This is a genomic window from Halanaerobium salsuginis (genome assembly GCF_900114545.1).
Classification (GTDB): domain Bacteria; phylum Bacillota; class Halanaerobiia; order Halanaerobiales; family Halanaerobiaceae; genus Halanaerobium; species Halanaerobium salsuginis.
On sequence record NZ_FOTI01000022.1, the window covers coordinates 1 to 48769 of the forward strand.

40 protein-coding genes, 2 tRNA genes and 1 CRISPR repeat array are annotated in these 48769 nt (G+C 32.1%); of the genes, 4 read left to right on the plus strand and 38 right to left on the minus strand.

Annotated elements, in window-relative coordinates; genetic code table 11:
* The 13 genes from BMZ74_RS08185 to BMZ74_RS08245 form a co-directional block, all read right to left on the minus strand.
* Nucleotides 1–204, minus strand: a 204-nt coding sequence (locus tag BMZ74_RS08185) for a transposase family protein (protein ID WP_089861759.1), incomplete at its 3' end; no start/stop codon positions are given.
* 203 nt (nt 205–407) lie between these two features.
* Entirely contained in the window at nt 408–1400 is a 993-nt protein-coding gene (locus BMZ74_RS08190) for a substrate-binding domain-containing protein (RefSeq protein ID WP_218142063.1), read from the minus strand.
* A 78-nt stretch (nt 1401–1478) separates the two neighbouring features.
* On the minus strand, nt 1479–2447 hold the full coding sequence (locus BMZ74_RS08195) for an ABC transporter permease (RefSeq protein ID WP_089861761.1): 969 nt from the start codon (nt 2445–2447) through the stop codon (nt 1479–1481).
* Between the two features lie 21 nt (nt 2448–2468).
* Nucleotides 2469–3971 carry a sugar ABC transporter ATP-binding protein gene (locus BMZ74_RS08200; protein WP_089861762.1) on the minus strand — a complete coding sequence of 501 codons (1503 nt, stop codon included), beginning with the start codon at nt 3969–3971 and terminating at the stop codon, nt 2469–2471.
* A 10-nt stretch (nt 3972–3981) separates the two neighbouring features.
* A complete protein-coding gene (locus BMZ74_RS08205; RefSeq protein ID WP_089861763.1) occupies nt 3982–5058 on the minus strand; it encodes a GntR family transcriptional regulator in 1077 nt (358 codons plus the stop codon).
* A 154-nt stretch (nt 5059–5212) separates the two neighbouring features.
* Entirely contained in the window at nt 5213–6148 is a 936-nt protein-coding gene (locus BMZ74_RS08210; protein WP_089861764.1) for a sugar ABC transporter substrate-binding protein, read from the minus strand.
* An 82-nt stretch (nt 6149–6230) separates the two neighbouring features.
* A complete protein-coding gene (locus BMZ74_RS08215; protein ID WP_281244084.1) occupies nt 6231–7223 on the minus strand; it encodes an ABC transporter permease in 993 nt (330 codons plus the stop codon).
* A 14-nt stretch (nt 7224–7237) separates the two neighbouring features.
* On the minus strand, nt 7238–8728 hold the full coding sequence (locus tag BMZ74_RS08220) for a sugar ABC transporter ATP-binding protein (protein ID WP_089861765.1): 1491 nt from the start codon (nt 8726–8728) through the stop codon (nt 7238–7240).
* A 301-nt stretch (nt 8729–9029) separates the two neighbouring features.
* Nucleotides 9030–10388, minus strand: a complete 1359-nt coding sequence (locus BMZ74_RS08225) for a PFL family protein (protein ID WP_089861766.1) — start codon at nt 10386–10388, stop codon at nt 9030–9032.
* A gap of 152 nt (nt 10389–10540) precedes the next feature.
* The gene (locus BMZ74_RS08230; protein WP_089861767.1) at nt 10541–10810 is read right to left on the minus strand and encodes an ACT domain-containing protein; all 270 of its coding nucleotides are present in this window, start codon (nt 10808–10810) and stop codon (nt 10541–10543) included.
* Nucleotides 10811–10999: 189 nt separating this feature from the next.
* Nucleotides 11000–12493 carry a xylulokinase gene (gene xylB / locus BMZ74_RS08235; protein WP_089861768.1) on the minus strand — a complete coding sequence of 498 codons (1494 nt, stop codon included), beginning with the start codon at nt 12491–12493 and terminating at the stop codon, nt 11000–11002.
* 30 nt (nt 12494–12523) lie between these two features.
* The gene (locus BMZ74_RS08240) at nt 12524–13687 is read right to left on the minus strand and encodes an ROK family transcriptional regulator (protein ID WP_089861769.1); all 1164 of its coding nucleotides are present in this window, start codon (nt 13685–13687) and stop codon (nt 12524–12526) included.
* Between the two features lie 138 nt (nt 13688–13825).
* Nucleotides 13826–14161 carry a cupin domain-containing protein gene (locus BMZ74_RS08245; RefSeq protein ID WP_089861770.1) on the minus strand — a complete coding sequence of 112 codons (336 nt, stop codon included), beginning with the start codon at nt 14159–14161 and terminating at the stop codon, nt 13826–13828.
* A gap of 288 nt (nt 14162–14449) precedes the next feature.
* Between BMZ74_RS08245 and BMZ74_RS08250 the strand changes: the two genes are divergently transcribed.
* Both BMZ74_RS08250 and BMZ74_RS08255 read left to right on the plus strand, forming a co-directional pair.
* Nucleotides 14450–15439, plus strand: a complete 990-nt coding sequence (locus BMZ74_RS08250; protein ID WP_089861771.1) for an SDR family oxidoreductase — start codon at nt 14450–14452, stop codon at nt 15437–15439.
* Between the two features lie 37 nt (nt 15440–15476).
* A complete protein-coding gene (locus tag BMZ74_RS08255; protein ID WP_089861772.1) occupies nt 15477–16001 on the plus strand; it encodes an HD domain-containing protein in 525 nt (174 codons plus the stop codon).
* A 110-nt stretch (nt 16002–16111) separates the two neighbouring features.
* Here BMZ74_RS08255 and BMZ74_RS08260 read toward each other — a convergent pair whose 3' ends face one another.
* The 18 genes from BMZ74_RS08260 to BMZ74_RS08340 form a co-directional block, all read right to left on the minus strand.
* On the minus strand, nt 16112–18067 hold the full coding sequence (locus BMZ74_RS08260) for a glycoside hydrolase family 127 protein (RefSeq protein ID WP_089861773.1): 1956 nt from the start codon (nt 18065–18067) through the stop codon (nt 16112–16114).
* 41 nt (nt 18068–18108) lie between these two features.
* On the minus strand, nt 18109–18933 hold the full coding sequence (locus BMZ74_RS08265; protein ID WP_218142064.1) for a carbohydrate ABC transporter permease: 825 nt from the start codon (nt 18931–18933) through the stop codon (nt 18109–18111).
* A gap of 19 nt (nt 18934–18952) precedes the next feature.
* Nucleotides 18953–19840: a carbohydrate ABC transporter permease gene (locus BMZ74_RS08270; RefSeq protein WP_089861774.1), complete on the minus strand. Its 888-nt coding sequence runs from the start codon at nt 19838–19840 to the stop codon at nt 18953–18955.
* 45 nt (nt 19841–19885) lie between these two features.
* The gene (locus tag BMZ74_RS08275) at nt 19886–21157 is read right to left on the minus strand and encodes an ABC transporter substrate-binding protein (RefSeq protein ID WP_089861775.1); all 1272 of its coding nucleotides are present in this window, start codon (nt 21155–21157) and stop codon (nt 19886–19888) included.
* A gap of 103 nt (nt 21158–21260) precedes the next feature.
* Complete coding sequence (locus BMZ74_RS08280; RefSeq protein ID WP_089861776.1) at nt 21261–22382, minus strand: GntR family transcriptional regulator; 1122 nt, start codon at nt 22380–22382, stop codon at nt 21261–21263.
* 139 nt (nt 22383–22521) lie between these two features.
* Complete coding sequence (locus tag BMZ74_RS08285) at nt 22522–23418, minus strand: diacylglycerol/lipid kinase family protein (protein WP_089861777.1); 897 nt, start codon at nt 23416–23418, stop codon at nt 22522–22524.
* Between the two features lie 291 nt (nt 23419–23709).
* Nucleotides 23710–24999 carry a TRAP transporter large permease gene (locus BMZ74_RS08290; protein ID WP_089861778.1) on the minus strand — a complete coding sequence of 430 codons (1290 nt, stop codon included), beginning with the start codon at nt 24997–24999 and terminating at the stop codon, nt 23710–23712.
* Nucleotides 24999–25538, minus strand: coding sequence for a TRAP transporter small permease (locus tag BMZ74_RS08295; RefSeq protein WP_177181398.1), 540 nt, complete (start codon nt 25536–25538; stop codon nt 24999–25001). The genes BMZ74_RS08290 and BMZ74_RS08295 overlap by 1 nt, the downstream gene beginning before the upstream one ends.
* Before the next feature lie 75 nt (nt 25539–25613).
* Entirely contained in the window at nt 25614–26597 is a 984-nt protein-coding gene (locus tag BMZ74_RS08300; protein WP_089861780.1) for a TRAP transporter substrate-binding protein, read from the minus strand.
* Between the two features lie 125 nt (nt 26598–26722).
* Nucleotides 26723–28228: a response regulator transcription factor gene (locus BMZ74_RS08305; protein WP_089861781.1), complete on the minus strand. Its 1506-nt coding sequence runs from the start codon at nt 28226–28228 to the stop codon at nt 26723–26725.
* A gap of 4 nt (nt 28229–28232) precedes the next feature.
* Complete coding sequence (locus tag BMZ74_RS08310; RefSeq protein WP_089861782.1) at nt 28233–29744, minus strand: sensor histidine kinase; 1512 nt, start codon at nt 29742–29744, stop codon at nt 28233–28235.
* Nucleotides 29745–29925: 181 nt separating this feature from the next.
* A CRISPR array of direct repeats spans nt 29926–31210; the repeat unit is 37 nt; unit sequence GTTTCAATCCTTGTTGTAGTGGATTTAGTCATTAGAC.
* 396 nt (nt 31211–31606) lie between these two features.
* Nucleotides 31607–31683 (minus strand) — tRNA-Arg (locus BMZ74_RS08315).
* A gap of 36 nt (nt 31684–31719) precedes the next feature.
* Nucleotides 31720–33297: a HAMP domain-containing methyl-accepting chemotaxis protein gene (locus tag BMZ74_RS08320; RefSeq protein WP_089861783.1), complete on the minus strand. Its 1578-nt coding sequence runs from the start codon at nt 33295–33297 to the stop codon at nt 31720–31722.
* 109 nt (nt 33298–33406) lie between these two features.
* Nucleotides 33407–35038, minus strand: a complete 1632-nt coding sequence (locus tag BMZ74_RS08325) for a transposase (RefSeq protein WP_089861784.1) — start codon at nt 35036–35038, stop codon at nt 33407–33409.
* A gap of 164 nt (nt 35039–35202) precedes the next feature.
* Nucleotides 35203–35379 carry a hypothetical protein gene (locus BMZ74_RS14500; protein ID WP_177181399.1) on the minus strand — a complete coding sequence of 59 codons (177 nt, stop codon included), beginning with the start codon at nt 35377–35379 and terminating at the stop codon, nt 35203–35205.
* A 206-nt stretch (nt 35380–35585) separates the two neighbouring features.
* Complete coding sequence (gene zupT, locus BMZ74_RS08330; protein ID WP_089861785.1) at nt 35586–36392, minus strand: zinc transporter ZupT; 807 nt, start codon at nt 36390–36392, stop codon at nt 35586–35588.
* 107 nt (nt 36393–36499) lie between these two features.
* Nucleotides 36500–37519: a polyprenyl synthetase family protein gene (locus tag BMZ74_RS08335; RefSeq protein ID WP_245750856.1), complete on the minus strand. Its 1020-nt coding sequence runs from the start codon at nt 37517–37519 to the stop codon at nt 36500–36502.
* A gap of 2 nt (nt 37520–37521) precedes the next feature.
* A complete protein-coding gene (locus BMZ74_RS08340) occupies nt 37522–38565 on the minus strand; it encodes an FAD:protein FMN transferase (protein ID WP_089861786.1) in 1044 nt (347 codons plus the stop codon).
* A 230-nt stretch (nt 38566–38795) separates the two neighbouring features.
* Here BMZ74_RS08340 and BMZ74_RS08345 point away from each other — a divergent pair, with 230 nt between their 5' ends.
* Nucleotides 38796–40556 (plus strand): FAD-dependent oxidoreductase, encoded by a 1761-nt coding sequence (locus BMZ74_RS08345; RefSeq protein ID WP_089861787.1) that lies wholly within the window; start codon nt 38796–38798, stop codon nt 40554–40556.
* 131 nt (nt 40557–40687) lie between these two features.
* Here the strand turns inward: BMZ74_RS08345 and BMZ74_RS08350 are convergent, their stop codons facing one another.
* From BMZ74_RS08350 to BMZ74_RS08380, 7 genes are all read right to left on the minus strand, one after another.
* The gene (locus BMZ74_RS08350; protein WP_089861788.1) at nt 40688–41608 is read right to left on the minus strand and encodes a class I SAM-dependent DNA methyltransferase; all 921 of its coding nucleotides are present in this window, start codon (nt 41606–41608) and stop codon (nt 40688–40690) included.
* A 27-nt stretch (nt 41609–41635) separates the two neighbouring features.
* Nucleotides 41636–42223 (minus strand): ribosome biogenesis GTP-binding protein YihA/YsxC, encoded by a 588-nt coding sequence (gene yihA, locus BMZ74_RS08355; RefSeq protein ID WP_089861789.1) that lies wholly within the window; start codon nt 42221–42223, stop codon nt 41636–41638.
* The gene (gene lon, locus BMZ74_RS08360) at nt 42210–44561 is read right to left on the minus strand and encodes an endopeptidase La (protein ID WP_089861790.1); all 2352 of its coding nucleotides are present in this window, start codon (nt 44559–44561) and stop codon (nt 42210–42212) included. Before lon ends, yihA begins: the two co-directional genes overlap by 14 nt.
* A 192-nt stretch (nt 44562–44753) precedes the next feature.
* Nucleotides 44754–46013 (minus strand): ATP-dependent Clp protease ATP-binding subunit ClpX, encoded by a 1260-nt coding sequence (gene clpX, locus BMZ74_RS08365; RefSeq protein ID WP_089861791.1) that lies wholly within the window; start codon nt 46011–46013, stop codon nt 44754–44756.
* Between the two features lie 22 nt (nt 46014–46035).
* On the minus strand, nt 46036–46632 hold the full coding sequence (gene clpP, locus BMZ74_RS08370) for an ATP-dependent Clp endopeptidase proteolytic subunit ClpP (RefSeq protein ID WP_089861792.1): 597 nt from the start codon (nt 46630–46632) through the stop codon (nt 46036–46038).
* Nucleotides 46633–46737: 105 nt separating this feature from the next.
* Nucleotides 46738–48018 (minus strand): trigger factor, encoded by a 1281-nt coding sequence (tig, locus tag BMZ74_RS08375; protein WP_089861793.1) that lies wholly within the window; start codon nt 48016–48018, stop codon nt 46738–46740.
* A 113-nt stretch (nt 48019–48131) separates the two neighbouring features.
* Nucleotides 48132–48217: transfer RNA gene (locus BMZ74_RS08380), tRNA-Leu, on the minus strand.
* 343 nt (nt 48218–48560) lie between these two features.
* On the opposite strand from BMZ74_RS08380, the gene BMZ74_RS08385 reads away from it, so the two are divergent.
* Nucleotides 48561–48769 (plus strand): helix-turn-helix domain-containing protein (locus tag BMZ74_RS08385; RefSeq protein WP_143070155.1); only part of this gene is annotated, 209 nt, incomplete at its 3' end.

Below are 48769 nucleotides of genomic sequence, written 5' to 3' on the forward strand. Positions count from 1 at the left end.
TGTTTTTTTATCTCGAAGAGAAGTATCCTGAATCATTTGAGTTTTTCTATCATGAATCTTTTCTGCTTTTTTGCCGCAGACAGGACATTTAACATGATCTATTTTATAGTCAGCTACAAAAACTAAATATTCCTCCGTTTTAATTAAATCTGTTGCAACTAGGTCTGGTAAATCCATTAAATCTGTGATAAGATTATTATGCATTTGCTTGACTCCTTTATTGAATTTTTGGTGTTGTAACTATTTAATTCAACGGAGCCAGGCAAATGCCTTTTTTATTTAGATATTTTTAGATTTACAGTTTTTTCTTCACAACATTAATTATACAACCTAAATTTTAAATAAATCTTAAAAATTTATAATATCAGCCAGGAAGAGTTTAAAATCTCCCTGGCTGAATAAATTAATTAATCTCCATAATAAAAATCAACATTATCTTTTGTAACCAGGTTAACACCGGTATCTACATAATTTGGAAGAGGATTTATTCCTGCTTCTTTCCAGTCACCATCACCAATTGGGTTTAATAAACCTTCATTGAGATGGAACAGGAACATCTGACCCCAGTAGCCCATATTCCAGGTTCCCTGTGCCAGTGTAGCATCAATAATTCCGTCTTTAACATAATCTAAAGTTCCTTTGTCAGTATCAAAACTAACTATATCAATTGAATCAACCATATCAGCTTCTTTGACAGCAGTAGCTGCACCTACACCGGTAGAAGCTTCGGTTGTAAATACACCAACTAGATCTGGATTAGCCTGAATCATAGATCCCATAGCTCTGGCAGAAGCAGCTTGATCTGATTGACCATCCTGGATAGAAACAACTTCCATATCTGGATAATTATTAGCAATTGTCTCTTCAAATCCTTGAGCTCTTTCTTCGTGATTTAGCTGACCTGGAATAGTTATTAAACCTAAGTCACCTTTTTCATCATTAAGTTCAGCAAGATAATTAGCTGCTGTTACTCCAGCTTCATAGTTAGAAGTAGCTAAAAAAGAATATCTGTCAGAATCAGGTGCATCAGCATCGAAAGTAACAACGGGAATTCCAGCTTCCATAGCTCTGTTAATTGGACCAGCTAGTGCATCAGGATTAATGCAGGTTAATAAAATACCTGCTGGGTTTTGAGAAATAACCTGTTCTAATACTGTTACCTGTTGATTAATATCATAATCATTGGCTCCAGTATATCTGGTTGAAACTCCTAAGTTTTTAGCTGCATCTTCCATACCACGATAGGCAGGTTTCCAGTATTCAATTCCAGAAACAAAAGTTACCATTACATACTCATCATCAGGATCACCTTTTAGTGGTGTATCATCTTGAGCAGCAACTGTACCAATAAAGCTAAGACTTAAGACAAGAACCATCATTAAAACTAATAATTTTTTCAAGCTAAACCCCTCCATTTTTAATTTTTATTTAATCTGTAATCCTGATATCAGGATTAACAGCTAAATAAACAAATTTAATTATTTTGCACCATGAACCTTCATATCAATAATTACTGCCGTTAGTAAAACTAAACCAATAACTAATTGCTGCCAGTAAACTGATACTCCTAATAGAACAAGCGCATTATTTACCAAAGCTACCAGGATAATTCCTAAAAATGCTCCCAAAACAGTTCCTTCTCCACCAGTTAAACTAGCACCACCAATTACTGCTCCAGCAATGGCTCTTAATTCAGCTCCTGTTCCAGCTGTTGGAGTTGCAACTCCAAAACGAGCTAAATTAAGAATACCAGCAAAACCAGCTAAAGCTGAGCAGAGAATATAAACTAAAATTTTGGTTCGATTAACATTAATTCCGGAGAACTTGGCTGCTTCTTCATTTGAACCAACATAATAAATTTTACGGAAAATTTTTGAATTTCTCATTAAAAAGTCCATAACTATGACTAAAATTATCAAGATCAAACCAGGATTTGGAATGCCAAAAGTTTTGCCGCCACCTATAAAATCAAATAAATCAGAAATTTCCCCTATACTTACAGGTGATCCTTTTGTAACAATATAGGCTAGACCTCTTGCAATTGACATCATACTTAAAGTAGTAATAAAAGGACTTAATTTAATTTTAGTTACAAATTGTGAAATACTAAACCCAATAAAAATAGATAAAACCATTGAAACCAAAACAGAAATCCAGATATTAACTCCAAGTGTAACCATTGTCATACCAGCTAGCACATTACTAAATGCCATTACTGAGCCGACTGATAAATCAATTCCACCAACAACTAAAACTAAAGTCATACCAACTGCCATAATTCCATCCATTGATAAACCAATTAGAGTTGTATTAATATTGTATCTGCTTAAAAATCCTGGTGCAAAAACACTTAAAAGCAGTGCAAAAGCAATTATTACTAAAGCAAGTGAAGCTTCTCGAAAGCCAAATAACTTTTTAAGAAAACTAGAGTTTTGTGCATTTTCCATTCCGATTTATCCCTCCAATAATTAGTTATTAAAATCATCTTTTCTACCAGAAGCATACATCATAACTTCTTCTTCGGTTGCTGTCTTAGCATCTAACTCACCAACAAGTCTTCCCTGATGCATAATTAAAATTCTGTCACTCAAGCCTAAAATTTCTGGTAATTCAGAAGAAATAAACATTACTGCATGACCATTGTTAGAAAGTTCCCGAAGAGTAGCATGTATTTCAAATTTAGCGCCAACATCAATTCCTCGAGTTGGCTCATCTAAAATCAAAACTCTGGGATCAACAGCAAGCCATTTTGCCAATAATACTTTTTGTTGATTACCACCACTTAAACTTTTAACAGGCTGCTCTAAATCAGCATATTTAGTATTCATGATTTTTACAAATTTTTCTCCGACCGCAGCTACCTTTTTCTTATCTACCATACCATTTCTTGTCACCTGTTCTAAATCAGCTGCCACTACATTAGCATTTAGATCCATTTCTAGAAAAAGTCCCTGAGCTTTACGGTCTTCTGTGATATAAATCAAACCTTGATCAATGTTTTCTCTGGTATTATTAGCTGTAACATCCTTATCAAATAATTTAATCGTACCACTATCAGGCTGATTTATGCCAAAAACTGTCTGCATTGTTTCAGAACGACCAGCACCAATTAAACCAAATACACCAACAATTTCTTTTTCATTAATTTGAAAACTAATATTTTCAAATTCATCTTCTCGACTTATATTAGCGACCGATAAAACACTTTTTCCAATTTCAGTTCCTTTATCCGGATAAGATTGGTCCAATTCTCGACCAACCATCATGCGAACAATATCATCTGGCTCAATTTCAGCAACCTGACCAGAACCAACATAAACACCATCTCGCAAAACTGTATAGCTATCACAAATATGAAAAATTTCTTTTAAGCGATGACTAATAAAAAAGATGGCTATACCTTCTTTTTTCAATCTAAGTAGATTTTCAAATAATATTTTAGACTCTGATTCTGTTAAAGAAGAAGTTGGTTCATCTAAAATTAAAACACGAGCATTAATAGAAAGAGCTTTAGCAATCTCTACCATTTGCTGTTCAGAAATACTCAATCTGCCAACTGGCTGCTTAACATCTATCTTTAAGTTGAGCCGTGCTAAAACTTTTTCCGCTTCCAGACGCATTTCCTTAAAGTTAACTAGACCACGTTTCTTTTCAGGAACTCTCCCCATAAAAATATTTTCAGCAACGCTAACTTCTGGACACAGGCTCAATTCCTGATGAACAATACTAATTCCTCGCGCCTGCGCTTGACTAGGATTTAAATCAACTAATTTTTCTCCATCAAAAAGAATATCACCTTCATCTGGCTGTAAAATACCAGTCATAATATTCATTAAAGTTGATTTACCTGCCCCATTTTCTCCACAAACAGCCTGAATTTCACCAGAACTAATTTGAATATTAACATCTTTTAAGGCCTGGGTGCCATAAAAGGATTTACTAATACCTTTCATTTCTAAAAGTGCACTCATTTAAATTTAACTACCTCCTTTTTAGCTCTTTACATGAATCTCTAACTATTAATTCAGGATTATATAAAAATCTGGGTTTTTCAACCCCGATTTCCAACATATTAAATAGCAGACGAGCTGCATGTCTGCCTAATTCAGCTTTTGGATGTCTAACTGTAGTTAGACGAACATTATTAGAAGCAGCCAGAAATGAATCATCAAATCCAATCACAGATAAATCATCTGGTATTTTAAGCTTTTTATCTAAAATTGCCTGAATTACTGAAATAGCAACTTCATCATTATAACACAATACTGCTGTTGGACGATCGGCTTTATTCAATAATTTATTTGTATAATGATAAGGATAAGAAGCTATCTGACTGGTGATATAACTGCCAATTTCTACTGAATCAAGGTCAACCTGATAGTCTTTTAAAGCAGCAAGAAATCCTTTTTTTCTAATATCACCCTGAAGATCATCTTGTTTAAAAATTCCAGCAATATTTCTATGACCCAGCTGTAGCAAATACTGAGCTGCTTTATAAGCTCCTCGATAATCATTAACTATTGCATAAGAGGGATCAAGACTTTTATAATAGGCATTTAACATGACATAGGGAATCTTTTTATTATTTAACTCCTGATATAAATCCATATTTAATTTATTAACCGCACTTTTAGTTGGTTCAATAATTAATCCATCTACCTGATCATTAATTATTTTTTTTAAATGCTTGCGTTCTTTATCAGGATCATTATCAGTATTAGCAAGTGTTAATGTGTAATGTTTAGAACTAACAACTTCTTCAATCCCTGAAATAATCTGAGGAAAAATGTAGTTAGAAAGATAAGTTGTAATTACTGCAATCTTCTTTTCTCGCTTAACTTTTTTAGGATCTTTATAAAAAGTACCTTTACCACGCTGACGATAAACTACTCCATTTTTTTCTAATTGGTCAAGAGCTCTTCTGATAGTATCTCTACTAAAACTAAAATGTTCAGCTACTTGTGATTCAGAAGGTAATATTTCTCCATCTGTTAAATTATTATCATTAATATACTCTTTATAAAAATCCATTACTTTTTCATATTTTGCTTTTTTCATTATACCACAACTTCCCCTACAATTATTTAAGTTGTACATACTTTTCTGATTTTTATTATATAATAATTTTCTGAATAAATCAACAGTTTTAATAAATTAACTTAAAGAGCAGTTTAAACTGCTCTTTAAGTTAACATTTTATAACAAATTAAACCTATTGAAATGGTAACTCATCGTAATTATATTCATCAACAATCATAGTTGGAGTTACATTAAATTGAGGAACTTCTTTGCCATCAAAATGATCTTTAATTGCTCGCATAGTAATTCTGCCCATTTCAGTTGGAAAAACTGCTAAAGTACCAGTCAAACGACCTTTACCAACATCATCAATAGCATCTGGATTTCCATCAATTCCTAAAGTAAATACTTCTTTATTCATTGATCGAGCACCCTGAGCTGCCCCCTGGGCCATAGCATCACTCATGCCGAAAAATAAATCGATACCAGGTCTAGCCTGTAGTAAGTTTTCAGCAACATTGAGACCTTTTTCTCTCTCCCAATCTGCTGGTTGAGATGCTGCAATTTCTATTTCAGGAAATTTTTCTAAAACTTCCATAAATCCACCTTTACGTTCAGTGTTATGATAACCAGGAACTCCTTCTAAAATTGCAATTTTACCATCTAACTCACCATATTTTTCATGTAATAATTCAACAGCTCTTAAACCCACTTTACGTCCCCCAGCTCTTTGATCATAGCCAACATAAGAAACTACATCTCCACTGGGAAGCTCAGTTAAAGAATTAAAAACAAAAACAGGAATTCCCGCTTCATTTGCTTTTTCAACAGCTGGAGCTACAGCCTTATTGTTAATAGCACATAATGCTATAGCATCAACTTCCCGTTGAATCATATCTTCTACCATACTAACTTGTTTTTGGAAATTAGTTTCTCGATCAGGAGCAAGTTTATAAAGCTTCCAACCATATTCTTCAGCCATTTGAGTAGCACCTTCATTAGTAGCTTTATAAAAAGTACTGGTTAAAGCAGGTGAAATCATTGCAACTTCGATCTGATCCTGGGCAGTAACTATCAGGCTAAAAGTTGTTAAAATAACTAACAGCATAATTATAGTTTTCTTTAACAATTTAATTCCTCCTTTTAATTTGGCTAAATAATTAAATTACCTTTACTTAATTATCTTTATTTTATCACCTCCTTCATCTAAATTAATTAGACTTAAGATTGGCAAAAAATGAACTTAAGGTACCTTCTTGATCTTCTGAGCTCTGCTTTCTAACTACATCAACTGTTACAGCCAGTAAAATTATTAGTCCAAGAATAACTCGCTGCCAGTGTGAAGAAACTAAAAGAAGATTGAGACCATTTCTGACAACTCCCATAATTAAAGCTCCAATTAGTGAACCAACAATTCTACCACGACCTCCACTTAAACTTGTTCCTCCAATAACTACAGCAGCAATAACATCTAATTCAAAACCATCACCTGCAACTGAAGTGGCTGCATCAAGTCTACCAGCAAGAATTAGTCCAGCCAGCGCAGCAAAAAAACCTGTCAAAGCATACACTATTGTTTTATAATATTTAGTATTTATACCAGATAAAATAGCAGCTTCTTCATTGCCCCCTAATGCATAAGCATAACGACCAATTTTAGTTTTATTTAAAAGGAAATAACAAATTAAATAAGTAATTACCATTAAGATAGCTGGAAATGGTACAGGACCAATCATTCCAGCTCCTAAGTATTTAAAACTTTCCGGTAAACCATAGATAGGAGCACCATCAGTATAAACAAAAGCAAATCCCCTTGCGACTCCCATCATACCAAGAGTTGAAATAAAAGGTGGTAATGGAATTCTGGTAATCAAAACTCCATTTATTATTCCTAACACTCCGCCAGCTAATAGGCCAAAAATAACTGCCAACCAGACATTCCAGCCATGACTAACCATCATCCCGGCGGTTAGGCAGCTAGATAAACTGAGAACTGATCCTACAGATAGATCAATTCCACCTGTAATAATAACAAATGTCATTCCAGCAGCTGCTATCGCTATTAAAGAAGACTGTCTTAAAATATTCATTAAATTAGTTAAGGTTAAAAAATGAGGTGAAGCAACTGTCATGATAATACCTAATAAAATTAAACCTGTTAAAGCGCCTAACTCTTTTCCCAGCGAATTTTTTAATTTATTAATTATTGCCACTCTACTCACTCCTTAGTTGCTAGACTTAGTATTTTTTCTTGATCTGCTGCATCAATATCTAATTCACCAGCTATTTTGCCTTGATTCATTACAATAATTCGATCGCTCATCCCTAGAATTTCAGGTAATTCAGAGGAAACCATGATAATTCCAACTCCACTAGCAGCAAGTTCATTCATTAAAGAATAAAATTCCTTTTTAGCTCCAACATCAATCCCTCTAGTTGGTTCATCAAAAATTAAAATCTTGGTCTCTCTAATTAACCATTTAGCAAGTACAACTTTTTGCTGATTCCCACCACTTAAAAATCTAACCTCCTGTTCTCTGTCAGGAGTTTTTATATTTAATTTTTCAATAAATTCATCTGCTAAATCTGCTTCTTGATCAGCTTCAATTACTAAACCATTCATAATTTGATTAATATCAGTTAAAGAAATATTTTCTTTAACTGAGCGGACAAGTACCAAACCCTGTTTTTTCCGATCTTCAGTAATAAAGGCAATACCATTTTCAATTGCATCACGAGGAGTATTTATTTTTACTTCCTGGCCTGCAATAATAATCTTACCAGCTGATTTTTTATCTGCTCCAAATATCGTTCTCATTAATTCAGTTCTACCTGAACCAACTAAACCAGCAAAACCTAGAATCTCTCCTTTTTGCAAGCTAAAACTAATATCCTTAACCTGATTACCGCGTGAAATATGTTCAACTTTCAATATTTCTCCCTGTAAATTAGAGCTTTTAGTGGGAAACTGTTCTTTTAATTCTCGGCCTACCATCTCTTTAATTAAAAGTTCTTTTTCAGTTTCTTCAATTAAATGAGTATTAATATATTGACCATCTCTAAAAACAGTTACTCGATCAGCAACCTGCCAGAGTTCTTTTAAACGGTGAGAAATATAGATTATGGAAATACCTTTTGCTTTTAAATTATTAATCGTCTTAAAAAGCTCCTCAATCTCACTTTCTCCCAGAGCAGCTGTTGGTTCATCCATAATAATAATTTCAGAATCCATCGAAAGTGCTTTGGCTATTTCTACCATTTGCTGCATGGCAACTCCCAAATCTGCAATCCTGGTTGTAGGGTCTAACTTAATTCCCAGATCAGTCAAAATTTTTTTAGTCTGCTGATTAATTGAATCCTGATTAATTATAGTTCCAGCTTTCGTATTTTCTCTGCCTAAAAAAATATTTTCTGCAATAGATAAGTACGGTACTAAATTAAATTCTTGATAAATAACACTAATCCCCAAATCGCGACTATGTTTAGGTCCTTTTATTTCAACTTCTTTACCTTTGAATTTAATCAGACCACCATCTTTTTTATGAACTCCTGATATGATTTTAATTAAAGTAGATTTTCCAGCCCCATTTTCTCCAACTAAAGCATGGACCTCTCCTTTCTTTAATTTAAAATCTACCTGATCTAAAGCCATAACACCAGGAAATTTTTTAGTTATCGCAGATAATTCTAAAATGCTGTTTGTATTCATAGTAAACACTCCTTTTATGGCCTCAAATTCACCTAACCGCTCTAAATAAAATAGAGAATTTTCTGATTTAAAACTTAAAATACTAACTACAAAACACAAATAACCATACATTTAATAAAAATGTATGTACCTTTATCATCTAAAATTATATAATATTTTTCTGAAAAAATCAAATATTTAATTTAATCTAATAATTCTGTTTAAATTTGCTTGTTTTAGGCAAAAAACAAAGCCTGCTAAAACAGCTAAAATGTTCTAGAAGGCTTTATTTTAAACTTATATTTACTTAAATAGATAATTTTTAATTCTTTAAGCTCTGGAGTGGAGCAGGAATTCTGCCTCCCCGGGCAATAAATTCATTGCTACTATAATCACTTAGTTTCATAATTGGAGCTCTTCCAAAAAGACCTCCATAAACTACTTCATCTCCAACATCTTTACCAGGTACTGGTATTATTCTCACAGCTGTAGTTTTACTATTAACCATTCCAATAGCAGCCTCATCGGCTATTATAGCCGAAATTGTTGTAGGAGCTGTACTACCTGGTACGGCAATCATATCAAGTCCAACTGAGCAAACAGCAGTCATCGCTTCTAATTTTTCAATACTGAGAGCTCTTTTTTCAACTGCTTCAATCATACCAGCATCTTCGCTTACAGGAATGAAAGCACCACTTAAGCCACCCACATGAGAAGATGCCATAACTCCACCTTTTTTTACTGCATCATTTAAAAGTGCAAGAGCTGCAGTTGTTCCATGGGCTCCGCAAACTTCAATTCCCATTTCTTCTAAGATCCGGGCCACACTATCTCCAACAGCCGGAGTAGGCGCTAAAGATAAATCAACAATACCTGCCTTAACTCCTAGCATTTCAGAGGCTTCTTTAGCTACTAATTGACCCATTCTAGTAATTTTAAAAGCTGTTTTTTTAATTGTCTCTGCTACAACATCAAAGGCTTCTCCTTTAACTTTTGTCAAAGCTGCTTTGACTGCCCCAGGGCCAGAAATTCCAACATTTATCATACACTCACCTTCTCCTACACCATGAAACGCGCCAGCCATAAATGGATTATCTTCAGGTGCATTGGCAAAAACAACTAGTTTACTAGCAGCTACTCCACCCTGATCAGCTGTTAATTCAGCTGCTTCCTTTACTATTTCCCCCATTTGCTTAACTGCATCCATATTTAAACCTGCTCTGGTAGTACCAATATTAACTGAAGAACATACTCTTTCAGTACTGGCGAGAGCTTCTGGGATTGAATTAATCAAAATTTGATCTGATTTTGTCATCCCTTTATGTACTAAAGCTGAAAAACCTCCAATAAAGTCAACTCCGACTTCTTGAGCAGCTTGATCCATTATTTTAGCAAATTCTACATAATTACTATCTTTACTGGCTGCTGCCACTAGAGAAATTGGAGTTACAGAAATTCTCTTATTAATTATTGGTATATCATATTTAAGTTCTATCTCCTCAGCTACTTTAACTAAATTTCCAGCATAACTAATTATTTTACGATAAATTTTTTCCCGGGCTGCTTTACCATCACTATCTGCACAATCACTAAGTGAAATACCCATTGTAATTGTTCTAATATCAAGTTTTTCTGCTTCTAGCATTCTGATAGTTTCCATTATTTCATAGGTGTTTATCATTTTTGACTTTCCTCCTAAAACTTCTCCTGGTAAAATATAAAATTCTTTAGTTAATACTTAACTAGTTCTTAACCTATAATTATTTAAACTTTTGAAACTTCTATCCCCAACAAAATACGGCTAGATAAGATGTTCAACTAGCTTTTTTTAGTTTAAATTCTGTGCATAGAACGAAATATATCTTCATGCTGCAGTTTAATAGAAACTCCCAGTTCATCTCCTTTAGATTTTAAATCTTTTTTTAGATCTTCTAATGAAGTCTCCAGTCTTTCCAATTCAACTAACATAGTCATTGTAAAATATTCATCAAGAATTGTCTGGCTAATATCTAGGATATTAACCTTTTTTTCTGAGAGAAGACTGCTTACCTGAGCAATAATTCCAATTTGGTCCATCCCAATTACACTAATAATTGCTTTCACTACTAATCTCCCTTTCTACTTTAAAATAAAAAATTTAAAATTTTATAACAGCAAAAATTTATTCTTATCCTTTATATTATCATTTATTCTTGTGCTTTACAACAAAAAACCGCTAGTAGTAAACCAGCGGTTAGCAATTTAATTTAGAGCAAATTAAATTAGTTAAATTTTATTCTTTAATAAACTTAGCTATTTTAAATCTTTAAATCTTAATTTTAAATCTTGATAAAGTTTCCTATAAATAGAATATTTTTCATTATAATAAACCACATTTTCAGGAATCGGCTCAATTATGTTAACTACCTTGACTAATTTTTCTACTATAGAAGCAAAATCAACAAAGATTCCTGCCCCAACTCCTGCAATTATTGCTGCTCCAAAAGCTGGCCCCTGTTCAATATTTAAAAGACTAATTGGATAACCAAAAATATCAGCAGTAATCTGCTGCCACAACTTGCTCTGGGAACCTCCTCCAATAAGCCTAATTTCCTCAAATTCAATTCCCCGCTCCGAGATCAATTCTAATGAATCACGAAGGCCAAAAGTAACTCCTTCCATAACACTTCTAATAAAATGTCCCTGCTGATGCTTACCTGAGATACCAAAAAATACTCCTCGTGCATCTGCATCTGCATGTGGTGTTCTTTCTCCATACAAATAAGGCAAAAAGATTAAACCTTCACTTCCTGCTGGGACTGCAGCAGCTTTTTGATTAAGGCTATCATAATCAAGTTGATCCGCAAAAAGACTTTCTTTTAACCATTTAAATGACATTCCAGCAGCCAACATAACGCCCATCATATAATAACTCTCAGGAACAGCATGGTTAAAAAGATGAATTCTACCGGCTGGATCTGCCTCTGGCTGATCTGTCTGAGCTACCACTACACCAGATGAACCAAGGCTGGCCATTACTCGACCTGGTTTAATTATACCACTGCCAACTGCACCACAAGCATTATCTGCTCCACCAGCAATTACCTTAGTTGTTATAGCAAGACCTGTTAGCTCAGCTGCCATTTGGCTTACCTTACCAACTACAGTAATTGATTTTAGTAAAGGTGGCAAAATATCTCTTTTTAGCTCAAGTAGATCAATTATTTCCTGTGACCACTTCCCAGACTTAATATCACAGAGTAAAGTTCCAGCGGCATCGGAAATATCCATTCCCATTTCACCAGTAAGCATAAATCTAATATAATCTTTTGGTAATAAAACTTTAGCTAATTTTTGATAATTTTCTGGTTCATTATTTTTGAGCCAGAGAATTTTAGGAGCAGTAAATCCTTCTAGGGCAGGATTAGAAACAAGTTTAGCTAACTTTTCTACTCCCCCCACTTTTTGATATATTTCTTTACATTCAGCTGAAGTTCTAGTATCACTCCATAAAATAGCTTTTCTGATAACTTTATTTTGCTGATCCAGAAAAACTGAGCTATGCATCTGACCCGAAAAACTAACTGCTTTAATCTTATTTTTATCAATTTTATTTTCTATAAGCAGAGTTTTAATTACTTTTTGAGTAGCCTGCCACCAATCTATAGGGTTTTGCTCTGCCCACCCAGGATTGGGAGTGAATAACGGATATTCTTCACTATTTTCAGCTGCAATTTTCCCCTCCTGATCCATTAAAAGCGCCTTAACTGCACTTGTCCCTATATCTAAACCTAGTATGTAATTCATCTTTTTCCTCCTGAAAATTATTTTTAATTTTTAACTTATAATTTCTATACTGGAGTTAAAAACAAGAGCTGCCAAACCATAAACTGCAGCTTTACCATCTAATTCAGTAAAATTAATTTTTACATAATCACCTGAAATTTGCAGAGAACGTTTGGATATTATTTTTTTTATCGTCGGCAAAAGTTTTTCCTGTATTTTAAGAATTTCACCACCAATAATAATTTGTTCTGGACTTAAACTATTAATAATATTAACTAATCCAATTCCAATATTAGCAGCATACTCTTTAAGTAACTGGTCTAAATTGTTTTCACCAAAGTCAAGCTGAGCTATTTCAACAAGTGAAACCTCTCGAGCTAGATATTTACTTATATTATTTTTTAGATAATTCTCAGAAGCCATTGTTTCCCAGCAACCATTATTACCACAGTGACAAACCGGGCCATCACTATCAATAATTAAATGACCAAACTCACCTGCATTACCACTGGCACCAGTATATAATTTTCCATCCAGAATTATACCACAACCGATTCCTTCATTAATTGAAACAAAAACTAAATTGTCATCATCAGGATAAATAAATTCTTTTTCTCCAATTACAGCTGCTTTAGCCTCATTTTCAATTAAAATTGGAAATGAAAAATACTCAGCCAGAACTTCACTTATTGCAAGCTTTTTCCAGCCTAAATTAGGAGCAAACTCGAGTCGTTTTTTAGCACGATTAATTAAAGCAGGTACAGCTATACCTAATCCCAAGATTTTTTCAGCTTTAATCTGTTGATCAGATAATACTGTTTCAATCTTGTCTTTAATTTCCAATAAACTTGCCTGAGCAGTTTGATTTTGATCTAAAATGAAATTTTGAGCTGAAATAACACTAAAATTAAGATCAAATAGAAACAGCTGACAATTATTAACTCCTATGTTAACAGCTAGCATATAACCTTTTTTAGGATTAACCTTGATATAAACAGGCTTACGCCCTCCGTTTGAGCTGCCTTTTTTAGTCTCTATAACATATTCTTCCTCAATCAATGTTTTTACATGATTAGTAATTGTAGCAGCACTATAATTAGTGTTTTCTGCCAGCTCTTTTCGAGTAATTGGTCCATAACGATGAATTATTTTAAATATTGAACCTTGATTTAAATTGTGAATAAATGTGGAGTTTCCTACTCGCTGCTTATTCATCTCTATCAATCCTTAATTTTTATATTACTAAATATTTTTAAGTTAATTTAAGTATTATTTTAATACTTAAATTAATCGCTTTTGTTTATATTCTTGTTTGAATTAAATATTCCTCTATTTTTTTATTATTTACTAGAATTAGCCTAAAAATTCCTGCCTCTGGGGAGTGAAAATATCTAGAATAATAGAATCTTCCAGTGCCTTTACTCCATGAACTGTATTAAATGGAGCATAAAAACTATCCCCTTCTTCTAGAATCATAGTATCTTCACCAACTCTTATTTCAAATTTACCAGCCAGAATATAGCTTAACTGTTCATGAGCTTCATGACTATGAGCTTCTCCTACTCCCCCTGCTTTAAAATGAACTTCAACTGCCATCATGCTGCCACCTCTACTCAAAACTTTTCGCTTGCTTTTTTCATCTAGTTTTTCATAATCAATCTCTGAATTTTTAAAAATTAATTTTTCCATAATTATTATCCTCCTCTAAAATAAGCTAAGTTAAATTTTTGCTGACTAGAATTTAAACTATAATAAAAAAATATATTTTCTTATTAATATTTTCTCATAAAAATTTGCAGAACGCAATTAAATCAAAGCTTTTTAGAAACAAATAAATTTAAATACAGGAAAAAACAAAATACTATTGAATATAATTAAATAAGTAGGTAAAATCAAAAAATTAAAATTAAGCTTAATTTTAATTAAAAGTCTAATTTGACTAATCGTAAAACAGCTCAATTAAGGAGAGTGTATTTAATGAAAGTATTATTTATTGGTGGAACAGGTACAATTAGTCAGGCGGTCTCTAAACTTGCAGTAAAAAAAGGAATTGATTTATTTTTATTTAATAGAGGTAACAATAAAAATTTAATTCCCGAAGGAGCTCAGCTAATTAAGGGCGATATTAGCAATAGAAAAGAGGCTGAGGAAAAACTAAAAGGTCATCACTTTGATGCTGTAGTAAACTGGATTGCTTTTAAGCCAGAACAGGTTAAAGCAGATATCGAGTTATTTAAAAATAAAACTAAACAATATATTTTTATTAGTTCAGCATCTGTTTATCAGAAACCACAAACAGATTATTTAATAACTGAATCAACTCCTCTAGCTAATCCATACTGGGAATATTCGCAAAATAAAATTGCCTGTGAAAATACTCTTTTAGCAGAATATCGTCGAAACTCTTTCCCGGTTACTATAGTTAGACCTTCCCATACTTATAGCAAAAGCTCTATTCCAGCTACTTTAAATAGTTCTAAAGCTCCCTGGTCCCTCGTAGATCGGATGCGTAAAGGTAAAAAAATACTTGTCCATGGTGATGGTACCTCGCTCTGGACCATGACAAACAATAAAGACTTTGCAAAAGGTTTTGTGGGATTATTAGCTAATCCCAAAACAATTGGTCATGCTTTTCAAATTACTTCTGATGAAACTCTGACCTGGAATCAAATATTTAAATCAATTGCTGATGCAGCTGGTGTAGAAGTAGAATTAATCCATGTTGCTTCGGAAAAAATAGCTCAATATGATAGTAAATATACTGGATCTCTATTAGGTGATAAAGCTGTCAGTGTGGTTTTTGATAACAGCAAAATCAAAAAGTTTGTTCCTAGTTTTAAGGCTACTATACCTTTTAGTGAAGGTATTAAAGAATCAATTGCCTGGTTTGAAAACCATCCAGAAGCTCAGCAAATAGATCAAGAATGGAATGACTTTATTGATAAAATAATCGCTGAAAATGAATAGCTATTTTATAATACTAGAGCTGGCAAGGAGGTAAGTTATGGTGAAAAGCAGGTTAATAGCTGAGTTAAAAACTTATTTTGCAGATGATCAAAAAAGAATAAATCATGCTTTAAAGGTCACTGAATTTGCTGAAAAATTAATTATTCGTTTTAAACAAAAATATCCATCAGCCAATATAAATGAACAAATTATTATTTATTCAGCTGTATTACATGATATAGGTATCAAAAATGCTGAATTAAAATATAATAGTTCAGCTGGTCACTATCAAGAAATTGAAGGACCACCTGTAGCTAAAAAAATAATGCAGTCTCTCGATATAGATTTTGAGATGATGGATGAGATTGCTGAAATAATAGGTCATCATCACAGTCCTGGTAAAGTTGGTAGTAATAATTTCAAAATTCTTTATGATGCCGATTGGTTAGTTAATCTACCAGATATTTATGAACTTAATGCCTGTACTTCTGCTGAAATTCAAACTAAAATTGATAAGATTTTTTTAACAGAAATAGGCAAAGAGTTGGCTGCTGAACTATATCTGCCAGCTGAAAAAAATTAATCTGTATATATATAAAGGCTAGCTTAATTATTGTCTAATCAAAACAGCAATTTAAATTAAGCCAGCCTTTTTAAGATCATAAATTAAAGTTATTTACTTTATACTATAAGTCAATTTTGATTTAACCAGACTGTCATTTCTCCTATTCCCCGATTGTTCCAGGCATAATAGGGAATAGCTTTAATTTTAATAGGCTGTTTAACTGGCTTTTGAACGCTGTACAAACCACCCTGCCAGTCTATTTGGTCTAATTTAAGAGCATTACTTTCAATAACAGCAACTCCATCTAGTAAGTCTTGATCAAATTTAGACTTTAATTCCGGGCTATCAGCTAGAGATATAGCAGCCAAATTTTTACCATTGTCAATTTCTTCTAAAGCATAAACAATTGGTCCTCTCTGCAGAGCAACTTTGTTAATATCTTCTTTTACTGCTGGATTAGCATAAATCTTTTCAACTGGCATTTTTAAAACTAACTCTATTTTTTGCTGTCCCCATTCCTTTTTTAAACTCAAATATCCCTTCTCATTTATCTGAGTATCACTAATAGTCTGATTATCTATCTTTAAATTAAATTCTTTACACCAGCCAGGTATCCTTAAATTTAATTCAAATTCAACTGCTTTTGGATTGGCAAATTCTAAGCTTATTCTTTCTGTCCAGGGATAATTAGTTTGCTGAACTAATTTAATTTTTTCACCTTTCATCTCAAACTCTGCCTGATTTGCTGTATAAAGATTTACATATAAACTAGCTGATTTTTTACTATAAATATAGCTGCCAATGGAAGCCAAAAGCCGGGCTAAGTTAGGAGGACAGCAGGCACAGCCAAACCACTTCTGTCTTGTTATTTTAACATGTTGATGATCTTTCCTTGCCTGATCAACTTCAGGCTTTACTTCTAATGGATTAACATAGAAAAAGCGCTTGCCATCAGCCGACATTCCACTTAAAGCTCCATTATATAAAGCTCTTTCTAAAACATCAATATATTCGCTTTTCTGATCAATTTTATGCATTCTATCTGCAAAAAATATCAGAGCAACCGCTGCACATGTTTCTGTATAAGCCGTATCATTTGGCAAATCATAATCGATGGTAAAGGCTTCGCCATGGACAGTCGAGCCTAATCCCCCTGTTATGTACATTTGTTTTTGAGTAGTGTTTTCCCAGAGCCTATAAGCTGTTTTGAGTAAAGACTCATCTGCTGTTTCTAAAGCTAAATCAGCTATACCACTATACATGTAAAGAGCTCTAACTGCATGACCAACAGCTTTATCCTGTTTACGTACCGGTAAATGAGCCTGATAATATTCTCGAGCTGTATTTGAATTGAAATCAGGCCAATGATTCTTTTCATTTCTAGCTTGCCATTCTTGATCAAAATAAAATGGTTCCTGACCTCGTTGATCAATAAAGTATTTTGCCAGAGTTAGATACTTATTTTTGCCAGTTAATTTAAATAGTTTTACCAGAGCTAGCTCTATTTCTTGATGGCCAGGATAACCTTTTAACTTATCTGCTTCTGGTCCAAACTTACTAGCAATTAAATCAACATTTTTTTCCATAATCTCTAATAATTTATCTTTACCAGTTGCTTGATAATAAGCAACTGCTGCTTCAATAAAGTGACCACTACAATATAACTCATGACATTCAGCGAGATTTTTCCATTTCATTTTAGGCTCTTTAACTATAAAATAAGTATTTAAATAGCCATCTTCTAGCTGAGCTTCGCCGACTAAATCAATCACCTCATCTGCTCTTTTTTCTAATTCTGGATCTGGATTGCTAGCTAACTGATAAGCAACAGCTTCCAGCCACTTAGCAACATCACTATCCTGAAAAACCATACCATGAAATTCTCCCTGACTTTTACCTGCCGCAATCTTAAAATTTTCGATCGCATGACTTGGCTCAGCATCACTAAGCTCATCATTTAGAGCCTGCCATTGATAGGGAATAACTACTTCCCTCACCAATTTATTTTTATCTGCCAGCAGGCCAGAATTCAATTTTACATTTTTTAAATTGATATCTTGTAATTTATTCTGATTTTTTTCCATTTCAATCACCCTTATTTAAATTGTATTTATATATAATAATTTTACCCCTTTAAACCTGATAAAGTAACTCCTTTAACAAAATATTCCTGAGCAAATAGAAAAGCAATTAAAATTGGTAATAAACTGATAACTGTTCCAGCCATTAAAACAGGCCAATTTGTAGAATAGAGCCCCTGCATTGAGGCAAGCCCTAATGGTAAAGTCATTTTACTGGTTGTATTAATAAAAACTAATGGGCGAATAAAATCATTCCAAATTCCCATATAAGTAAAAATAGATAAGGTGGCCAGAGCTGGTTTTGATAATGGTAAGAAAATCCTGAAAAATATTCCAAAAGGAGTACATCCGTCAATCCGGGCGGCTTCTTCAAGACTTTCTGGAATTGTTAGGAAAAACTGACGCATTAAGAAAGTTCCAAAAGCTGAAACCAGACTGGGAACTATAAGAGAAAGATGAGTATCAACCCAACCTAATTCTCTCATTAAAATAAAGGTAGGAACTAATAAAACATGGAACGGCACAATTAAAGTTGCCAGATAAAGAGCAAAAATTATATCTTTACCAGGAAATTTCATTCTTGCAAAAGCAAAACCTGCCATAGAACTAGTCAGCACCTGAGCAACAACTACTATTATTGAAATTTTTAAACTATTAAAAAAGAATTTTATAAAAGGAAATCTATCTGACACCTTTAAATAATTTTGCCAGACAATCTTATCTCCAAAGATAGTTGGTGGAAAAGAAAATACTTCATTAAGTGATTTCAAAGAAGTACTTAACATCCAGATAAAAGGTAGCACCATCGTCAAGCCACCAATTATTAAAACTATATATATTATTGTCTTCTCTAATTTATTTTCCTTCATTTTAATCCCCCATTAAAGTTTAATAGACAACCCATTTTTTAGAATTTCTTAGCTGAACTAGTGTTACAATAAATACCAGGAAAAATAAAACATAAGCAATTGGACTGGCCTGCCCCATTCTAAAATATTCAAAAGCATTTTGATAAAGATAATGGACTAAAACTGAAGTTGATCGGGCTGGTCCTCCACCAGTCATAATATAAATTTGATCAAAAACCTGAAAAGAATTTATGATTGACATTATAATAACAAAAAACATAGTTGGTGATAATAAAGGTAAAGTTATCTTACTAAACTTTGCCCAACTACCAGCTCCATCAATCTCAGCTGCTTCATAATATGTATTTGGAATTCCCTGTAAACCAGCTAAAAATAACAACATATTAAAGCCTAATCCTTTCCAGATACTAGTAATTATAACAGCTGGCATGGCCCAGGTAGTACTGGTTAACCAGCTGGGACCAGTAATATTAAATAATGATAGTATATAGTTTAATAAACCAAATTGAGGATTATAGATCCACTGCCAGACCATTGCTACAGCAACTGTAGAAGAAATTACTGGTAAGAAATATACAGCTCGAAAAATTTTAACACCTTTAATTTTTTTATTTAGAATAATTGCTAACATAAGCGAAATAATTATTCCGAGAGGTACTGTGCCAAGAGTATAATAAATTGTATTCCAGAGAACTTTCCAGAATGTAGAATCACTAATTAGATTTTGATAATTTGCCAGACCAACAAAATTTATTTCTCCTAAGAGATCCCATTTAGTAAAACTAAGTCCAAAAGAAGCTAAAACTGGTAATAAAATAAAAATTAAAAATCCTAAAAAATTTGGTAACAAAAAAATTGCTACCCAAAAATAATTATTATAAATAATTTTTTCTAGTTTCTTAGTCATTAATCCACCTCCTCTCTGCCTCCTAAAAAGGAGGCAGAGTTTTAATTATTGATTTAATAAATTATTTATTCTATCTTGCATAGATTCTGTCACTTCTTTAACAGGCTGATTAGCATACCAAATTTTTTCTAGTTCTTCTGTAGTTAAAACATCCCATGCTTCTTGAGGAGCAATTACGCTTGGTTCAAGTTTAGCATTTAAAAAATAATCAGTTAAGGCTTTAAAATTAGCTGGATGTACTTTAGGATTATACCATTTCTTTATACCTTCTGGAGTATACATTGCTTTACGATTAGGCATCCAAAGACCTACTTTAACTAAATTAGTCTGATATTTACTAGAAGAAAGAAATTTAACTAACTTCCAGGCAGCTTCTTTATGTTTTGAACCTTTCCAGATAGCATGCAAATGTGCCTGACCAGTCGTAATAGTATCCTTCAGTTTGGGAAGAGGTGCTACTCCGATTGGAAAATCCATTTTTGCCAGTTCTTGCAAAGCCCATGATCCATCAACAACCATGGCTACTTTACCAGTTTGCAGCATTTGAGCTGTATTCATACCTGAGTTTTCCAGAAAATTACCGGCTGGAGCAACTCCATCTTTTTTTCTTAAATCTACAATTTTTTGCAGAGCTTCCTGAGCTGCTGGCTCTTGTAAAGTTATTTTACTATAATCATCAGTAAATACAGATGCACCATTAGATAAAACTGTTGTCCACCAGAAATTTTGAAAACCAAAAACTCCAAATTGCTGAGTTCTCTTACCAGATTTAATTGTCAGTTTTTTAGCTACATCTACAAACTTATCCCAATTCCACATCTTAGCTGGATCAGCTGGTGGATAGCTTAAATTAGCTTTGTCAAATAAATTTTTATTATAAAATAACACTGGTGATACTGTACAACTGCTAACCCCATATATTTTATTATTAACCAGCATTTTAGTCTGTGAAGAAGGAATAAAATTATCTATACCAATTTGACTATCTACTTTGTCGGTTAGATCAACCAAAACATTACGAGCAGCAAAATCACGGTAAAAAGCTGATGCTAAAAAGAAAACATCTGGAGCTGAATTACCAGCCATCATAGTTAATAATTTTGAATGAAATTCATCAAAAGGCACCGGAGTATATTCAACTTTTATGTCTGGATTTGCTGTCATAAATTCATTTAGACCAGTTTTAATTGAATTTGTTTCCAGGGGACTGGCTTCCCACCCCATGAATTTAAGTGTTATTTGTTCTGCCATTGTCGAAGAAGTTGATAAAAATATTAGCAATATTAAAAATATTAACATTAAAACTTTTTTATGCATTTTATTCTCTCCCCTCTTAACTTTAATTAAATATATTACAAGTAAACTTATCACCCTTTCTTGAATAAATTTTATTAGATTTAAAAACAATTAAGCAGCTAATTTAGTTAAATTTAGCTGTTGAATCCCTTTTAATAAGTTTAGTTGGAACAGTAATCTTAATTGGATAATTGCGAGAATTTCCATTTATTTTATTTAATAAAAGTTGAGCAGCTTCCTGTCCCATTTCAACTTTTCGAACCTTCATTGTTGTTAAAGTAGGCCTAATTTGTCCTGCCATATCTATATCATCAAAACCAACTACTGCTATATCCTGAGGAATTTTTAAACCTGAGTCTTTAAAGGCACTAATCGCTCCTATTGCAATTAAATCAGAAACTGCAACTACTGCTGTCGGTAATTCTTTTAAATCCAAAATTTTTTGAGCAGCCTGATACCCATCTTCAAACCGCCAACCATTTTCAAAATAATTATGTGAATCAAATTGTAGGTTATGATTTTTTAAAGCTTTTTTAAAGCCATTTTTTCTCTGTTGAGAAGGTCGACTATCCTCACTTCCAGCAATAAAAGCAAAATTAGTATGTCCAAGTGTAATTAAATGTTCAGTTAAAGTTAAAGCTCCTGTATAATTATCAATATCAACTATATCAACTTTGTCATTTAATACAGAAGGACTTATTAAAACAACTGGTAAATTTAGCTCACTAATTGTTTTTAACATTTTCTCACTATGCAGTTCTCCACAAATTATACCATCAGCTTTTGCCTCTATATCAGCTGCTAATTTTTGATTGATATCTTCTTCATAAATATATTTAAATAAGCAATGATATTCTTTTGCTTCTGCAACAAGATCAATTCCAGCTACTACCTGGGGATAAAAAATATCATCAGCAACTTGTGAATTATATTTTAAGGGATCTTCAGATTGACCAGTTACTTCATTTTTACCGTGCCGACAGCGTAAAAAAAATATGTTACCTGTTTTTGACTTTGCTTTATTCTGACCTGGTTGATAAGACACAAAAGTACCTTTACCAGGATATTTTATCAAGTAATTATCTTCAGTTAATTGATTAATTGCTTTTCTAATAGTGGTTCTACTGACCGAAAATTCAGCTGTTAAATTTCTTTCTGATGGTATTTTTTCATTATATTGATAAATATTTTTTTCAATTCTGTTTTTTAATTGTTTCATAATTTCTAAATAAGAATAATTTTGCAAAACAATCACCTCTTAAACCGATATTTTTATTTAAAGATATAAATTGATTTTTATATTATATTATAATACCGGTATCTACCGGTTTAATAATATAATACTCTCTCTATTCTGATTTGTCAAACTATTTATAAAATTATTTTTAAGCTGTAAATACTTGCAAGCCAGATTTAATAACTTCTATTTTCAAGGGTAAAGTTGGTCCTTCTTCACCATCAATGTCTGCTTTATTAAAATTAAGCTCACCTAGACTTTCAATCTCAAATAATTCATCTTGCAAATAGATAAGATTATCATTATCAGCACTTTTAGCCTGCATTAGTTTAATTCCTGCTGCAGAAATACTTAAAAAATTAGATTGTTTAATTGCAACTAAGTCAAATAAACCATCATTAATTTCTGCCTTATGAGCTATGTTTTTAAATCCACCAATACCCTTACTGTTAAAGATAAAGAAAGCCAACAAATCAGCAGTGATTTCATTGTTTGATGTTTTTATTCTTATTTTAGATGTTTTTAAACCAGGCAGTTCGCTTAATCCTTTTAAATAATAGGCTGTTTTGCCTAAACTATTTTTTAGTTTATCATTTATTTTACTAGACAGTGCCGAAATACTTCCACCCAGACAGGCATTAATAAAATAACTTTCATTTACTTTACCAATATCTATAGTCTTAATTTTTTGAGTTAATAATTGAGTTATACATTTTTCAATATCAGGACTCATTCCCAGGTAAGTAGCAAAATCATTGGCTGTACCAGCTGGAATAATTCCTAGTGGAAGTTTAATTTCTTTTTTCATTAATACATTTAATATTTTATTTACTGAACCATCTCCTCCCGCTATAAAAACTGCCTGATAATTTTCTTTGCTTAAATTTGCTGCTGCCTGCTCCCAATCATCTGTCCCCATTGTCCGATATGCATCAACTAAATAATTTTCTTCTCTAAATTTTTTGCGAAATAAATCTAGATAATTAGAAAATTTTTTATTACCAGCTTCTGGATTATAAATTAATTTTACTTTATTTTCTATCATTTTTTCTCCTTTCAACTGCTGACAAATTAGCTATTTATTAAGCTACTGCAAATATAATTAAGTTTTATCATAAAAAAAGTAATCTGTAAAATAACTAGTTAATAAAATAATTTTAATAACTTATAGTAAGTAAGCAAACTAATATATAAATTAAGCTAATAAAAAAAATACTTTCAGCCAATTAATTTATTTAAATAAATTAATTGAACTGAAAGTATAATTAACAAATATTTATTTTAGAGCTAGCCTAAAAAATACATTTTTCTATTTTAAAATATAATAAACTCAGAGTTAACCCATTAAAAGTTTCGGTAACCAGAGAGTTAGACCTGGTACAAAAGTTAGCAGTAAAACCATTATTACAAGCACAATATAAAATGGCATCAGTGACTTAGCTATTTTTTCAATTGGAGCATTTCCAATAGAACATCCAACAAAAAGTGTTGAACCAACTGGAGGAGTTAAAAGACCAACTCCCAGATTTAGCATCATTACAACCCCAAAAGTTATTGGATTCATACCAACACTTGTAACAACTGGTAATAAAATAGGTGTAGCAATTAAAATTAATGGTGCCATATCCATAATTGTTCCCAAAAATAATAAAACAAGATTAACAATCAACAAAATAACTACTGGATTATCTGAAAGATGCAGTAATCCATCAGTAATCATTTTAGGAACCTGTAGATAAGACATCATCCAGGCAAAAGCACTTGAAGTAGCAATAATAGCTACCACCATTGCTAAAGTACTTAAGGAATTACGTAAAATATCAATAAACTTTTTCAATGGAATATCCCGATAAACAAAAAAAGTTATTATAAAAGCATATACAGCTGCAATAGCGGCTGATTCAGTTGCAGTAAAAATACCAGTGGTAACTCCACCAATAATTATTACAGCAGTTAAAAGCCCTAACAAACTATCTCTAGTTATTCTTAGTGCTTCTTTAAAACTTACTTTTTCTTCCCGGGGATAATTTCTTTTGGCAGCAATAAAATAGCTTAAAATCATCAGAGCAATACCTAACGTAACTCCAGGCACTATTCCAGCTAAAAATAATTTAGCTACAGAAATTCCTCCTCCAGCTGCTAAGGCATAAATAATCATATTATGACTGGGAGGAATAATAATCCCCTGCACAGAAGAAGTAATTGTAACATTAATTGAATAATCTTTGTCATAACCTTTCTGCTCCATCATTGGAATCATTATTGAACCAATAGAAGATACATCAGCTACTGAAGACCCAGAAATACCACCAAAAAACATACTGGCTAAAATATTTACCATAGCTAGGCCACCACGCATCCAGCCAATTATAACATTAGAAAATTTGATTAAACGATCAGAAATACCACCTTGACCCATGATTTCGCCTGCTATAATAAAAAATGGAATTGCCATCAAAGAAAAAGAATTTATTCCACTTACCATTTGCTGAACTACCACCATAGGAGGCAGATTTAAATAAAGTGCAGTAATCATAGTTGATAAACCAAGACTAAAAGCAATTGGAATACGTATAAATAGCATGAATAAAAAAGAACCTAATAGTAATATGACTGCTGGATTCATTACATTTCCTCCTTAACTGCTTCTGTATCTGGTTCATCAACAATAATTGATTTGTTTTCTAAAACCCCAAAAAATTGGAAAACAGAATAAATCAAAATAAGTGCTCCGGCGATTGGTAAAGTTATAAACAAAAGACCTCTAGACCATTGAGTTGCTGGTAATCTAGTTGCCTTTGTTCTCTCATATAGCTGCCAACCATATTTGAATAAATACCATCCAAAAGTACCAACTAAAACATTAGAAATCCGATAAATAAAAGTTTGATATTTATCTGGTACTAAACTCATAAAAAATTCAATACTTAAGTGAACAGATTGTTTAACTCCCAATGCCATACCTAAAAAACCAAACCAGATCATCATTAATAACGCTACTTCATCAGACCAGCGAAAAGTAAAATTAAAAAGATACCGTGTAAAAACTGTTGTACTTACTATTAAAATCATAATAACTAAAAAAAGCATTGCTAAATAACTAATAATTTCTTCTGATAAATCAAGTAATGATTTAAATTTTCCCTGGCTTTTTTTTGCTTGCATAAATTTCACCCTTTTTAAAGGGTGGAAGCATAAATTAACTTCCACCCTCATTAAAAATATTTATTCTATTAAAAATTACTCTTCCATTTCAAAATTCAAAATACTATTTAATAAGTCTTCATAACCTTCACTGTAATCAGGATAGAGATCCATTACTTTATCCTGGAATGCCTGTTTTTGCTCAGCATCTAAATAAGTAATATCTGCTCCCTCTTCAACAGCTAGTTTCTTAGCTTCTTCAGTTCTTTCATCCCAGGCCTGTCTCTGTACTTTAGTAGAGTCTACAGCAGCCTGTTTAATTATTGCTTGATCTTCAGAACTTAATCTATCCCAGGTAATCTTACTCATAATGATTAACTCAGGAATTCTGTTGTGTTCGTCAACTACAAAATGAGGCGCAACTTCGTGATGACTATTATAGTACCAGCCAGGGAAGTTATTTTCTGCTGCATCAACTACACCAGTTTGTAGTGCACTATAAACTTCACCCCAGGCAATAGGAGTAGGAGAAGCACCTAAAGCTTCAACCATATCCATCATTAACTGACTTTCCTGAACTCTAATTCTTAAACCTTTTAAATCATCAGGACTGGTAACTTTTCTATCAGCTGTATAAAAACTACGCGCACCAGAATCATACCAGGTTAAACCTACGATACCAGCATTTTTTAGCCCATCAAGTACACCTTCGCCAACATCACTAAATAAAACTTGGAACATATATTCTTCACTTGGATAAAGGTAAGGTAATGATAAAACGTTCAAAGCTGGTTCAAAGTTTGCCATTGGAGTAATAGATGTTCTTACAAAATCAACAGCTCCAAATTGAACTTGTTCAATTGTAGAACTTTCGTCACCTAAAATACCACCAGCATAAACTTCAATTTTAATTCTACCATCAGTTCTTTCTTCAACTAGTCTGGCAAATTCTTTAGCCCCTACGACTGTTGGATAACCTTCTGGTTGATTATCTGCGAAACGTAATGTCATTTCCTGAGCAGAAACACCAAAAGTAAAAACTAATAAACTAACTAAAACTAAAGCAAAAACTTTTTTCATTTTTTGTCCCCCTTAAATTTTTTCTAATCTAATTTTAACAATTATTTATTCTGAATACTATAGATAAACTTGTTATCTTATTCACTTCTTTGCTTGTTTTCAGAATATTAAAGCTAAATCGGTCATTATTTAAATTTTCCAGGAGAAAACCCCGTATATTTCTTAAAAGCTCTGCTAAAGTAATTCCGGTCAGAATAACCAACCTTAGCAGCAACTACTTTTATTTTACTTCCATTTTTTAAGAGTTTCTTTGCATTTTCCATTCTGATTTTAATTAAATAATCTTTATAATTAATTCCTTCCACTTCTTTAAATAATTTACTTAAGTAATATTTGCTAAATGAAATATATTCTGCTACCTCTTCCAGACTAATATCTTCTTGATAATTTTCTTTAATATATTCTTTAACTGTTTCAATTACTTCTACTTTTTCATCACTTTCGTTATCACGTAAATCTTCTACTAAATCTTTAAGTATATTTTCAAAATAAATTTTTAAACCTGTTGGGTTATCAATTAGATTAATTTCTGTTTCTAATTTTTTCATTTTCAAAAATGATTTTTCCTGATCATAATATTCCATTAAACGTCTATTTAGAAAAACTAAAAACCTTTTTAAGAAGTCTTTAATACCTGCAAGCTTATTATGTTTATTTAAATAATCAAATATATATTTAAATTCATCTAAAACACCAGTTATATTTTTATCTACCAGACGGGCAAATATTTTCTTTTCAGTCTGATAAGGATAAGAGTTAATACTTAATTCATCATCTTCTATTTGTGACCTTGTCTGATTATAGATTTCATTTATATTATGATAATTATCATCAATATCACTATAAATTAAATTTAAATCATCGTGATATTTTTCTTTAAATTCTATTTTCATTTCTTTGACCAGTTCTTCAAATTTAGAAGAATTAACTTTTTTTGCTAAATCACTGTCAATTAGTAAGAAAATTATGTTCTGCAGACCATTATGAGAAATAAGTCCCGGAATAAACTGTTTCAATTTTTGTTTATATTTAGCAAAAAACTGCTGATCTATTTTTTCTAGATTAGAAGAATTTAAAGTTAAAAACATATATTTATTGCTTTTAATCCCCAATAATTGCTTATGTTCAAGAAATTTATCCAGCGAAGATTCAGTATTATATACCACATTTAAAATAATCTCTTTTTCTAAAATAGGTGTTATTTTTTGCAAGCGATTGATTAATCTCTGCTGCCTTAATTTTTCTCTGCTTTTATTTTTAATTTTAGTTAAACTTTTATTAATAACTTTTTTGAAATCTTCTTCAAGATATGGTTTAACTAAATAATCACTTACCCCAATTTGAATTGATTTACGAGCATATTCAAACTCACTGTGAGCAGTTAAGATAATTATTTCTAGTTCAGGATTTTCTTTTTTTAGTTTTTCTGCAGCTTCCAACCCAGTTATTTTAGGCATTTTTATGTCCATTAAGACAAGATCAACTTCTTTTTCTAATGCTTGAAAAAAAGCTTCCTGACCGTTTGAAACTTCTGCACTTAAGATTATTTCATCAGCATAAAACTTATTTAAATAAAATTTTATCGCTTTTCTTTCTAAATGCTCATCTTCAGCTACTAATACTTTAATCATTGAATCACTCCTTAATAACAGGGATTGAAATTTTAATTTCTGTCCCCTGGTTAACCTTAGTTTTTATTTTTAAAATATCTTCACCATAATAGAGTTCTAATCTTTTTTTTACATTTAATAAACCAAGACTGTTTTTACGCTTACTATTTATTTGAGCAGGTTTAAGAGCAACTTTGCTTGCTAAAATTTCTGTTAATCTTTCTTGATTAATCCCTTTACCATTATCTTTGACTATTATTTCAACTTTTTCTGCTTTTCTTATTATATCTATTAAAACATAACCATTAAGATCTGTATCTGATAAACCATGAATTATTGAATTTTCAACTAAAGGTTGAATAATCATTGGAGGTATTTTTATTTCGGAAATATCACCAGTGGTTTTTATTTCAAAATTCATCTGTTCTTTAAATCGAGTTTCTTGAATAGTTAAATAAGCACGCAAAGCTGCTAGTTCTTCTTTTAATAAAACCATTTTTCCTTTATGGTCAAGATTATAACGCATAATTTTAGATATCGCGACAATTAACTTTTGAGTTGCAAAAGCATCTTCAAACATAGCTGTTCGAGAAACTGTATTTAAAGTATTAAATAAAAAATGGGGATCCATCTGCATTTGTAGATTCAATAATTGAGACTCTTTTAAAAGTCTTTCTTTTTCTATGTTCTCCATTTTCTCCTGATTAAGTTTATTCTCCAATTCAGATTTTTCTTTAAGTTCTTGAATATAATTTCTAATATTTTTTTTCATTAAATTAAAAGTCTGTCCCAATATATTTAATTCTCGATAATTTATTTCTTTAATATCACTAATTTCCCAATGGCCCAGGGAAAGATATTTTGCTGAAGTTGATAACTTGTCAATAGCTTTTAAGACATTATTAGACATTAAAACTGCAAATGCAAAAACAGCTATACTAATTAAAATTACAATTGCATATATCGTTTTAGACCTATTTTGAGTATCTACTAATAAATTAACATAATTCTTACTATGATAAGCTAAATAAGAATTAATTAAATTTTGAGTATGACTGTTCATATAGGAATATAAAATATCAAGTTTGGTTAGCTTATTGTAAGTTGATTGATTAAATATCTGATTTGATAAAAGCTCATTAACCAACCTATCATGATAAAGCAACATATTATTTAAATTACGATAAAAGGTTCTACTTTTTGAATCTCGGTTAATTTCTGGTTTAATTTCTGCCATTAAATTATCTATTTTTTTTCTTGAATTTTGATAAATTAACTTATTTTCTGAGTTTCTTTCCTGGAATAAAAGATCAAAATGACGAGAATTTTCTGTAATCTCTAAAGAAAGACGATTTAGTTTAAAATTGATGTCAACATTATTTTGATAAATTTTTATTTCTTGATCTCGTCTGATAAAGGAAAAGAAAAACACTATATTAAGAATAATAATTATTATAATAAAAATACTAATTATCCGACTGCGAATTGATCTTTTAGGCCTAAGTAAATGAGATATTTTACTTAATATTCCGCTCACCTCCTAATTAAAATACCGATTTTAATAATTAAAAATTATAGTAAATCAAACAGAAAAAGCCCAACTTTAAAAGCTGAGCTTACAATATCTATAACTTTAAATTATTAAAATTATATTATACAAATTAATAATAATTATATTATACCAACCTGTTATATAATTATCAAGATATTTTGTTATAGTTTCAATCCTTGTTGTAGTGGATTTAGTCATTAGACCTTATGATTATTGGGAGGGCGAAAATGAGAAATGTGTTTCAATCCTTGTTGTAGTGGATTTAGTCATTAGACACGATCAGAAAGATGATGAAGAAGAGGAAGAAAACAGGTTTCAATCCTTGTTGTAGTGGATTTAGTCATTAGACCTATATATAGATGGTGGTAAACCTGCTATGTCTACATGTTTCAATCCTTGTTGTAGTGGATTTAGTCATTAGACATTAACATCTCCTTTTAATTTCTATTTCCAATTTTTGTTTCAATCCTTGTTGTAGTGGATTTAGTCATTAGACAATTGGAATTAAGGTCAGTTTCACTTATGACAATAAGTTTCAATCCTTGTTGTAGTGGATTTAGTCATTAGACAAAATTTCAAATGATTTACTTAAAATAGTCTATTGCTGTTTCAATCCTTGTTGTAGTGGATTTAGTCATTAGACTTAATCCGCCGCCACCGCTGCCGTTTAAATTTAAGTGTTTCAATCCTTGTTGTAGTGGATTTAGTCATTAGACGTTGACGCCGAAAGCTTTAAGAAATATTTGAAGAAAAAGTTTCAATCCTTGTTGTAGTGGATTTAGTCATTAGACTATATCGTTTTGCCAGACATCGCCAGACCATGGAGGTTTCAATCCTTGTTGTAGTGGATTTAGTCATTAGACTAATTTAACCAAGCTTCAGAAGATGTTTCCCTGATATGTTTCAATCCTTGTTGTAGTGGATTTAGTCATTAGACTCTGCTCGGTATCCATATCGCTCTCTTTCGGAAACTGTTTCAATCCTTGTTGTAGTGGATTTAGTCATTAGACCATATATTCAGCTATATTGAAATTAGAGTCAGTATGTTTCAATCCTTGTTGTAGTGGATTTAGTCATTAGACGAATACTCTTACTGAGCTTATTGTTGAAGCCATGGTGTTTCAATCCTTGTTGTAGTGGATTTAGTCATTAGACAAAGAAATACAAATCGATGAGCCGGATAAATATATTATGTTTCAATCCTTGTTGTAGTGGATTTAGTCATTAGACCAACGCCTGCACTTACTTTTTATGCTCAGGCTTTCAAGTTTCAATCCTTGTTGTAGTGGATTTAGTCATTAGACAAAGAGAAGGAGAAAACCGATGACCGGGCCAGAAATGTTTCAATCCTTGTTGTAGTGGATTTAGTCATTAGACAATATTCTTTCCAGATAAGCTGGTTTTGAAGGTTGATGTTTCAATCCTTGTTGTAGTGGATTTAGTCATTAGACCCGTTTTTGATCAACCTTATCGCTATAACAGTCATCACAACTATTCGGCTAGAAATTTATTCGGCTAAAATTTAGGATTTTTGACTGCAAAAATAGTTATTTTTAGCTAAATGCCGCGACTTTGACCATCCTGACCAAATATGATATAACTGCATTTATCAAGGTTCGCAAAAATTAAAGCAAATAAATTTGCCTCAGAATTTAACTAATTAATTAAATATAAATTATATATTATAATACTATTTTACATTATATTTTAATAATTGCAAGTTTAAATTAAACTTATAGTTAACTGCTTAAATAATAATCAAAAAATATAGCTACAAAAACGAAAAAAGCCCGACCGAATAAACGGCGGGCTTTAAGCATCTTCATTGAAATATCAAGCATTATAGATGGTGGGGTCAGGCGGATTTGAACCGCCGGCCTACAGATTAGGAATCTGTTGCTCTATCCAGCTGAGCTATGACCCCTTTTACGGACACTTTAACATTATAAACTAATTTAGATTAAATTTCAAATTTTTCTACTGTATTAGAGAGCTTTTCTGCCATTACTGCCAGGTCAGTAGAAGCAGTTACTATTTCTCTGGTAGAAGAGCTCTGTTCTGCAGAAGCTGCAGCTACAGACTCTGCATTTCTGGAAGCCTCCTGGCTTACAGCGGCGATTTCTGAAATTGAGGCTTTAACAAAATCACTATTTTTATCCATCCGTTTTGATTCCTCTGCTATTTCCTCAATATAAGTAACTAAATTATCCATTGCCTGATTAATTTCAATGAAAGATGCTTCGGTTGATTTAATTACATCTACACTATTATCAACTGAAGTACTTGTTTCATCAACCTGAGAAACTGTGGTTTGAACACCTGCCTGAATTTGATTAATTAATGAAGCAATCTGTTCAGTTGCAGTTGAAGACTCTTCAGCTAACTGTCTAATTTCATCTGCTACTACACTAAATCCTCGACCAGCTTCGCCAGCCCGAGCAGCTTCTATTGCTGCATTTAAAGCTAACAAATTGGTTTGTGAAGATATTCCGTTAATCAGTTCTACTATATCACCAATTTTTTCTGAAAGATTTCCCAATTCATGAATTTGTTCAGTTACTGTGACAGTTTGATTCTTAACTCGCCTGACCTGATCAATTGAATTATTAATAGATTTATTTCCAGTATCAAGATCACTTATAACTTGATCAGCCTGTTCATTCATCTGAACTGACTTGTCTTCAATATTTTTGACTTCATTAATTAAACTATCAATACTTGTTTTAGTTTCATCAACTTGAGCTGACTGTTCTTCTGCTCCCGAAGCAACTTCCTGAACAGCCTTACCAACTTCTTCTGCTGAAGCAGATATTTCTTCACTTGATGCTGATAATTCTTCACTAGCTGCTGATACTTCAGAGGCAATATCAGCAATTTTACTAATTAAATCTAAAATATTTGTCCTCATTCTATCCATATCAGAAGTCAACTGTCCAATTTCATCTTTCTTTTCTAAATATTTGCTGTCTATTTGAGCATTTATTTTACCTTCAGCAATTTTATTAACAAATTGTGAAGCTGCTTTAATTCCTTTATTTACACTAAATACAATAATAAAGGAAATTAAAATAGCAATTAAAACAAATATAATAACTGTTAAAACTAACTGACGATTTGCATTATCTATACCAGCAAAAGATTCATCATGTAATTCAGTTGTTGATGACATATATAACTCCTGGATATTATTTAAATTTCCTCTAACGGCTTCAAATCTATTTTTTTCTTCTTCAAAAAGACTATATGCCTGATCATAATTGCCAGCTTGAATATTACTCCAGATAGAATTAGTTATTGTCTCAAATGATTGAAATAAAGCAGGAAATTGACTGCGCCACTCAGCTTCATTAGCAGATAATACTTCTGTAGCGGTATACTTATTAAATCTATCCCATGTTTGCTGCATATTTTCATCAAAATTATTTTTTAATTCTTCGAGTCGATTACTATTATTTTCATCCATTGCAGTCATTAAAGCTACTTTAGCCTGCTGCAGATCTCGATCAGCATTTAAAAGATAATTAAGGTTTGGTCCCAAAAAGCCTAAATAAATATCCTTAATTTAAAAATATTTAGAGTTTTGCACCTTAAAATTTAAATTACTCAGTAAAAATAAAATTATATAGTGTGAAAAAGATCTTCCTGAACTATGGGGTGGCTGGTTTTAATCCTTTCAGCAGCTTTTTGAAGTTTGCTGCTGCAACTTTAAAGCCGAACCATATTTTTTGACACACTTCACCCCTGATAGGCATATCATCGACATTGTATTTGCGTCTGAAGACAGAAGGTAGTCCTTCTACACCAGCTCTCTGATTGCATTCTTTAATATATTCTTTTTCACCCATTGTTTTTCTGAGTTTCCCTGTTTCATATTGTTTTTCAGTAAAATTGATTGAGTTATGTTTTTTCTTGGCTTTAATTCTGCATTCTGATTTCAGACTGCAGTCAGTACATTTTTCCTTATCAAAGATAGCATAAAATGAGTTTTTGTCACTGTTTTTTTCCTGATAGTCAGGTTTAATATCATTGGCACAGTTTAGAATATTTTCATAGTCAGAATCAAGATCAAAGTTTTCATAAACAGTCATTTTGTTAGCAGCAGGTTTTTTACCCATTAATTCACCAGGCATGTATTTGATACCAGCTTCAATAGCTTTTTTGGCCAGATCATAGCTGTAGTAAGCACCATCCATAAAAAGTTTAAATGGATTTTCTGGATTATCTTTAACTGCAGGATCATTAATTAATTTATCTAAAGTATCAGCACTAAAACTCTGGTCAGCATAGATATTTAGTTTAAAATCATAGCTTTTAATTACAGAATTATCACCATCAAAAAATTCAACTACATTAGCTGTGTACCCAATATTAGCTTCATATTTCTGTCTGAAGGTCGCATCAGGATCACTGGGATTTTGCAGAATATCAGATCCTAATTCTGTACCATCTTTAGCTTCAATATTATCAGGATCAAGGTCATCAAAATCATCGTCATCATGATCTGTCTGTTCTCCAAGCATTCTTTTTAGAAGCATAAACTCTTCGGTATTAGTAACTTCTTTACCAGCATTAACTGCTGTATCATAAAGAGTTTTAGCATCTTCTAAAAGCTTTTGGAGCTTAGATTTAGTTTCGTCATTTTTGGTACGGTAGATGACATCGTTTCTGTGGGACTCTTCAAGATAGACTTCCAGTCCTTCAGGGATAAGGTCTTTAGATGATTTAGAAAGCATTTTGATGAATTTAGTATTAACAGCATAGACCAGTTCTATTCTTGATAATTCTCTGGCAGAGGAAGAAACCATAAAAGAGTCAATTCTTGCTCTGTTACCTTCGATTTCAAGATGCTCTCTAATTAAATCAGCCAAAGATTCTACTTCCTGCTGGATTAGATCTATACCTGTTTCTTTGTAATAGTCTGTTACCCGCTCTCTAAAATTACTGAAAGTATTTTTAGAGATGGGAGGCCTTTTTTCGCTGGTCAATCTTAAAGCATACTGATATTCCATGCTCAGATGAACATTTGCAATTAATCTTTCGTCAGTTAGATTAAAGAGTTCTTTAATCACAAGTGAGCTGATAATTATGTTAACAGGAGTATTAGGTCTAGAACCTTTATCACTGTAGAGTACTGCAAAGCGTTCTTCTTCAATTGCAGGAAAGATAACTTCCTGGAAAGTATGAGCCCAGGAATTCAAAAGATATTCCTGCAGATATTTGGGTAAATCTTTAAATGAATCGTAAAGACTTAACTGCTGGTGACTGTTGGGAACAAACATTTTATCATCCTTTCTTTGATTTCTTAACTTAATTATATCAAAGAAAGCCTGCCATCTAAAGGATTATGGCGGATTAATTAAATTGATTTCAAGATGATAAAAGAATATTTAATTGTTATTATTTGTATATTAAAGAAATTTATTTAGGCTTTTTGGGACCAAACCTAATTAAAAGTTGGTAAGAAGTTTTCATCATATTCTAAAATTGCCTGGCCTAAATTTCCAATCTGATTATAACCTATTAAACCAACAATAATTAGTCCCAAAATCAGTAAAATACTTAAAAAATATAATTTTGTTTTAATTGAAAATGATAAATTTAAATTCCCCTTTTTTTTCATAATAACCTCCCTAATTCTGACTGATTAAATAATTACTAATCTTTTATAAATTAAAGTAAGTTAAGTATTTGTAAAACTAGTCGCTTTTTTCAGAAAATATTTCTTAAAAAATAAATGAATTTCTAGCTTTAAAATAAAACCCAAATTTCATTTCTAACTAATTATACGTCCAATTTATCTAATTTTTTAAAAATAATTTTAATCTCTTAAAATAAAATCAAACTAATTGCCATAACAGCCATTCCAGCTATAAAACCATAGATTTCTTGATGTTCACGACCATATTTTCTTGCTGTAGGCAAAAGCTCGTCAATTGAGATATAAATCATTATCCCGGCAACTACGGCAAATAAAATTCCAAAGACAAAATCATTGAATAAAGAACGCAAAAGAAAGTAGCCTAATAATGCACCAACTGGCTCAGCTAAACCAGATAAAAAAGAATATAGCATTGCTTTTCTTTTACTTCCAGTAGCATAAAAAATTGGTACAGAAACAGAGATTCCTTCTGGAATATTATGAATAGCAATTGCTACAGCTATTGATAAACCTAAAGCTGGATCACTTAGAGCTGCCGCAAAAGTAGCTAACCCTTCTGGAAAATTATGGATAGCAATAGCAAAAGCCGAAAAAATACCCATTCTTTCAAGGTTACTGGTAGAAACTGTTTCTGACTTTAAATGTTCTAAATCACTTTCAAGTCTTGGTTCATGTGGATTTTCATAATCAGGAACTAGCTTATCAATAATAGCAATTAAAATAATACCAGCAAAAAAAGCTAGCACTGTAAAAGTTTCACCTTTTTGAGTCCCATAAAATGAAACCAAAGCCTCTTGAGCTTTAGCCAAAATTTCTACAAAAGAAACATAAACCATTACCCCTGCTGAAAAGCCAAGTGATATTGACAAAAAAGCAGCATTTGTTCTTTTACTGAAAAATGCAATTAAACTTCCTATGCCAGTTGATAACCCAGCCAATAGAGTTAGCAAAAAGGCGAGCGAAACATTATCCATTTATCTCCTCCTTTGCTAAAAATAAATATTTATAATGTTAAACTACTTTTATTATAATTAATTTTATAACATTATTATAAAATTTGCAAAAAAATAACAGTTATGGGTTAAAATTTTCTTTTTGTCTGCATTTTAATTAATTTTTTTAGTTTTTGTTTATATTTATTATCTGGTAATTGGTTTAAATATTTATTAATCCGCTGAATAAATTTTTCTAGAATAACTTTACTTTCCTTAAGACAATCGGCTTTTTTAACATCAAGTAAAATATTATCTAGCAAATCTTGATCCAGAATATTTTTCTTTTCATTTAATTGATTGTTATTAGATTGTCTAGCATGCTGATTAAACTCTAAACAAGAGTTATACTTAGCTCGATATTCCTTTTTTTCAAATAATAAGATTACTGGTAAAGTAATTACACCTGTTTGTAAATCCTGGGCCAATTTTTTGCCGGCTGCAGACTCTTCTCCAATAAAATCAAGCAAATCATCCTGAATTTGGAATGCCATTCCCATTTCCAGCCCTAATTTATATAAAATATTTAATTTTTTTCCCCTAATATCGCTAGCATAAGCACCTATATAACTACTTAATGCAAAAAGTAAGGCTGTTTTATGTCTAATTCTCCGATAATAATCTCTTCTATTTATTGTAAAATTGAATTTTTTTTCAGCTTGTTCAATTTCTCCCTCACAGAGTAATCTTACATTTTTATTCATTTTGCTCAAAGTTTTTTTATCCAGATGATCAAAGAATATTGCAAAAGTTTTTGATAATAAAAAGTCGCCAATAAATACAGCTTCCTTTTTCCCAAATCTTTTTTGGGCAGTTTGCTTGCCGCGCCTTAAATCGGCATCATCTATAATATCATCATGAACAAGCGATGCCATATGCATAATTTCAATTCCCGTACCTAAGTCTAATAAGATCTCTTTATCATAATCACCAAAACTTGCTGCCAGGAACATTAAAAACGGACGCAGCTTTTTGCCACCACCAGCTATTAAGTCAGCAACTGCTTCATTAATTATTCGTTTTTTAGAATTAGTTTGCAGGTAGATATTTTCGTTTAATTCGGTTACAATTTTTTTATAAAATCGATCTTCAATTAGCAAATTTTTCACCTTCAATTTCCACCTTCAATGAGATTAAAATCCTGACTGGTGATTTCTACTTTATTTTTTAACCCAGAACTAAGATAAACATTAAGTTCATCAGTAATAAACATTGCTTCTACTCCTGGTAAATTTTCAATAAACTTCAGTCCAGCTTTAACTCCCATAATATAAACAGCTGTTGAAAGCGCATCAGCATCAAATGAACTATTGCTAACTATACTTGCACTTAAAAGATGGCTCTCTGCTGGATAACCAGTCGCTGGATCAAGAATATGATGATATAATTTACCATCTTTAATAAAATAACGTTCATAATTACCTGAAGTAACAATAGTTTGATCAGTAGTTTCAATAATTGCCATTACATTACCTCTATCTTTACGAGGGTCTTGAATCCCAATTCTCCACTTCGAACCATCTGCTTTACTTCCAATAACTAAAACATTTCCACCTAAATTTACAAATGCACTTTTAACATTATGTTTTTCAACAATTTTTTTGACCTGATCAGCTGCAAAACCTTTAGCAATTCCCCCCAGATCAATCTTAACTCCTGCTTTTTTAATCTCTGCCTGATGATTATCATCAATTGTTAAATACTGATACCCTATACTATCTAAAGCTGCTTCAATCTCTATCTGATCTGGCACACGAGCATTTTCTGTTCCAATCCCCCATAAATCAACTAAAGCACCAACTGTAGGATCAAATTTACCACCAGTCAATTTAGCATAATAAAGAGCTTTTTCCAGGACAATTTCTGTTTCAGGAGAAAGCTTAACTTTTTGCTCAGGATTATTATTTAACTGATAGACTTCACTGCTCTCAATTGTAGGACTCATTAAATCCTCTAAAAACTTAATTCTATCCATACTTTCCGCAACAGCAGCTTCTGCATTTTCTCCATAAGCTTTCATCTGAACTAAAGTATCCATTAAAAAAGCACTATCTTTTGCTTCTGGTAATTTTTTATTTTGATTTGAACAGCCAACTAATAAAAAAACTGCTCCTAATAATATTACTAAAATATAAATATATTTCTGTTTAAACAAAATATCACTTCCTAAAAATAAATTGAAAGATCACTAAAAAACTATCATAGCCTAAATCTCGGGTAAATCACTTATATTTTATCACAAATACCATAAATTGCAAAGTAAATATTCCCGAGTAATTAACTAAAGTATTTGCAATTTATTTTTAATATGCTATAATTGAAGTGTGAAAAAAATAACTACATTATTTTAATTTTTAGCTAGAAATTAAATGAGGAGGAAAATTTATGCGCAGACATGTTGTGATTCTGGGAGCTGGCTATGGAGGTGTTTCTGCTGCCAAAAAATTGGCCCGGCTGGCAAAAAAGCATAAGGAAATAGAGATTACTTTAATTAATAAGGGAAGTACCCACAATTTAATAACTGAATTACACGAAGTTGCTGGCAATAGAGTCTTGCCTGAAGATCTAGAGGTTAGTCTTCAAAGACTTTTTGAAAGTACTAAAGTTAACGTAATTCAGGACGAAATTACTGAGGTGGATTTCGATGGCAAAAAGCTTTTTTCTCAGAAACATGAATACAGCTATGATTACCTGATTCTTGGTTCTGGTAGTCAACCAGCTGACTATGGAGTAAATGGAGTTAAAGAAAATGCTTTTACTCTCTGGTCAATTGAAGATGCTAAAGAAATAAATGAGCATATTAAACAGATGTTTCAGGAAGCTCAATTTGAGACTGATCCAGCTAAAAGAAGAGAATTATTATCTTTTGTAGTTACTGGAGCTGGTTTTACTGGTGTTGAAATGGTTGGCGAACTAATTAGCTGGTTTAAAGATTTAGCTAAAGCTTATGGTATTCCACAAAAGGATATTGATCTTTACTTAGTGGAAGGATTAGAACAAATCTTACCTAATCTAAATGATGATATGGTTGCTAAAGCTGATGCTTATTTACGAAAACATAATGTTGACGTCAAAACTGGCGCTTTTGTTACAGAAGTTAATCCAGCTGGAATTGTTCTTAAAGGAGATAATGATCTGGTAGAAAATATAGCAACCAGAACAGTTATCTGGACTTGTGGTGTTAAAGGTGCTGCTTTAGTTGAAGGACTTGATCTGGAAAAAGATAACTGTGATCGTTTAATTGTAAATGAATATCTCCAAATTCCTAAACATAAAGAAGTATATGCAATTGGTGATAACTCTGCTGCTCCCTGGGGTGACAACAAAACTTTGCCTGCTTTAGTTGAAGCTGCTATGCAGACTGGTGAGTGTGCTGCTAAAAATGTAACAGCTGCCATAACTGGAGGCCAAAAAGAAAGTTTAGAAGCTGCTCTACACGGAGTTATGGTTTCAATTGGTGGTGATTTTGCAGTAGCTGATGTAACCGGACTATCTCTTAAAGGTAGACCTGCTATGCTGCTAAAGCATCTAGTTAATATCCATTACCTAGTTGGGATCGGTGGTATTAAAGAAGGATTTTCTTTTATTAATGAATATATTCATGAACAGGCTTCTCATAAAGGCCTTGTTCCTCAATTTTTTGATCAGTTTACTCAAAAATCACATACAATTTTCATTGTCATTCTCAGAATTTATCTGGGTATTCAATGGCTGCTAAGTGGTTGGGGTAAAGTACAAGATGGTTGGTTGGTCAGTCCTGATTATCTAGTTGCTGGCTCATCAGCATCTCCAATCGGACCTGATGCAGTTGGCTGGTATAAGGCTTTCATGGAAGCTGTAGTTATGCAGTTCCCGCTTTTCTTCCAGCGAATTGTTGTAATGTCAGAGTTTGCAATTGGTATTTCACTTACTTTTGGAATTCTAAGTGTATTAGGTGCTCTGGGATCAATTGGAATGAATATTAATTTCTTCTTATCTGGAACTGGTAACATGTGGTTTTTCATGTCTTCTTTCCCCTGTCTTGCTAACTCAGGTCAGGTGTTAGGTGCAGATTACTACTTGCTACCTTTAATTAAAAAAGTTATCTGGAGAAGACCTAAAAATAAAGAGTCGCATTTAAAAGAAGTAATTAAAACACGATCTTAATCTTAGTTAATAAAAAATTAATTAAATTATTAGACTAAATTTAATTTAAACTTAAATTTAGTAATAAAAAAACTGCCTGAAGAGCTTGTTGCTTTTACTAAAAGCACAAATTCCAGGGCAGTTTTTATTTATTATAAACTATATTTTAAATTTAAGTAGCTATAATCACAGAAATTCTTAATTAAATAGTAATATTTTTTAAATTGTGTCTGTGTTTCAGTCAGCCTTTTTTTATTCAGAGCAGCTACGAAATAAAGTCGGTCAGAACTATCTCTACCTTCTCTAAAGCTAAAAGCCTGATAAATATCAACAGCTGAAAAGCCACTTTTTTTAAGTAAAGAAGTAATAGTATTAATTTTATAGCCTCGTTCAGTATGTAATTCTTCAAAACAAGGAATATCTTGATGATCAGGACATATTTTTAATTTAACTTGCCACAAATTATTCTCAGGATAAACTATATCCTGCCAAAAGCAGGTATAGTCTTCGCCTTCCAACACAATTGAACGATTACCAATAGTCCTAATTCTTGCTAGAGAATTCATATCAAAGATAAAAAGCCCATCTCTGGATAATGAGTCAGCTGCACTGGTAAAACAGGCAACTAGCTGATCTTTTTCAGTTAAATAATTTAGACTATCAAAAAAAGATACTATTAAATCTACTTTATTAGCCAGTTTAAATTTACTCATATTTTTTTCTAAAAAAAGCAGTTCAACCTGACGCTGTTTAGCAGTTTTAACAACTGCTTTAGTTTTATTTTTTTGAGCTGATAATTTATTAAAATAAGGAAATTTGTCAGCAAAATTTTCCATAGACTTATCTAACATTGCTGATGATAGATCAAGGGCTATTACCCGATCAATTTTATTAAGTTTAACTAAATTAACAGTCATATTACCAGTTCCTGCTGCTAACTCAAGTACTTGCTCTGGTTCTGATTTATAATATTTTAAAAGATCTTTTAAATATCTGAACCAAAAACTATACGGGACTTGCCGCATTACATCATCGTATATTTGAGCAAAATAGTCAGTATAACTATAGTTCATTTTTAGCACCTATCTTTAAAAATATAATTAAGAATTAAGTAGTGAATTAAGATAATTATATAATTGGGGAGTTCCATCACCAGTCTGAGCAGAAAAGAAAGTAAAATTAGAAAGCTGATCTAAATTTAATTCTTTATAGATTAGCTTCTTCTGCTTAGCTTTTTTATTATTAGATATCTTATCCACTTTAGTAGCCACTATAAGAAAACTTAGTCCACTTGCCTGCAACCATTCTACCATCATTTTATCATCTTTGGTTGGCTTATGACGAGCATCAATAATCTGTACTATACCAATTAAGTTTTCTCTATATCTAAGATAAGTATCAATTAATTCGGCCCAGTCAGCCTTAACTTTTTGAGGAACATTAGCAAATCCATAGCCAGGTAAATCAACTAAATAAAATTTATCATCAACATTATAATAATTTAAACACTGAGTTCGGCCAGGGGTATTACTGGTCCTGGCCAATTTTTTTTGCCTTGTGATACGATTAATTAGAGAAGATTTACCAACATTTGATCTTCCACTAAAAGCTATTTCTGGCTGCTGCAAGCGGGGGCATTCTTCGTATTTATAAACACTTGTATAAAAATCTGCTTTAGTTATCTGCATTATTTTCATCCTTTAATAAGAGAATATCTATCACTTCATCCATATGAGAAACAAATTTAACATTTAAATCTCTAGTAATATCATTATCAATTTCATGATAATTGTTTTCATTCTTAGCCGGAATAATAAAATGGTTAATTCCAGCTCGCTGACCAGCCAAAATTTTGGTTTTCAAACCGCCAATTGGCAGAACTCTACCTCGCAGAGAAATTTCTCCAGTCATCGCATAATCTCCTCTTACTTTGCGTCCAGTTAAGGCAGATGCAAGAGCAGTTGCAATAGTTATCCCAGCTGAAGGTCCATCTTTAGGCACAGCACCCTGTGGAACATGAATATGAATATCATATTTCTTATAAAAACCATCAGAAAGAGCAAGTTGATTTTGTTTTGAACGGATATAACTTAAAGCTGCTTGAGCAGATTCTTTCATTACATCTCCTAAAGAACCAGTTAAAATCAATTCACCTTTACCTGGCACAACAGCAACTTCAATATCGAGAATATCTCCACCTGCTTGATTATAGGCAAGTCCAGTTGCTACTCCTACTCGATCTTCTAGTTCACTTTCTTGATGTTCATAATCAGGTAAGCCAAGATATTTTTCAACACTATTAACAGCAACTAAAGCTTTATTTTTTCTTCCTTCTACAAACTCTTTAGCAACTTTACGGGTAATTGCAGCCAGACGCCTTTCTAAATTACGTACTCCAGCTTCACGAGTATATTCTCTAATAACTTTATAAATAGCATTGGTTGAAATGTTTAATTTATCACTATCAAGGCCATGATCTTCATAAATACCTGGTAAGAGATGTCTTTCTGCAATCTTAATTTTTTCGTCTTCTGTATAACCTGGTATTTCAATTAATTCCATTCTATCCAGCAGAGGTGCTGGTATAGTATGAATAACATTGGCTGTTGTTACAAAAAGAACCTGAGAAAGATCAAACGGAACTTCTAAATAATGATCAGCAAACTCTTTATTCTGTTCTGGATCAAGTACTTCCAATAGTGCAGAAGCTGGATCACCTCTAAAATCAGAACTCATTTTATCAACTTCATCAAGTAAGAAAACAGGGTTTTTAGTTCCTGCCTCTCGCATAGCATTAATTATTCGGCCAGGACGAGATCCAATATATGTTCTCCGATGACCTCTAATTTCAGCTTCATCTCTTACACCACCAAGTGAAAGACGGACAAAATCTCTATTTAAAGCTCTCGCGATTGACCTTCCCAAAGAAGTCTTACCAACCCCTGGAGCACCGACTAAACAGAGAATTGGACTTTTTTTATTAGAAGCTAATTTTCGAACAGCAAGATACTCCAGAATTCTTTCTTTAACATCTTTAAGTCCATAATGATTTTCTTCCAGTATCTTTTCTGATTTCTTAATATCTACTTCATCAGCTTTGCTTTTATCCCAGGGAAGATCTAAAATGCAATCAAGATAATTTCGAATTACAGTTGCTTCTGGCGACATATCAGGGGTACGATCAAGTTTTTCAATTTCTTCCTCAACTTTTTCAGCTACTTTTTCTGGCAAGTTTAATTCTGCCAACTGCTCATAATAATACTCAATCTCAGCGGCAGCATCACTATCTTCATCCAATTCATCTTGAATAACTTTCATTTTTTCTCTTAAATAATATTCTTTTTGATTTTTTTCAACTTTCTTCTTAACTCTACGATTAATATCTTGCTCTATCTTTAAAACTTCTATTTCATCCTGCAGCAGTGAAAGCATTTTTTCTAGACGAGCAACAATATCGGTTGCCTCAAGTAATTCCTGTAATTCTTGATATTTTAAATCCACCTGAGAAGAAATAACATCAGCCAGTCTACCTGGATCTTCAATATTACTAACTGACATAATAGTTTCAGCAGGAAGATTTCTGTTATATTTTATATAACGTTCAAATTCTTTAATAACTGTTCTCATTAAAGCTTTAATATCTTTATCAACAGTTATTTTTTCTTCTTTACAGGACTGCACTTCAGTTAAAAAGTATTCTTCTGTATCAATAAAATTAATTATTTTAGCTCTTTCTAAACCTTCAACAACTACTTTTATCATTCCATTAGGAAGTTTAACTAACTGCTTAACTTCCGCAATAGTTCCAAAGCCATAGATATCTTCTATTTCAGGTTCCTCAACTGTTTCATCCTTTTGGGCAGCAATAATTATCTTTTTTTCTTCCATCATTGCTTCTTCTAATGCAGCAATAGACTTGTCTCTGCCAACTAAAAGCGGAATTACCATATGAGGAAAAACAATTACTCCTCGTGAAGCAAGTAAGGGTAATTCTAGTATTTTTTCATTTTCATTTACTTCAGCCATTATCTTCACCTCTTTTAACAGTATTAATTTTACTTATATTAGTATTTCTCGATTTCTAGCTTTTTACCTTTAAAATATTAAAAAAAGGAAAGAGATAATACCACCCTGATCAGAGTAATATTATCTCTCTAGAAAATCAAATTAGTCCTACACAGAATCTAATAGAACTCATTTATTTAAATATTAATGCTTTTAGGCGCTTTCTTCTTCCTCTTCTTCTTCAAGCTCAAGAACAGGATCAGCATTTTCTATAATTACATCTTTAGTAATTATGCATTTTTTTATTTCAGGTCGTGATGGTAAATCATACATTATATCAAGCACTGCATTTTCAACTACAGAACGCAGTCCACGTGCACCTGTTTTTCTAGCTAAAGCTTTTTCTGCTATCGCCTGCAATGCTTCTTCAGTAAATTCTAACTCTATTTCATCCATTGCAAAGAATTTTTCATACTGTTTTACTAAAGCATTACGAGGTTCCTGCATAATTCTAACCATGTCTTCAGATTCTAACTGATCTAGAGTAACCTGAATTGGCATTCTACCGATAAATTCTGGAATTAAACCATAATGAAGTAAATCTTGTGGTTGAATATGCTTTAAAACATCACCAATATTTTTACTTTCATCTTTAGATTTTATATCAGCACCAAAACCCATAACTTTCTGGCTAATCCTTGAATTTATTAATTTATCCAGACCATCGAAAGCCCCCCCAGCAATAAATAAAATATTAGTTGTATCTATCTGAATAAACTCTTGATGAGGATGTTTACGTCCTCCCTGTGGAGGTACACTGGCAACTGTTCCTTCAATTATTTTTAATAAAGCCTGCTGAACTCCTTCTCCAGAAACATCTCTAGTTATAGAAGTATTTTCAGACTTACGTGCAATCTTATCAATTTCATCAATATAGATAATTCCTTTTTCAGCTTTTTCGATGTCATAATCTGCTGATTGAATTAACTTAAGTAAAATATTTTCAACATCTTCCCCAACATAACCAGCTTCTGTTAAAGAAGTAGCATCTGTAATTGCAAAAGGAACATCTAGAATTCTGGCCAGAGTCTGGGCCAGCAGTGTTTTACCACAGCCAGTTGGCCCGACCATCATAATATTACTTTTCTGTAATTCGACATCATCAACAACCATATTAGAGTTGACTCTTTTATAATGGTTATAAACAGCAACAGCCAGTGACTTTTTTGCTCTCTCCTGACCAATTACATACTGGTCAAGAATATCTTTTATTTCTTTAGGCTTAGGAACATTGCTAAATTCCAGATCCAGCTCTTCATCAAATTCTTCTTCTACAATTTCATTACAGAGCTCGATACATTCATCACAAATATAAACTCCCGGGCCAGCAACAAGTTTCTTCACCTGATCCTGTTTTTTACCACAAAAAGAACATTTTAGTTCTCCATCTTCTTGATCTCCAAATTTAAACATTCTATCACCTCACAGGCTAAAATTACTTTTCTTTTAAATCATTTCGGGTAATTACTTCATCTATCAGGCCATAGTCAACTGCTTCTTCAGCTGTCATAAAATAATCTTTTTCTACATCCTGAGCAATTTTCTCTGCATCCTGTCCGGTATGCTTACTGAGAATTTGATTGAGCAGTTCTCTAATCCGCATTAATTCTTTAATATGAATTTCAGCATCAGTAGCTTTACCTTGAGCACCACCAGCAGGCTGATGAATCATTACTCTAGCATAAGGCAGAGCATAACGCTTACCTGGAGCACCAGCTGCTAATAAAAGAGCTCCCGCACTTGCAGCCTGGCCCATACCAATTGTAACAACATCTGGTTTTATATACTGCATGGTATCATACATTGCCATAGCAGCAGTTACTGAACCACCAGGACTATTTATATATAAATAGATATCTTTATCAGGATCATCTGCTTCTAAGAAAAGCAGCTGAGCAACTACAGCATTTGCAATATCATCTGTTACAGGTGAACCTAAAAATACAATTCTATCTTTTAATAGACGCGAATAAATATCATAAGATCTTTCCCCACGATTTGTTTGTTCAACTACCATTGGAATTAGACTCATTATAAAAACCCCCTTGAATTTAAAATTAGCTTTTCTATTTCAGTATAAATTATATGCAATAATTAATTAGAAAAACAGTTAGTATTTAACATTTTCTTATTTAGGTTAATTATTTTCGATTAAGAAATCAATTGTTTTTTGACGCTTGATATCTTCTTTTAAATGATGAAGTTGTCCTTGCATTTGGAAAATTGCTTTAATTTTTTCTGGCTCTTGATCGTGCATTTCAGCAATTTCATCAATTTCTTCATCTAATTCTTCATCAGTCACTTCAATTTCTTCTAAATCAGCAATTGCTTCTAAAACTAGTAACTCTTTAGCTCTATCAGCAGCTGTTTCTTTATTCTGCTCTCTCCAACCAGCTTCATCCATACCTAAATAATTAAAGTATGTTTCAACATCCATCCCCTGCTGAGAAATAGACTGAGAAAGGCTCTGGAACATTTGATCAAGCTGCTCGTCTATTAATGTATCAGTAATATCTACTTCAGCATTTTCGCTTGCTTTTTTAATTAATTCTTCTCTAAAATTATTTTCAACACTAGTTTCTTTTTGAGCTGCTAATTCTTCTTCGATGCTAACTCTAAGTTCATCTATAGTTTCGTAATCACTTGCTTCAATAGCAAAGTCATTATCAAGCTCTGGAACTTCTTTGACTTTTATTTCTTTTAATGTTACATCAAATGTAGCATCTGCCCCCGCTAAATCATCAGCATGATAATCTTCCGGGAAAGTAACTTCTACGTTTTTAGTTTCACCAACTTTTAAACCAATTAATTGTTCTTCAAAACCAGGGATAAAACTACCGGAACCAATCTCTAAGCTATATTCTTCAGCAGATCCGCCTGGGAATTCTTCACCATCAACATAACCAGTGAAATCAATAATTGCAAAATCTCCATCCTGTAGTTCTTCTCTATCAGAACTTACCAGCTGGCTATGTTCATTTTGCATTTTTTCTAAACGAGCATTAACTTCATCTTCTCCTACTTCAGCATCTTCTTTTTCAATACCAAGCTCTTTGTACTCGCCAAGTTTAACTTCTGGTTTCACTTCAACAATTGCTGTAAAAGTTGCAGGTTCTCCAGCAGCAATATAGAATTCTTCAATATCAGGTTGAGCAACTGGTTCGATATCAGTTTCTTCTACAGCTTCACTGTAACCTTGAGGAATTAAGATATCAAGTGCATCTTTATGAAGTACCTCTTTGCCAAATCTATTTTCAATAATTTTACGAGGTGCCTTTCCTTTCCTAAAACCAGGAATAGATACATCTTTAACTACTTTCTTATATGCTTGAGTTAAAGCTTGATCAACCTTATCACTTTCTATTTCAACTTCCAACTTAATTTTATTTCCTTCAAGTACTTCTTTTTTTACTTCCATTAATATTCCTCCTAACTGATATTTAAATAAAAATTTCAAAAAAACCCTCTATATGTTAATAATCCCCGATCTGGCACCGGGCCAATATCGGGGTCAATGACAGAATTTTAAAATGGTGCGAAAGGTGGGACTCGAACCCACACGGGGATTACCCACTAGATCCTAAATCTAGCGCGTCTGCCAATTCCGCCACTTTCGCTCATTCAATAATGTGAATCAGAATTTTTTCTTTTTCACAAAAGCACCTATAATTTTAGCATAGGTAATTAAACTTGTCAAGCTTTTATAATTATTTTTTAATAAACAGTTAATCAATAAGCTAAAAATATTATTAATTAGAAATAAAAAGCTCCGTTTTAAAAATCATACTTTGCTATTATACACTATAAAGAAAAAAATATCCAGTTAAAAACCAAATTATTTATCAATAAATATTAAAGGTTCATTGTAAAATCAAATGCAACAGACAAAAAAATTAGAACCATAGCTAAAAACCTAGTATGATATAAGTGACCAAACAAAATCATATGGAGGTTTAAGCTATGGCTCATACTAAAGATAATACCACAACTCAAAGAACTTTTAAACATCTTTCTGCTTACGAAAGAGGAAAAATTGCTGCTCTTTTAAAAGAAGGATATTCTCAAAGAAAGATTGCTGAGAAACTAGGAAGATCTTCCAGTACTATTAATCGTGAAATTAAAAAAGGAACCACAACTCAACTAAACTATGATCTATCTACCTATGAACA

Bases quoted from the DNA above. Each gene is read 5' to 3' on its own strand.
- BMZ74_RS08195 (WP_089861761.1), bottom strand. From the start codon at position 2,447: ATGGAAAATGCACAAAACTCTAGTTTTCTTAAAAAGTTATTTGGCTTT.
- BMZ74_RS08200 (WP_089861762.1), bottom strand. From the start codon at position 3,971: ATGAGTGCACTTTTAGAAATGAAAGGTATTAGTAAATCCTTTTATGGC.
- BMZ74_RS08205 (WP_089861763.1), bottom strand. From the start codon at position 5,058: ATGAAAAAAGCAAAATATGAAAAAGTAATGGATTTTTATAAAGAGTAT.
- BMZ74_RS08220 (WP_089861765.1), bottom strand. From the start codon at position 8,728: ATGAATACAAACAGCATTTTAGAATTATCTGCGATAACTAAAAAATTT.
- BMZ74_RS08225 (WP_089861766.1), bottom strand. From the start codon at position 10,388: ATGATAAACACCTATGAAATAATGGAAACTATCAGAATGCTAGAAGCA.
- xylB (WP_089861768.1), bottom strand. From the start codon at position 12,493: ATGAATTACATACTAGGTTTAGATATAGGGACAAGTGCAGTTAAGGCG.
- BMZ74_RS08240 (WP_089861769.1), bottom strand. From the start codon at position 13,687: ATGAATAAGCAGCGAGTAGGAAACTCCACATTTATTCACAATTTAAAT.
- BMZ74_RS08245 (WP_089861770.1), bottom strand. From the start codon at position 14,161: ATGGAAAAATTAATTTTTAAAAATTCAGAGATTGATTATGAAAAACTA.
- BMZ74_RS08250 (WP_089861771.1), top strand. From the start codon at position 14,450: ATGAAAGTATTATTTATTGGTGGAACAGGTACAATTAGTCAGGCGGTC.
- BMZ74_RS08255 (WP_089861772.1), top strand. From the start codon at position 15,477: ATGGTGAAAAGCAGGTTAATAGCTGAGTTAAAAACTTATTTTGCAGAT.
- BMZ74_RS08260 (WP_089861773.1), bottom strand. From the start codon at position 18,067: ATGGAAAAAAATCAGAATAAATTACAAGATATCAATTTAAAAAATGTA.
- BMZ74_RS08265 (WP_218142064.1), bottom strand. From the start codon at position 18,933: ATGAAGGAAAATAAATTAGAGAAGACAATAATATATATAGTTTTAATA.
- BMZ74_RS08270 (WP_089861774.1), bottom strand. From the start codon at position 19,840: ATGACTAAGAAACTAGAAAAAATTATTTATAATAATTATTTTTGGGTA.
- BMZ74_RS08275 (WP_089861775.1), bottom strand. From the start codon at position 21,157: ATGCATAAAAAAGTTTTAATGTTAATATTTTTAATATTGCTAATATTT.
- BMZ74_RS08285 (WP_089861777.1), bottom strand. From the start codon at position 23,418: ATGATAGAAAATAAAGTAAAATTAATTTATAATCCAGAAGCTGGTAAT.
- BMZ74_RS08290 (WP_089861778.1), bottom strand. From the start codon at position 24,999: ATGAATCCAGCAGTCATATTACTATTAGGTTCTTTTTTATTCATGCTA.
- BMZ74_RS08295 (WP_177181398.1), bottom strand. From the start codon at position 25,538: ATGCAAGCAAAAAAAAGCCAGGGAAAATTTAAATCATTACTTGATTTA.
- BMZ74_RS08300 (WP_089861780.1), bottom strand. From the start codon at position 26,597: ATGAAAAAAGTTTTTGCTTTAGTTTTAGTTAGTTTATTAGTTTTTACT.
- BMZ74_RS08305 (WP_089861781.1), bottom strand. From the start codon at position 28,228: ATGATTAAAGTATTAGTAGCTGAAGATGAGCATTTAGAAAGAAAAGCG.
- BMZ74_RS08325 (WP_089861784.1), bottom strand. From the start codon at position 35,038: ATGTTTGTTCCCAACAGTCACCAGCAGTTAAGTCTTTACGATTCATTT.
- BMZ74_RS14500 (WP_177181399.1), bottom strand. From the start codon at position 35,379: ATGAAAAAAAAGGGGAATTTAAATTTATCATTTTCAATTAAAACAAAA.
- zupT (WP_089861785.1), bottom strand. From the start codon at position 36,392: ATGGATAATGTTTCGCTCGCCTTTTTGCTAACTCTATTGGCTGGGTTA.
- BMZ74_RS08345 (WP_089861787.1), top strand. From the start codon at position 38,796: ATGCGCAGACATGTTGTGATTCTGGGAGCTGGCTATGGAGGTGTTTCT.
- BMZ74_RS08350 (WP_089861788.1), bottom strand. From the start codon at position 41,608: ATGAACTATAGTTATACTGACTATTTTGCTCAAATATACGATGATGTA.
- yihA (WP_089861789.1), bottom strand. From the start codon at position 42,223: ATGCAGATAACTAAAGCAGATTTTTATACAAGTGTTTATAAATACGAA.
- lon (WP_089861790.1), bottom strand. From the start codon at position 44,561: ATGGCTGAAGTAAATGAAAATGAAAAAATACTAGAATTACCCTTACTT.
- clpX (WP_089861791.1), bottom strand. From the start codon at position 46,013: ATGTTTAAATTTGGAGATCAAGAAGATGGAGAACTAAAATGTTCTTTT.
- clpP (WP_089861792.1), bottom strand. From the start codon at position 46,632: ATGAGTCTAATTCCAATGGTAGTTGAACAAACAAATCGTGGGGAAAGA.
- tig (WP_089861793.1), bottom strand. From the start codon at position 48,018: ATGGAAGTAAAAAAAGAAGTACTTGAAGGAAATAAAATTAAGTTGGAA.